Origin of the sequence: Devosia riboflavina (assembly GCF_000743575.1) — a bacterium.
GTDB classification, from domain to species: Bacteria; Pseudomonadota; Alphaproteobacteria; order Rhizobiales; family Devosiaceae; genus Devosia; species Devosia riboflavina.
Map to the genome: position 1 here is coordinate 1 of NZ_JQGC01000030.1, position 56,651 is coordinate 56,651.

At 62.3% G+C, this 56,651-nt stretch carries 53 protein-coding genes (1 of these 53 running past the window's edge); 28 read left to right on the plus strand and 25 right to left on the minus strand.

The window, feature by feature from the left end:
- Window positions 1-70 precede the first annotated feature (70 nt).
- The gene (locus JP75_RS21685) at window positions 71-358 is read left to right on the plus strand and encodes a GIY-YIG nuclease family protein (protein ID WP_035086868.1); all 288 of its coding nucleotides are present in this window, start codon (window positions 71-73) and stop codon (window positions 356-358) included.
- A gap of 87 nt (window positions 359-445) precedes the next feature.
- Here the strand turns inward: JP75_RS21685 and JP75_RS21690 are convergent, their stop codons facing one another.
- Window positions 446-1,552, minus strand: coding sequence for a TRAP transporter substrate-binding protein (locus JP75_RS21690; RefSeq protein WP_035086870.1), 1,107 nt, complete (start codon window positions 1,550-1,552; stop codon window positions 446-448).
- A 171-nt stretch (window positions 1,553-1,723) separates the two neighbouring features.
- On the opposite strand from JP75_RS21690, the gene JP75_RS21695 reads away from it, so the two are divergent.
- Together JP75_RS21695 and JP75_RS21700 are read left to right on the plus strand one after the other, a co-directional pair.
- Entirely contained in the window at window positions 1,724-2,665 is a 942-nt protein-coding gene (locus JP75_RS21695; protein WP_035086872.1) for a PfkB family carbohydrate kinase, read from the plus strand.
- A gap of 67 nt (window positions 2,666-2,732) precedes the next feature.
- Window positions 2,733-3,608 carry a c-type cytochrome gene (locus JP75_RS21700; RefSeq protein ID WP_035086874.1) on the plus strand — a complete coding sequence of 292 codons (876 nt, stop codon included), beginning with the start codon at window positions 2,733-2,735 and terminating at the stop codon, window positions 3,606-3,608.
- 7 nt (window positions 3,609-3,615) lie between these two features.
- Here the strand turns inward: JP75_RS21700 and JP75_RS21705 are convergent, their stop codons facing one another.
- The 4 genes from JP75_RS21705 to JP75_RS21720 all read right to left on the minus strand — a co-directional run bounded on the left by JP75_RS21705 (window position 3,616) and on the right by JP75_RS21720 (window position 6,560).
- A complete protein-coding gene (locus tag JP75_RS21705; protein WP_035086876.1) occupies window positions 3,616-4,365 on the minus strand; it encodes a hypothetical protein in 750 nt (249 codons plus the stop codon).
- A 104-nt stretch (window positions 4,366-4,469) separates the two neighbouring features.
- On the minus strand, window positions 4,470-5,321 hold the full coding sequence (locus JP75_RS21710; protein ID WP_035086878.1) for a fumarylacetoacetate hydrolase family protein: 852 nt from the start codon (window positions 5,319-5,321) through the stop codon (window positions 4,470-4,472).
- A gap of 88 nt (window positions 5,322-5,409) precedes the next feature.
- A complete protein-coding gene (locus JP75_RS21715; RefSeq protein ID WP_035086880.1) occupies window positions 5,410-5,844 on the minus strand; it encodes an RbsD/FucU family protein in 435 nt (144 codons plus the stop codon).
- A gap of 29 nt (window positions 5,845-5,873) precedes the next feature.
- Window positions 5,874-6,560 carry a GntR family transcriptional regulator gene (locus JP75_RS21720; protein ID WP_160194753.1) on the minus strand — a complete coding sequence of 229 codons (687 nt, stop codon included), beginning with the start codon at window positions 6,558-6,560 and terminating at the stop codon, window positions 5,874-5,876.
- A gap of 172 nt (window positions 6,561-6,732) precedes the next feature.
- On the opposite strand from JP75_RS21720, the gene JP75_RS21725 reads away from it, so the two are divergent.
- Complete coding sequence (locus tag JP75_RS21725) at window positions 6,733-8,283, plus strand: UxaA family hydrolase (RefSeq protein WP_425277301.1); 1,551 nt, start codon at window positions 6,733-6,735, stop codon at window positions 8,281-8,283.
- A 162-nt stretch (window positions 8,284-8,445) separates the two neighbouring features.
- Here the strand turns inward: JP75_RS21725 and ykgO are convergent, their stop codons facing one another.
- The gene (gene ykgO, locus JP75_RS21730) at window positions 8,446-8,571 is read right to left on the minus strand and encodes a type B 50S ribosomal protein L36 (protein WP_035086881.1); all 126 of its coding nucleotides are present in this window, start codon (window positions 8,569-8,571) and stop codon (window positions 8,446-8,448) included.
- Window positions 8,572-8,766: 195 nt separating this feature from the next.
- Here ykgO and JP75_RS21735 point away from each other — a divergent pair, with 195 nt between their 5' ends.
- Complete coding sequence (locus tag JP75_RS21735; protein WP_051961124.1) at window positions 8,767-9,261, plus strand: response regulator; 495 nt, start codon at window positions 8,767-8,769, stop codon at window positions 9,259-9,261.
- Window positions 9,262-9,314: 53 nt separating this feature from the next.
- On the opposite strand, the gene JP75_RS21740 is transcribed toward JP75_RS21735, so the two are convergent.
- The 5 genes from JP75_RS21740 to eda form a co-directional block, all read right to left on the minus strand.
- A complete protein-coding gene (locus JP75_RS21740; protein WP_035086882.1) occupies window positions 9,315-10,499 on the minus strand; it encodes an alpha-hydroxy acid oxidase in 1,185 nt (394 codons plus the stop codon).
- 170 nt (window positions 10,500-10,669) lie between these two features.
- Window positions 10,670-11,353, minus strand: a complete 684-nt coding sequence (modB, locus tag JP75_RS21745; RefSeq protein ID WP_035086883.1) for a molybdate ABC transporter permease subunit — start codon at window positions 11,351-11,353, stop codon at window positions 10,670-10,672.
- A complete protein-coding gene (gene modA, locus JP75_RS21750; RefSeq protein WP_244446385.1) occupies window positions 11,350-12,078 on the minus strand; it encodes a molybdate ABC transporter substrate-binding protein in 729 nt (242 codons plus the stop codon). The genes modB and modA overlap by 4 nt, the downstream gene beginning before the upstream one ends.
- 68 nt (window positions 12,079-12,146) lie before the next feature.
- A complete protein-coding gene (locus tag JP75_RS21755) occupies window positions 12,147-12,515 on the minus strand; it encodes a winged helix-turn-helix domain-containing protein (protein WP_035086884.1) in 369 nt (122 codons plus the stop codon).
- Between the two features lie 27 nt (window positions 12,516-12,542).
- Window positions 12,543-13,178: a bifunctional 4-hydroxy-2-oxoglutarate aldolase/2-dehydro-3-deoxy-phosphogluconate aldolase gene (eda, locus tag JP75_RS21760; protein WP_035086885.1), complete on the minus strand. Its 636-nt coding sequence runs from the start codon at window positions 13,176-13,178 to the stop codon at window positions 12,543-12,545.
- Window positions 13,179-13,335: 157 nt separating this feature from the next.
- Between eda and JP75_RS21765 the strand changes: the two genes are divergently transcribed.
- From JP75_RS21765 to JP75_RS21775, 3 genes are all read left to right on the plus strand, one after another.
- Entirely contained in the window at window positions 13,336-14,346 is a 1,011-nt protein-coding gene (locus JP75_RS21765; RefSeq protein ID WP_035086886.1) for an SPFH domain-containing protein, read from the plus strand.
- A 14-nt stretch (window positions 14,347-14,360) separates the two neighbouring features.
- Window positions 14,361-14,810, plus strand: a complete 450-nt coding sequence (locus JP75_RS21770; protein ID WP_035086888.1) for an NfeD family protein — start codon at window positions 14,361-14,363, stop codon at window positions 14,808-14,810.
- A gap of 118 nt (window positions 14,811-14,928) precedes the next feature.
- A complete protein-coding gene (locus JP75_RS21775; protein WP_035086890.1) occupies window positions 14,929-16,227 on the plus strand; it encodes an outer membrane beta-barrel protein in 1,299 nt (432 codons plus the stop codon).
- Window positions 16,228-16,336: 109 nt separating this feature from the next.
- On the opposite strand, the gene galU is transcribed toward JP75_RS21775, so the two are convergent.
- Window positions 16,337-17,221 carry a UTP--glucose-1-phosphate uridylyltransferase GalU gene (gene galU / locus JP75_RS21780; protein ID WP_035086892.1) on the minus strand — a complete coding sequence of 295 codons (885 nt, stop codon included), beginning with the start codon at window positions 17,219-17,221 and terminating at the stop codon, window positions 16,337-16,339.
- Window positions 17,222-17,327: 106 nt separating this feature from the next.
- On the opposite strand from galU, the gene galE reads away from it, so the two are divergent.
- The 3 genes from galE (at window position 17,328) to JP75_RS21795 (ending at window position 20,736) form a co-directional block, all read left to right on the plus strand.
- The gene (gene galE / locus JP75_RS21785) at window positions 17,328-18,314 is read left to right on the plus strand and encodes a UDP-glucose 4-epimerase GalE (RefSeq protein ID WP_035086894.1); all 987 of its coding nucleotides are present in this window, start codon (window positions 17,328-17,330) and stop codon (window positions 18,312-18,314) included.
- Window positions 18,315-18,322: 8 nt separating this feature from the next.
- Window positions 18,323-19,516 (plus strand): lytic murein transglycosylase, encoded by a 1,194-nt coding sequence (locus JP75_RS21790; protein ID WP_035086896.1) that lies wholly within the window; start codon window positions 18,323-18,325, stop codon window positions 19,514-19,516.
- A 68-nt stretch (window positions 19,517-19,584) separates the two neighbouring features.
- Window positions 19,585-20,736: an SGNH/GDSL hydrolase family protein gene (locus JP75_RS21795; RefSeq protein WP_035086898.1), complete on the plus strand. Its 1,152-nt coding sequence runs from the start codon at window positions 19,585-19,587 to the stop codon at window positions 20,734-20,736.
- Window positions 20,737-20,925: 189 nt separating this feature from the next.
- Here the strand turns inward: JP75_RS21795 and pyk are convergent, their stop codons facing one another.
- Window positions 20,926-22,365 carry a pyruvate kinase gene (gene pyk / locus JP75_RS21800; RefSeq protein WP_035086900.1) on the minus strand — a complete coding sequence of 480 codons (1,440 nt, stop codon included), beginning with the start codon at window positions 22,363-22,365 and terminating at the stop codon, window positions 20,926-20,928.
- A gap of 14 nt (window positions 22,366-22,379) precedes the next feature.
- Complete coding sequence (locus JP75_RS21805) at window positions 22,380-22,943, minus strand: DUF1036 domain-containing protein (protein ID WP_084587860.1); 564 nt, start codon at window positions 22,941-22,943, stop codon at window positions 22,380-22,382.
- 172 nt (window positions 22,944-23,115) lie between these two features.
- Between JP75_RS21805 and JP75_RS21810 the strand changes: the two genes are divergently transcribed.
- Window positions 23,116-23,379 carry a DUF2312 domain-containing protein gene (locus JP75_RS21810; RefSeq protein WP_035086903.1) on the plus strand — a complete coding sequence of 88 codons (264 nt, stop codon included), beginning with the start codon at window positions 23,116-23,118 and terminating at the stop codon, window positions 23,377-23,379.
- Between the two features lie 23 nt (window positions 23,380-23,402).
- On the opposite strand, the gene JP75_RS21815 is transcribed toward JP75_RS21810, so the two are convergent.
- A complete protein-coding gene (locus JP75_RS21815) occupies window positions 23,403-23,999 on the minus strand; it encodes a hypothetical protein (protein ID WP_152565947.1) in 597 nt (198 codons plus the stop codon).
- Window positions 23,992-25,146 (minus strand): hypothetical protein, encoded by a 1,155-nt coding sequence (locus JP75_RS21820; RefSeq protein ID WP_035086907.1) that lies wholly within the window; start codon window positions 25,144-25,146, stop codon window positions 23,992-23,994. Before JP75_RS21820 ends, JP75_RS21815 begins: the two co-directional genes overlap by 8 nt.
- Window positions 25,147-25,305: 159 nt before the next feature.
- Here JP75_RS21820 and JP75_RS21825 point away from each other — a divergent pair, with 159 nt between their 5' ends.
- Complete coding sequence (locus tag JP75_RS21825) at window positions 25,306-26,445, plus strand: glycosyltransferase family 2 protein (RefSeq protein ID WP_035086910.1); 1,140 nt, start codon at window positions 25,306-25,308, stop codon at window positions 26,443-26,445.
- 71 nt (window positions 26,446-26,516) lie between these two features.
- Here JP75_RS21825 and dxs read toward each other — a convergent pair whose 3' ends face one another.
- The 3 genes from dxs to JP75_RS21840 form a co-directional block, all read right to left on the minus strand.
- Complete coding sequence (gene dxs, locus JP75_RS21830) at window positions 26,517-28,445, minus strand: 1-deoxy-D-xylulose-5-phosphate synthase (protein ID WP_035086912.1); 1,929 nt, start codon at window positions 28,443-28,445, stop codon at window positions 26,517-26,519.
- A gap of 144 nt (window positions 28,446-28,589) precedes the next feature.
- On the minus strand, window positions 28,590-30,170 hold the full coding sequence (locus tag JP75_RS25580) for a peptidoglycan L,D-endopeptidase MepK (RefSeq protein WP_051961131.1): 1,581 nt from the start codon (window positions 30,168-30,170) through the stop codon (window positions 28,590-28,592).
- Window positions 30,171-30,467: 297 nt separating this feature from the next.
- Complete coding sequence (locus JP75_RS21840) at window positions 30,468-32,168, minus strand: L,D-transpeptidase family protein (protein ID WP_051961133.1); 1,701 nt, start codon at window positions 32,166-32,168, stop codon at window positions 30,468-30,470.
- A 286-nt stretch (window positions 32,169-32,454) separates the two neighbouring features.
- On the opposite strand from JP75_RS21840, the gene JP75_RS21845 reads away from it, so the two are divergent.
- From JP75_RS21845 to JP75_RS21860, 4 genes are all read left to right on the plus strand, one after another.
- Window positions 32,455-32,793 (plus strand): ArsR/SmtB family transcription factor, encoded by a 339-nt coding sequence (locus JP75_RS21845; RefSeq protein WP_201772969.1) that lies wholly within the window; start codon window positions 32,455-32,457, stop codon window positions 32,791-32,793.
- Window positions 32,793-33,302 (plus strand): SRPBCC family protein, encoded by a 510-nt coding sequence (locus tag JP75_RS21850; RefSeq protein ID WP_051961135.1) that lies wholly within the window; start codon window positions 32,793-32,795, stop codon window positions 33,300-33,302. The genes JP75_RS21845 and JP75_RS21850 overlap by 1 nt, the downstream gene beginning before the upstream one ends.
- Window positions 33,303-33,307: 5 nt before the next feature.
- Entirely contained in the window at window positions 33,308-33,880 is a 573-nt protein-coding gene (locus tag JP75_RS21855) for a dihydrofolate reductase family protein (RefSeq protein ID WP_035086914.1), read from the plus strand.
- A gap of 147 nt (window positions 33,881-34,027) precedes the next feature.
- The gene (locus JP75_RS21860; RefSeq protein WP_035086916.1) at window positions 34,028-34,720 is read left to right on the plus strand and encodes a L,D-transpeptidase; all 693 of its coding nucleotides are present in this window, start codon (window positions 34,028-34,030) and stop codon (window positions 34,718-34,720) included.
- A gap of 335 nt (window positions 34,721-35,055) precedes the next feature.
- Here JP75_RS21860 and fabF read toward each other — a convergent pair whose 3' ends face one another.
- Complete coding sequence (gene fabF, locus JP75_RS21865; RefSeq protein WP_035086918.1) at window positions 35,056-36,345, minus strand: beta-ketoacyl-ACP synthase II; 1,290 nt, start codon at window positions 36,343-36,345, stop codon at window positions 35,056-35,058.
- Between the two features lie 64 nt (window positions 36,346-36,409).
- The gene (locus tag JP75_RS21870) at window positions 36,410-36,796 is read right to left on the minus strand and encodes a MarR family winged helix-turn-helix transcriptional regulator (protein WP_160194755.1); all 387 of its coding nucleotides are present in this window, start codon (window positions 36,794-36,796) and stop codon (window positions 36,410-36,412) included.
- 177 nt (window positions 36,797-36,973) lie between these two features.
- On the opposite strand from JP75_RS21870, the gene JP75_RS21875 reads away from it, so the two are divergent.
- The 7 genes from JP75_RS21875 to JP75_RS21905 all read left to right on the plus strand — a co-directional run bounded on the left by JP75_RS21875 (window position 36,974) and on the right by JP75_RS21905 (window position 44,467).
- A complete protein-coding gene (locus JP75_RS21875) occupies window positions 36,974-37,864 on the plus strand; it encodes an alpha/beta hydrolase family protein (RefSeq protein ID WP_160194757.1) in 891 nt (296 codons plus the stop codon).
- A 174-nt stretch (window positions 37,865-38,038) separates the two neighbouring features.
- Entirely contained in the window at window positions 38,039-38,968 is a 930-nt protein-coding gene (locus JP75_RS21880) for an ABC transporter permease (RefSeq protein ID WP_035086923.1), read from the plus strand.
- Complete coding sequence (locus JP75_RS21885) at window positions 38,965-40,137, plus strand: ABC transporter permease (protein ID WP_035086925.1); 1,173 nt, start codon at window positions 38,965-38,967, stop codon at window positions 40,135-40,137. Before JP75_RS21880 ends, JP75_RS21885 begins: the two co-directional genes overlap by 4 nt.
- Window positions 40,134-41,138 (plus strand): ABC transporter ATP-binding protein, encoded by a 1,005-nt coding sequence (locus JP75_RS21890; protein ID WP_035086927.1) that lies wholly within the window; start codon window positions 40,134-40,136, stop codon window positions 41,136-41,138. The genes JP75_RS21885 and JP75_RS21890 overlap by 4 nt, the downstream gene beginning before the upstream one ends.
- Window positions 41,139-41,289: 151 nt before the next feature.
- Window positions 41,290-42,294 (plus strand): ABC transporter ATP-binding protein, encoded by a 1,005-nt coding sequence (locus JP75_RS21895; RefSeq protein WP_051961176.1) that lies wholly within the window; start codon window positions 41,290-41,292, stop codon window positions 42,292-42,294.
- An 11-nt stretch (window positions 42,295-42,305) separates the two neighbouring features.
- The gene (locus JP75_RS21900; RefSeq protein ID WP_035086929.1) at window positions 42,306-43,886 is read left to right on the plus strand and encodes a peptide ABC transporter substrate-binding protein; all 1,581 of its coding nucleotides are present in this window, start codon (window positions 42,306-42,308) and stop codon (window positions 43,884-43,886) included.
- Window positions 43,887-43,945: 59 nt separating this feature from the next.
- Window positions 43,946-44,467: a peptidylprolyl isomerase gene (locus tag JP75_RS21905; RefSeq protein WP_051961137.1), complete on the plus strand. Its 522-nt coding sequence runs from the start codon at window positions 43,946-43,948 to the stop codon at window positions 44,465-44,467.
- A gap of 116 nt (window positions 44,468-44,583) precedes the next feature.
- Here the strand turns inward: JP75_RS21905 and JP75_RS21910 are convergent, their stop codons facing one another.
- Window positions 44,584-45,603 carry a PLP-dependent cysteine synthase family protein gene (locus JP75_RS21910; RefSeq protein WP_341872295.1) on the minus strand — a complete coding sequence of 340 codons (1,020 nt, stop codon included), beginning with the start codon at window positions 45,601-45,603 and terminating at the stop codon, window positions 44,584-44,586.
- A 405-nt stretch (window positions 45,604-46,008) separates the two neighbouring features.
- On the opposite strand from JP75_RS21910, the gene JP75_RS21915 reads away from it, so the two are divergent.
- Complete coding sequence (locus tag JP75_RS21915; RefSeq protein WP_051961139.1) at window positions 46,009-48,513, plus strand: PIG-L family deacetylase; 2,505 nt, start codon at window positions 46,009-46,011, stop codon at window positions 48,511-48,513.
- A gap of 242 nt (window positions 48,514-48,755) precedes the next feature.
- Here JP75_RS21915 and JP75_RS21920 read toward each other — a convergent pair whose 3' ends face one another.
- From JP75_RS21920 to JP75_RS21930, 3 genes are all read right to left on the minus strand, one after another.
- A complete protein-coding gene (locus JP75_RS21920) occupies window positions 48,756-49,610 on the minus strand; it encodes a DMT family transporter (RefSeq protein WP_035086935.1) in 855 nt (284 codons plus the stop codon).
- A 1-nt stretch (window position 49,611) separates the two neighbouring features.
- Window positions 49,612-51,951 carry a PIG-L family deacetylase gene (locus JP75_RS21925; protein ID WP_035086937.1) on the minus strand — a complete coding sequence of 780 codons (2,340 nt, stop codon included), beginning with the start codon at window positions 51,949-51,951 and terminating at the stop codon, window positions 49,612-49,614.
- Between the two features lie 187 nt (window positions 51,952-52,138).
- Window positions 52,139-53,362, minus strand: coding sequence for an ROK family protein (locus JP75_RS21930; RefSeq protein ID WP_244446386.1), 1,224 nt, complete (start codon window positions 53,360-53,362; stop codon window positions 52,139-52,141).
- Between the two features lie 194 nt (window positions 53,363-53,556).
- Here JP75_RS21930 and JP75_RS21935 point away from each other — a divergent pair, with 194 nt between their 5' ends.
- From JP75_RS21935 to JP75_RS21945, 3 genes are all read left to right on the plus strand, one after another.
- Window positions 53,557-54,792 (plus strand): extracellular solute-binding protein, encoded by a 1,236-nt coding sequence (locus JP75_RS21935; RefSeq protein ID WP_035086940.1) that lies wholly within the window; start codon window positions 53,557-53,559, stop codon window positions 54,790-54,792.
- 127 nt (window positions 54,793-54,919) lie between these two features.
- Window positions 54,920-55,852: a carbohydrate ABC transporter permease gene (locus JP75_RS21940; protein ID WP_051961146.1), complete on the plus strand. Its 933-nt coding sequence runs from the start codon at window positions 54,920-54,922 to the stop codon at window positions 55,850-55,852.
- A 2-nt stretch (window positions 55,853-55,854) separates the two neighbouring features.
- Window positions 55,855-56,651: the 5' portion of a carbohydrate ABC transporter permease gene (locus JP75_RS21945; protein ID WP_152565948.1), read on the plus strand. It continues 52 nt past the right edge of the window; only the first 797 of its 849 coding nucleotides appear in the window; the start codon lies at window positions 55,855-55,857; its stop codon lies off the right edge, out of view.

Below are 56,651 nucleotides of genomic sequence, written 5' to 3' on the forward strand. Positions count from 1 at the left end.
AACCGACTTAGCTTTTGCAAACTGATCCACGGTTGCTTGTCCCGAGGACACTGCGCTTTGGGGTGTGCATATGGGCGGATATGTCTACATACTCGCCGATTTCCGGCGCGGGCGGACCTATATCGGCGTGACCAATGATCTCGTGCGGCGTGTGTACGAGCACCGAGAGGGTGCCGCCGCTGGCTACACGAAGAGGAACAAGATCAAGCGGCTCGTCTATTTCGAGGAGCACGCCGAGATCGAGGCGGCGATCCAGCGAGAGACGTCGCTGAAGCGGTGGTATCGGCAGTGGAAAGAAGCGCTGATTGAGGAGAGCAATCCGGACTGGCGCGATCTCTGGGATGAGATCGTGAAGTGAAGAGCCCTCGGGTCAAGCCCGAGGGTGACGGGCGGTGGGGAAAGCCCCGGGCGGTTGAACCGGGGCTTTCTTTCGTCTCTACCAAAATCAGAGCGCGTTAGCGCGCTGTTGGCTCTGCATGAAAGCGTCGTAGTTGAGTTCGGCGATCTGGTTCCAGAGATAGTGGTCCTTGCGGAAGGCCTTGATGGAGTCCCAGATGGTCTTGAAGTGCGGGCTCGATGCTTCGAGTTCAGCGTAGGTTTCGTTGGCGGCCTTAAAGCTGGCTTCCATGATTTCCGGGCTGAAGGGGCGGAGCTGCGCGCCCGCGGCCACCAGCTTCTTGATTGCGGTGGGGTTCACATAGTCATATTTGGCGAGCATGTCGGCGCTGGTCGCCTGGCAGGCGGTTTTCAGCAGCGACTGGTAATTGGCCGGGAGCTCTTCGAACTTGGTCTTGTTGATGAGCGCGTGGACGGTCGGGCCACCTTCCCACCAGCCGGGATAATAGTAATAGGGCGCGACCTTCTGGAAGCCGAGTTTTTCGTCGTCATAGGGGCCGACCCATTCGGCCGCGTCGATCGTGCCCTTTTCGAGCGCGTTGTAGATTTCGCCGCCGGGCATGGGGGTCGGGATGACGCCGAGCTTGGAGAGAATGGTGCCGGCAAAGCCGACGCGCATTTTGAGGCCCTGCAAATCGGCGACGGAGTTGATTTCCTTGCGGAACCAGCCGCCCATCTGCGCTGCGGTATTGCCGCAGGGGAAGCCGACAATGTTGTAATTGGAAAGGAACTGGTTGGTGATGTCGAGGCCGCCGCCATAATAGTACCAGGCGCTCATGCCGCGGGCATTGAGCGAGAAGGGAATGGCGGCCATGGCGGCCCAGGCGACGTCCTTGCCCGAGAAATAGTAACCCACGGTATGGGCCATTTCGATCGAGCCTTCGGAAACCGGATCGACCACTTCGAAAGCGGGGACCAGTTCGCCGGCGGCGAAAACGTCGATGGTGAAATTGCCGTCCGAAGCTTCGCTCACATATTTGGCCAGGGTTTCGCCGCCGCCATAGATGGTGTCGAGGCCGGGCGGGAAGGACGAGGCCAGGCGCCAGGTGATTTTCGGCTGGCTTTGGGCAATGGCCGGCATGGCGAGGCCGGTCGACGCGGCAACGGCGCCAGCACCCACGGCACCGGCCTTGGAAAAGAATTTCCGACGATCCAAAATGGTTCTCCCTCAAAGAGGCCGGCTATCCTCCTGCCAGCCTTATTGAAACAATACACGGCGGCGTGAGCGAGTAAAGCGGCGGCGAAAACGCGGAAACGCCGGTCGACGGGCTGGCGGGGCAGGCGGCGAAAATGCTAAGGGCAGGCCGGAACTTTGAGGGAGAAGAGCATGTTCGTCGTCGGTGGAGAAAGCCTGGTCGATCTGGTGCCGGTATCGGCGGCGCCGGGAGCGGAACGGCTGGCTTTGCCGGGGGGCTCGCCCTTCAACTGCGCCATTGCGCTGGCCAAGCTCGGCAATGAAACCGGTTTTTTGTGCCCCATCAGCCAGGACCAATATGGCGACCTGCTGCTGGCCCCGCTGGCGGAGGCCGGTGTTTCGCTGCTGCTTAGAGATCGGGTGCCGGAGCCGACCACCAAGGCCGTGATCACCTTTAACGCCAAGATGCAGGCAAGCTATGTGTTCGAGCGCGGCGCCGATCGCGCTTTTACGCGTGAGGGGCTGCTGTCGGCGCTGCCGCCATCGCTCGAACTCTACCAGATCGGCGGCTTTGCCCCCATGCTGGAAGAGGATGCGGAAAAGTGGCTGCCGGTGGTGAAGGCTGCCATTGGCCGCGGGGCGACGATCTCGTTCGATATCAATGTGCGCAAGGTGGATGACGAGGACGGCTATCGCCGCCGGCTCGAAACGTTCCTCGACCTGGCTCATATCATAAAGCTCTCCGAAGAAGATCATGAATGGCTGGAGCCGGGCATTGATATCGAGGAGCATGCAAAACTGCTGCTCGACCGGCCCAATTGCGAACTGGTGGTCGTCACCCTCGGCGAGCACGGCTCGCGGGCGTTTTCCAATGTCGCGAGCGCCGAGGCGGGCATTTATGCGCCGCCGGTCTTTGGCGACACGGTGGGCGCGGGCGATAGCCTGATGGCGGGTATTCTCACCTGGCTCAACGAAACCGGGGCGCTGAAGCTCGGAAAGCTGGGCACTCTGAACGAGGCAGCGTTGAAGACGACGCTGCGCTTCGGTGCAGTAGTGGCCGGGCTCAATTGCGCCGAAAAGGGCTGCAAGCCGCCGACCCGTGCACAGGTGGATGCGGTCCTCGCAAGCAGTTGACCGGCCGCGACGTTGCGGTTTTTCCTGGGCTCTGGTGTGATCGCACCGGGCTCGTCGGGGAACGGTGATGAAGAAGCGTTGGGTTGGTTTGATCGCGGTCGCGGTTCTGGGTGCTGCGACGGCCGCCTATTTCCTCAAGCCTGTGACCGGGCCCGAGCGGGACCTGACCCTGGTGGGCGACGCGACGCGCGGCGACTATGTCATGCGGCTGGCCGGCTGCGTTGCCTGCCATACCAATGCGGCCGATGGCGGGGCGGAACTCGCCGGCGGGGTGGGGCTCGAAACGGCCTTCGGGACTTTTGTGCCGCCCAACATCACCTCGGACCCCAATGTGGGCATCGGTTCCTGGACGCTGGCGCAATTTTCGGACGCGCTGAGCAATGGCATGGGGCCGCAGGGGCACCTCTATCCGGCCTTCCCCTATGAAAATTACACGCTGATGACCGATCAGGACGTGGTCGATCTCTATGCGGCATTGATGGCGACGGAGCCGGTGGCGACGCCCGCTGCTGCGAGCCGCATCCCCTTTCCGTTCAATGTCCGGCTGATCATGGCGGGTTGGAAGAACCTCTTCTTTTCACCGCGGCGGTTCGAGCCGGAGGCGGGGAAGGATGAGGTCTATAATCGTGGAAAATATCTCGCCATGGGGCCAGCGCATTGCGTTGCCTGCCACACGCCGCGCAATGCGCTGGGAGCGCTGCAATGGGATCAGGCCTTTGCGGGATCTCCCGGGGGCACGGGTGGCCGGGCGCCGGCACTGACGCGTGAGGCGCTGGTCGCTGAAGGCTATGACGTGGCGACGCTGGCGCAAACGCTCAAGGATGGGTTTACGCCGGGCTTTGACGTGCTGGGCGGAGCGATGGGCGAAGTGATCGCGGATTCTACCTCATTCTGGACGGATGAGGATCTCAATGCGGTGGCGACGTATTTGATGGCCGAGTAGGTGCAGCTCAGGACCGTTGTGCCCGGCTTAGCCGGGCAAAGAACTGTTCACGATGCCAAGCCAGTGCCTCGCGGTCGGGCCACGCGTCGATACTATCGCTGAGTGCCAGCATGCCGGTCCGGTTGACCGTATCGGTGACGTCCGGACTAGTGGTGTGGGTATCCACGATGATCTCGAATTGCGGGCCGACGGTCCATGCGAAGCGCTCGAAAAGGGCGCCCGGCTCCGGATCGAGAAACAGGAAATTGCTGACGTGCAGCTTGCCGCCGAGGTGCAGCGGCCGGATTACGCTGGCAACGCCATTGTAGGTTTTCTCATCGGCAAAGCTGCAGCGCATATTCTGCTGCCGTCCGAGCTGCTCGGCAAACTGATAGGCCGAAACGCTGAAACTACTGGCGCCTGTCTTTTCATCGAGCCCCTCCTCACCCAAGGCGTCGGCGATAATGCGGTTGAAGCGTTCTTCGGTCAGGTCCTCGATGCCACGGGAGTTTGCCGGTTGCTCGTCGAATGGCAGCGGCGAGGGGAATAGACGGATGTCGCTGACATAAATAGACCCTACGCCCAGCCCCCCAATTTTGACGTCACCGAGAATGCCTAGCGCGATATAGCCCTGCTTCAGTGAGGGTTGGGTATCAGCGATTATGACCTGATCGCCAGAACGATCAGTGAGGTTCGGTAGGTCCGGGAGTTCGAACAACTCCGCGCCGCCGTCCAGCAGCTCTCGATCAAGAACGGTGAAGAGAAGTAGCTTTGACAAAGAACGCTCCCCGACGCGTCATTGTCTTAGCATTTCTGCAGTTGGGTATACTACGTATTTCGTAGCGACACGGTGCGGACTCAGTGTCCGCACCGTAAAATTACTTAGGCGCTGTATGCCCGAACGTTCTGCTTCTGCTCGCCGAGGCCTTCGATGCCGAGGTGCATGACGTTGCCGGGTTTCAGCCAGACCGGCTCGGGCTTGATGCCCATGCCGACGCCGGGCGGGGTGCCGGTGGTGATGACGTCGCCGGGCTGCAGGCTCATGAACTGGCTGACATAGGAGACGACCTTGGCAACGCCAAAGATCATCGTCTTGGTGGAGCCGTTCTGGTAGCGGTGGCCGTCGACTTCGAGCCACATGGCAAGGTTTTGCGGATCGGCGACTTCGTCCTTGGTTACCATCCAGGGGCCGATGGGGCCAAAGGTGTCGGCACCCTTGCCCTTGTCCCAGGTGCCGCCGCGCTCGGTCTGGAAATGGCGCTCGGAGACGTCGTTGCAGACGCAATAGCCGGCGACATGGTCGAGGGCGTCGGCTTCTTCGACATAGCGGGCTTCCTTGCCGATGACGACGGCGAGTTCGACTTCCCAATCCGGCTTGATGGCGTTCTTGGGGATGATGACATCGTCATTGGGGCCGATGATGGCGCTGGTGGCCTTCATGAAGATGATCGGTTCGGCCGGGATCGGCGCGCCGGTTTCGGCGGCGTGGTCGGCGTAGTTTAGGCCGATGCAGATGAATTTTCCCACATTGGCGACGCAGGGGCCGATGCGTTCGGAGGCGTCCAGCTTGGGCAGGAGGTCGATGTCGGTGGCTGCGATTTTCGCAAGGCCTTCGGGGAGCAGGGTCGCGCCGCCGATATCGGCGACGACGCCGGAAAGGTCACGAATGGAACCATCCCTAGCGATGATGGCGGGCTTTTCCGACCCTTTGGGGCCGACGCGAAGCAGTTTCATGGGGCAAAGCTCCTCTTTCTCTGGCCTCGCTGATAGAGGCTAACATGTTAGTCTGTCGAGTGCGACTTTCGCTCGGTCCGTTCGCTTCTCACGATTTGGGACGGATGATGCCCTTCTTGAGCAGGATATTGCCATAGAGCCGCGTTTCGCCTGACTGAACAACGGCGGCGGCCTTTTTGGCGCGATCGTAGAAAGCAAAGCGTTCCACGGTCGAAAAGTGCATGGAGGGTTCGTGGCGGGTGATGATTTGCTGGAAATCATCATAGATCGGCTGGCGCGCATGGGGATCGCCCACGACGGCCATGCCGATGGCGGCCTGATCGACAAAATCGTCGAGCGGCATGACGGTCAGGATCGCCCCGAGCAGGTCGGTGGCGGAAATGCCGTCGGCGCGGTGGACCTGGGGGCCGAGAAATTCAGCGGGAAAATTGGCGTCGGCAATGACGATCTCGTCGCCATGGCCCATGGCCCGCAGGGTGGCGAGGAGTTCCGGGCCGAGGAGCGGCGGAATGTTTTTCAGCATTTTGGTCTCCGGGGAATTTTGTTGTCGGATCAGCCGAAGGGGAAATAGTCGGCGTCGAGCACTGTTTCGGTACCGTCGGCAAAAATGCCGGGGTTTTCCTGGGCGAAGGCAAACAGCTCGACCATGACGGCGTCGATATGGGCGCGGATGGCGGATGTTGCCTGGGCCGTGTCGCCGGCGACGATGCCGTCGAGAATCGCCTGATGTTCGGCGATGGTCAGGGCAAGACGGCGCGGGGTGATGATCATGCGGCGGGCGCGGTCGAGATTGGCGCGGGCCTTGTCGATGATCGCCTTGACCTTGGTCATGCGCATGGAGCGGAAGATGATGTCGTGGAAGGCGACATCGATCTGGTGGAAGGTTTCCGCGTCGTCGCGGGCGGCGGCCTCGCGTTGCTCGGCCATATTGGCGTGCAGCGCTTCGATGACCTCGGTGTCGTGCTTGCCGATGAGGACGCGCAGGGCCTCGCTTTCGAGGCCCTTGCGGATCAGCATGTATTCGCGGACATCGGCGATTTTGACCAGCGACACGGTCGAGCCGCGCTGCGGGGCGATGTCGACGAGGCCCTCTTCGGCAAGGCGGGCAAAGGCCTCGCTGACCGGGAAACGCGAGACTTCGAACTGGGCGCAGATGGCCGACTTGTCGAGGGCTGCGCCGGGGGGCAAAGCGAGGGTGACGATGGCCTGACGCAGGGCCTGGGTGACCTCCGCGGTCACATTGCCGCGTGCCAGGGTCGGAGGCCGTGTCAAAAAAGAATAGGAACTTGTATGGTTGTTCATGCTAACATGTTAGTTAGTGTGCAGCCGTCCCGCAATGGCCCCCAATCTGACTGCGATGCGGAACGGCGTAAAGCACGAGTTGAGACCTCATACCGCCGGAATGACGCCGATGTCCGAGACCATGACCCGCCCGCAGGGCAAAACCCTGACCCTCAACAGCGCCGACAATATCGCGGTGGCGCTGGCCAATCTGGATGTCGGCACCGAAACGGCGCAGGGCGTTTCCATCGTGCGCCGCGTGCCGCGCGGGCATAAATTTGCCACTCGGCCCATCGCGGCCGGCGAGGCAGTGGTCAAATTCGGGCAGATTATCGGCTTTGCCAAGGAAGGCATTCCGGCCGGCGACTGGGTGCATGAGCACAATTGCGGCATGGGCGGGCCGGATGGCACGCTGGAGCATGATTATGCTTTTGCCCAAGGTGTGGTGCCGGTCGAGTTTCTGACCGGCACGCAGCAGGCGACGTTTCAGGGTTATCGCCGCTCCAACGGCAAGGTGGGTACGCGAAACTATATCGGTATCCTGACCTCCGTGAATTGCTCGGCTACGGTCGCAAAATTCATGGCGCAGGCGATCAATAATTCGGGCGTTTTGGACGATTATCCCGAGATCGATGGCATCATTCCCTTCGTGCACGGCACCGGCTGCGCCATGGACAATCTGGGCGAGGGCTATCAGATCCTGCGGCGCACGCAGTGGGGCTATACGGCCAATCCCAATCTCGGGGCGGCGCTGCTGGTGGGCCTCGGCTGTGAGGTGTTCCAGATCGAGCGCATGAAGCAGTCCTATGGGATGAGCGAGACGGACACGTTCCGCACCATGACCATCCAAGAGATCGGCGGCACCGCCAAGATGATCGAATGGGGTGTCGAGAAGATTAGGGAAATGCTGCCGATCGCCGCTAAGGCGCGGCGCGAGACCATTCCGGCTTCGGAACTGACGCTGGCGCTGCAGTGTGGCGGTTCCGATGGCTATTCGGGGATTACGGCTAACCCGGCGCTGGGTGTTGCCGCCGACATTCTGGTGCGCAATGGCGGGACGGCGATCCTCTCGGAAACGCCGGAGATTTATGGTGCCGAGCACCTTCTTACCCGCCGCGCGGTCAATCGTGAAGTCGGTGAAAAGCTCATTTCGCGCATCAAGTGGTGGGAGGACTATACCCATCGCAATGGCGGCGAGATGAACAACAATCCTTCGCCGGGCAACAAGGCGGGCGGGCTGACGACCATTCTCGAAAAATCGTTGGGTGCGGCGGCCAAGGGCGGTACCTCGCCGCTGACGGCGGTTTATGAATATGCCGAGCCGGTGACGGAAAAGGGCTTTGTGTTCATGGACACGCCCGGCTTTGACCCTGTTTCGGCGACCGGGCAGGTGGCCGGTGGTGCCAATATCCTGGCGTTCACCACGGGGCGCGGCTCAGCCTATGGCTGCAAGCCGGTGCCTTCCATCAAGCTTGCGACCAATTCGGAGCTTTATGGGCGCATGACCGACGATATGGACGTCAATTGCGGGGATATCGTCGAGGGTGTGTCGATCGAGGCCAAGGGGCAGGAGATTTTCGATCTCATGCTGCGCGTGGCCTCGGGCGAAGAGACCAAGTCGGAAAAGCTTGGCTATGGCGACAATGAGTTCGTGCCCTGGCAGGTTGGGGCGGTGATGTAAGGAGCGGCGCTAGCGAACACTTCGCTTTCATCTTTTTCCCGGGGCCAGGAAGGGGTGGGGGTACACGCTAAGCTCGGACCCGCAAATTAGCGCATCCTCAAAAAAGCAACAGGGCCCCCACCGAAGTGCAGGCCCTGTCAAAATCAAACCGTGAACCGGTTCTTAGCCCTGGCGGGCCTTGAAGCGCTTGTCCACCTTGTTGATGATGTACACGCGACCGCGACGGCGGACGAGCTTGTTCGCGCGGTGGCGCGTCATCAACGCCTTCAGCGAGTTGGTGATCTTCATCGTCTTATTCCCTGGTCAAATAAAAGGGGCGCCAGAGCGCCCAAAAACTGCGCTCTTCATAGGGAAAAGCCTCCCGTCTGTCAACGCGCCCGGCAAAGAGTTTTACCCCTTTCGACTCCGGCCTTCCCGCATGCCCGTTAACCGGCAAGTCAGCCTTGTCAGGCTAGAGTTTTGGCCGGTTCCAAGGGGCTGGGAATGGATAAAATCGTCAAGCACGGCGTCGTCATCGCCGATCCGGTAGAGAACATGACCTCGCTCATCGCCGCCATGGTGCGCGGCCTCGGCCATCGCATGGTGCTGGAAATTACCAACCCACGCGAATTGAAAGCCGTGCTCGATAGCCGCTCCTATAGCCTGATCATTCTCGACGACATGATGGGCCCGCCGGATGCCGTCGAACTGGTGCGCCAGATGCGCACCGATATCGAGAGCCCCAACCGCACGACGGCCGTCATCATGATGTCAGCAGCACCTGACATCGCCCGCATTGCCGAAGCGCGCGATGCCGGGGTCAGCGAATTTCTGAAAAAGCCCTTCTCGGCCACCGACCTGCAAAAGCGCATTGCCGGCCTCGACATCAAGCCGCGCGAGTTCATCGATGCCCCCGACTATGCGGGTCCGGACCGGCGGCGGCGCAAGCTCGCCACCGGCATCGAGGATCAGCGCACCATCTCCGAAACGGAAACCTAGAGCATGTCTCCCGAAAGTGGACACCGGTTTCGGGATAAAGACATGCGCGCGCTTTAAGCGCGGGTTTTGGGCGCGTTACGCGGCGGAATATCGTTCGAATAGATATTGTGGAGGCCGACATTGAGAATGTCGCGCTCGCCGCAAAGCGCCATGGTCGTATCGAGCTCCCGACGGATGATTTCGAGCACGCGCGTCACGCCCGCTTCCCCGCCGGCACCCAGGCCATAAAGCATCGGCCGGCCGATAAAGGTCGCCTTGGCGCCATAGGCCAGCGCCTTGATGACATCCTGACCCATGCGGATGCCGCTATCGAGATAAACTTCGGTCTTGTGGCCGACCCGATCGACGATTTCGGGCAGAACCCGGATGGTCGAAGGCGCGCCATCGAGCTGGCGGCCGCCATGGTTGGACACAACGATGGCATCGGCGCCGTTGTCAATCGCGGCCTGCGCGTCGTCGGCATCGAGCACGCCCTTGACGATCACCGGGCCGCCAAAGCGCTCCTTGATCCAGCGCACATCGCCCCAGTTCAGCGTCGGGTCGAACTGGCTCGCCGTCCAGGCCGAGAGCGAAGCGAGGTCATGATCGCCGCTGACGTGGCCGACAATGTTGCGGAACGTGTGCCGCTTGGTCCCCAACATGCGCGCACACCAGAGCGGGTGCTGCATCATCTGCCAGATGGAATAGGGTGTGAATTTCGGCGGCGTCGACAGGCCGTTCTTGATGTCCTTGTGGCGCTGCCCGAGAATCTGCAGGTCCATGGTCAGAACCAGTGCCGAGCACTTGGCCGCCTTGGCGCGGTCGATCAGGCGGTTGATGAAATCGCGGTCGCGCATGACATAGAGCTGGAACCAGAACGGCGCCGTCGTGTTCTCGGCCACGTCCTCGATCGAACACACGCTCATGGTCGAGAGCGAGAAGGGAATGCCGAACTTTTCGGCAGCCTTTGCCGCCTTGATCTCCCCATCGGCCGTCTGCATGCCGCCGGTCGCCGCCGGCGCGATGGCGACGGGCATGGTGATTTCCTTGCCCAGCATTTTCGTCTTGAGGTTGCGCCCCTCGAGATTGACCGCCACCTTCTGGTTGAGTTTGATCTTGTTAAAATCGCTCTCGTTCTCGCGATAGGTGCCCTCCGTATAGGAGCCGCTATCGGCATATTCGAAGAACATTTTCGGCACGCGCCGACGCGCCACCCGCATCATTTCGTCAACGGTGAGTATCTTGTCGATGGCGGTCATGGCCGAGGCTCCGAAAGCGCGTTCGACCTGCCCTAGCAACTAACATGTTAGTCGTCAACTTCACGCCGGCCCTTCGGGCCAAATCGCGCCGGTGGCGCGATTTGAGGCGTGAAGGCCATGAGCGCTATGCGCGAATGGCTGAGGCCAAGAACGCTGAGGCCACCCTCAACTCACCCCACCGGCGCCGTCGACCGCCTGCCGATCATCAGCGTCGAGAAAATCACGAGGAAGGCGAAGACCACCATGCTTCCGGCCACCACATGCGCCTTTTCCCATTCCAGCCGCTCGACGAAATCGTAAATGGCGATGGACAGCACCTTGGTCTGGCCTGGAATATTGCCCCCGATCATCAGCACCACGCCAAATTCGCCCATCGTATGGGCAAAGGCCATGATGGCACCAACGAGATAGCCGGGCATGGCCAGCGGCAGCGCCACGCGCAAAAACCGCTGCCTCGGCGAGGCGCCCAGCGTATCGGCCACCTCCATCACCTCGGTATCGATGGCAGCAAAGGCATTGCGCAGCGGCTGTACCATGAAGGGGAGCGAAGCAATGGCGGCGCCGATAACGAGACCGCCAAAGGAAAAGGCCAGGGTCCGCGCGCCCCATAGCCCGGCAAGAGCGCCACCCGGACCATTCGGCCCGAGCGCGAGAAGAAGATAAAAACCGAGCACGGTTGGCGGCAGCACCAGCGGCAGGGAGACGACGGCACCCACCGCCTCCTTGCCGCGCCATTGGCTGCGCGCCAGCCACCAGGCAAGAGGCGACCCAACCGCCAGCAGGACCATCGTGACGCTGGCAGCAAGCGCCAGCGTCAAGAGGACTGCCGAAAGCAGCGGGTCGCCACCGATCATGGCACCGAATAGCCTGATGCTTCGATCACCGAAACGGCTTCGTCGGACTTGAGGAATTCAAGGAAAGCGACGGCAGCCGGATTGTTTTCGCCGGTCTTGAGCAGAACCGCGCCCTGCGCGATCGGCTCATGCAGCTCGGCCGGCACCAGCCATTGGTCGGCCTTGCCGAGCACCTGGCTTGCCGCGACAAAACCGAGTTCGGCATTGCCGCTTTCGACGAATTGCAGCGTCTGGGAAATGTTCTCACCCTGCACCAGTTTCGGCGTCAGCGTTTCAAGCAGACCGAGCGCGGTCAAGGTTTCGATCGCCGCCTTGCCATAGGGCGCCGCTTCCGGATCGGCAATGGCGAGCTTGTTATAGTCGCCCTTGAGCGCCGCCTCGCCATCGGTCACGTCGCGCCCCGGCGCATAGAGCGCCAACCGGCCCTCGGCATAGACAAAGGCCGTGCCTTCGACGCCAAAGCCCTCGTCGATCGCCTTCTGCGGACGCGTGTCGTCAGCCGCAAGGAAGACGCCGAAAGGGGCAGCCTGGGTGATCTGGGTATAGAGCTGACCGGTAGCGCCAAAGCTCAGCTCGACCTCATGCTCGCCCTTGGCTTCAAAGATTTCGGCGAGCTCTTCAGCGACCGCGGTGAAATTGGCGGCGACGGCCACGTTGACGGTCTCGGCAAAGGCCGGGACGGAACTCACGGCCACAAGGGCAAGGGAAAGCAGCAGACGGGACACGGAAGCCTCCGATATGTTTGAATGGCCATATCGATGGCGGAAAGGCTTCGCCTGCGCAAGCGATATGTTCATTTGGAAATATCGGAAACCACTGCCCTCAGGGCTGCGACATCATCGGCGATAGCGGCTTCCGTCGCCTTTTCCATGGCGCGATAGCGCGCCAGTACCTCTTCCCCGAGCGGGGTAAGGAGCGCCCCACCCTGCGCCGCGCCACCGCGGGCCGTTTCGACCAGCGGCCTTCCAAACCCGTCATTGAGCGCCTGCACCAGGCTCCAGGCGCGCTTGTAGCTCATCCCCATTTCCTTGCCGGCGGCAGAAATGGACCCGGTCCGGGCAATACCTTCCAAAAGGTCGGCCCGCCCCGGCCCGACATAGGCTTTGTCGTTGAGGACAATCCGGAGATGGCCGAGGCCGGAAGGGGGCGCAGGCTTGTTCATGAAACCAGTCCCGAGCCCCCAGATGCCTTAGCCGCGCAGCGTGCTCGCTTCTTTCGCCAGCGCTTCGATGCGCGCGAAATCGCCGCTCGCCAGCGCATCGGCCGGCATGATCCAGCTACCGCCCACGCAGATGACATTGGGGAGGCTCAGATAGGTCTTGGCCTTGGCCGGATCGATGCCGCCGGTCGGGCAGAAGGTGATATCGGGCAACGGGGAGGCAAAGGCCTTCAGCACCGGCGCGCCACCCAGCGCTTCGGCCGGGAAAAACTTCAAAAACGAATAGCCGCGCTCGGCCGCCGCCATGGCTTCGGTCGGGGTGCCGATGCCGGGCAGCAGCGGAATGGCGACGTCGTCGGCCGCATCGAGCAGGCGCGGGGAAGCGCCGGGCGACACCATGAAGCGGCAACCGGCATCGACCGACGCCTTCATATGCGCCGCATGCCGCACCGTGCCCGAGCCGACAATGGCGCCGGTCACCTTGGCCATTTCTTCCATGACCTTCAACGCATTGGGCGTACGCAGCGTCACTTCCAGCACCGGCAGACCGCCGGCCACCAAGGCCTCGGCCAGCGGCCGCGCCTGGGAGACATCATCGAGAATGATGACGGGCACGACGGGCGCCAGCGAGAGAATGGAACGAATGGCGTTTGCGTCCTGCGGCATGGGCATCACTTCCAGAAAAGCAAAGGAAAGGTTCGCCGAAGGGTTAGGCCCAAGGCCTCGCTCCTGCAAGCGCCATTGCGCAAAAAATCCATGCAAGGTTGCCTATGTCGCTGGGCGACCGTAAATATTGCGAAGGCCCGCAAGAGGAGATCGCATCATGCAATTCGACAGCTTCACTCTCGACGGCCTCAGCGTCACGCTGATCGGCCTCGGCATCCTGCTCATTCTGGTGCTGTTCGCCGGCGCCAAGACCATCCCGCAGGGCTACAATTATACCGTCGAGCGTTTTGGCAAATATACCCGCACGCTCAAGCCGGGCCTTAACCTGATCATTCCCTTCATCGATACGATCGGCAAGAAGATCAACGTGATGGAACAGGTGCTCGACGTTCCCCACCAGGAAGTCATCACCCGCGACAACGCGTCCATCACTGCCAATGGCGTGACCTTCTACCAGATTCTCGATGCGGCCGCAGCCGCCTACGAAGTCTCCAATCTCGAAAACGCCATTCTCAACCTCACCATGACCAATATCCGCACGGTCATGGGCTCGATGGATCTCGACGAACTATTGAGCCATCGCGACGAGATCAACGAACGCCTGCTGCGCGTCGTCGATACCGCCGTTTCGCCCTGGGGCGTGAAAATCACCCGCATCGAGATCAAGGACATCGATCCACCCAAGGACCTCGTTGAATCCATGGGCCGGCAGATGAAGGCCGAACGCGAAAAGCGCGCCACCATTCTCGAAGCCGAAGGCAGCCGTCAGGCCGCCATTCTCAAGGCCGAAGGCGAAAAGCAGGCCCAAGTGCTCGAAGCCGAGGGCCGCAAGGAAGCCGCCTTCCGCGATGCCGAAGCCCGCGAACGTTCCGCCGAAGCGGAAGCCAAGGCGACCCAGATGGTTTCCGACGCCATCGCCTCGGGCAATGTGCAGGCGATCAACTATTTCGTCGCCAACAATTACATCGAGGCACTGGGCAAGATCGCCACCTCGCCTAACCAGAAGGTGCTGATGCTGCCGGTCGAGGCATCGAGTGTCATCGGTGCCATCAGCGGCATTGGCGAAATTGCCCGCGAAGCCTTTGGCGGCGGCGCACCGACCGCGACCCGCCCGACGTCGCGTCCGCCCACCGCCGGCCAGCCGCCGCGCGAACCCGGCCAGTTCTAGCCGAGGGGAGATCCATGGCGCTCATCGCGTTTCTCGCCGCCAATGCCCCATGGGCCTGGATCATTGCCGGGCTCATCCTCCTCGCGCTCGAACTGGTCGTGCCCGGCGGCTATCTCCTCTGGCTCGGCATTGCCGGGCTGATCACCGGGCTCGTCGTGCTGTTCGAACCCATCGCCTGGCCCTATCAGTGGCTGATGTTCGGTGTCCTGGCCCTCGTCACCATCGTCCTCTGGACGCGCTGGAGCCGCAACCGCCCCAGCCAGTCCGACCGCCCCTATCTCAATCGCCGCGCCGACAGCTTTGTCGGCCACGAAGCCGTGCTTGAGCAACCCATTGCCGGTGGCTTCGGCCGCCTCACCCTGGGCGATACGATCTGGCGCATTTCCGGCCCCGATCTGCCTGCAGGGCAACGCATTCGCATCACCGGCAGCGAAGGCGCCGTGCTGCTGGTCGAGGCAATTTGAGACAGAAGGCAAGTATTCGTTAACCATAAGCTGAAAGGATCGCGCGCGGGGCGCCCTCTTTGCCCCCGGTTTTTCGGAGCGCGATTTGCCTTTGTCGCAGCATATCAGGAGCCTGGCCTTGGGCCTGGTTGCCGGCCTCATTGCCGGCACGGCTTTTGCCGCGCCTGCGCTGCTTGCAACCGAGCCGGTCGATGACACGACCACCGCCGGCATTGCCGCGCGCCTCCCCCAGACCGCTTCGGATCCCACGCTTTCCAATGCCCGTCTGCGCCCAGGCGTCTACCCCGCCCAGCCGGTTCCGCCCGAATTCGCCATTGGCCCGGAAAGCAGCGAAACCGCACCGCTCGACTGGTCGGTGGGCCTCCGCGGTACTTATCTCAATTCCAATGGCACAGGCAGTTTCGTCACTCATCTCCTGCCGCGCTTCACCTATACCCATGCCGGCGGCATCGCCACCATCGTGGTCGATGGCAGTGCGGATATCGCCAAGACCGGCGGCCAAAATCTACCGACCCTCGCCTCCGGCGGCCTGACCATTTCGGGCTCCGCGTCAACCGATTCGGTCACCACCGCCTCGGTCTCCGCCAATATCGGCCTCAGCCAGGACCTGCCGGGCACAGCCGGTCTCTCGCCCTCGATCGTCACCCCGCCGCAGATTTTCACCGGCGGCGCCGAGTTCGGCGTCACCCGCCAGTTCGGCAAGTTCAATGTCGGCATCGGCGCCGGCCTCGACCGCACCGTCTATGGGCCAACCGAGCGCACCGATACCGGCCTTACCGACAATGCCGAGCAGAACTACTGGGCCGCCAGCGCCAATCTCCGGCTCGGCTACCAGATCACGCCCATCTTTGAAGTTTTCGGAGAAGGCGAAGTACAGCGCGACATTTTCGATGTGCCGACGGCCAGCCTCGGCACCTATCCCAACGCCACCAATCGCTCGCTGCGGGCCGGCATTGCCGGCAAGTGGAACGACATATGGTCGGCCAGCGCCTCGGTGGGCATTGGCGAACGCGTCTTCGATGAAGCGACGCTCGGCGCCATCCGCGCCCAACTCTATGGGGCCGAAGTCAGCTATACGCCCGATTCAACGGTGAAACTGACCGCCGGGCTCGAAACGGCCTTGGCCCCGGCCGGCGCCGACAATCCGGGCAATGCCCGCATTCAATATACCGCCTTCACCAATGCTCAATACACGGTCAACACTTGGCTGCGCCTGCGCGCCTCGGCCGATTGGAGTCAGTCGGAACTGGTCGGCACCGGAACCACCGAGCGCCGCCTCGGCCTCGGGGCTGGCGCCGACTATGTCTTCAACGCACATACGAGCCTGAATGCCGATTACGGCTACGGCAATACCGACAATTCCAATGGCAACACCCAGACCCATCAGGTGAGCCTGGGCGTCACGATCACGCGCTAGAGCGTTTTCAGGAAAAGTGGACACCACTTTTCCGGTTCGAAAGCGCGACAAAACAAATACTGTGATCACTTCACTGTTTCAGAGAAACAGTAAAGTGATCTACTCGCGCTCAGAGCTGTTCTTCGAGATCGAGCTTGCGCAACTCCCGGATGAAGCCGGGGCGAATGTCGTCGCGCTCCAGGGCATAGACCACATTGGCCGTTAAAAAGCCGATCTTGGAGCCGCAGTCGAAGCTCTTGCCGACATATTTGACGCCGGTAAAGCTCTGCTGGTGCATCAGGGTCTGCATGGCGTCGGTGAGCTGGATTTCCCCGCCCGCGCCCTTGGTCTGTTCTGCCAGCAGCGAGAAGATTTCCGGCTGCAGGATATAGCGGCCCGAAATGATGAGGTTCGATGGCGCGTCTTCCTTCTTGGGCTTTTCCACCATCTGGGTCAGCTTGAAACCCGTGTCCGGACCATCGCCGCGCCCGATCACGCCATAGGATGAAACTTCGTCATGCGGCACTTCTTCCACCGCGATAACATTGCCGCCGGTTTCCTCATAGGCGTCCATCATCTGCTTCAAGACGCCCGGCTCGCCCTTGAACAGCATGTCGGGTAGGAGCAGCGCAAAGGGGTTGTCCCCCACGATGTCGCGCGCGCACCAGACGGCATGGCCAAGGCCCAGCGGCTCCTGCTGGCGGGTAAAGCTGGTGCGACCGGCCGAAGGCAGGTCCTTGCGCAGTTCGCGCAGGGCTTCATCCTTGCCGCGCACTTCCAGCGTCGTTTCCAGCTCGAACTGCCGATCGAAATGATCCTCGATGACCCCCTTGTTGCGGCCGGTGACGAAAACAAAGTGCTCGATCCCCGCCTCGCGCGCTTCGTCCACCGCATATTGGATCAGCGGCCGGTCCACCACGGTCAGCATTTCCTTCGGCATCGCCTTGGTGGCAGGCAGGAAGCGGGTTCCGAGGCCAGCGACAGGAAAGACGGCGGTGCGGACGCGTTTTGACACGGATTGTTCCCTTGCTTTGTCGATCTGAACTTAGGCGTAGACCTATATCGACATCTGTTACATATCCTTGCACAACAAAAGAGCTTTTGCGGCAGGAGTACGGCCAATGACGGTTTTGGTCACAGGTGGAGCAGGTTACATCGGCAGCCACATGGTTCTCAACCTGGCCGATTCAGGCGAGAACGTCGTCGTTCTCGACAATCTCGTCACCGGTTTCGATTGGGCTATCGATGGTCGCGCCACCTTCGTTCAAGGCAATGCCGGCGACATCGATTTCGTCGTCGGCCTCATCGAAAAATACGGCATCACCGAAATCATTCACTTCGCGGGTTCTATCGTCGTTCCTGAATCGGTAACCAATCCGCTAAAATACTACGCCAACAACACCGCCACCTCGCGCAACCTCATCGAGGCCGCCGTCAAGGGCGGGGTAAAGCACTTCATCTTCTCCTCGACCGCCGCCGTCTACGGCATGACGGGCCTTGCTCCCGTGGTGGAAGACACCCCCCTCAATCCCATGTCGCCCTATGGCCGCTCCAAACTCATGACCGAATGGATGCTGGCCGACGTGGCCGCGGCCCATCCCATCACCTTTGGCGTGCTCAGATATTTCAATGTCGCCGGTGCCGATCCGCAAAAGCGCTCGGGCCAGTCGACCCCGCTCGCCACCCATCTCATCAAGGTCGCCTGCCAGACCGCCCTCGGCCAGCGACAGAAGATGGACATTTTCGGCACCGACTACGAAACGCCGGATGGCACCTGCGTGCGCGACTATATCCACGTCACCGACCTGATCGCCGCCCACGCCCTCCTTCTCAATCACCTCCGCAAGGGTGGCGAAAGCACCACCCTCAACTGCGCTTATGGCCAGGGCTATTCCGTGCGCGAGGTGGTCGAGACCGTGCGAAAAGTCTCGGGCATCAATTTCCGCGCCGACGAGGGCCCGCGCCGTGCCGGCGATCCCGCCTCTATCACCGCCACCGGCCAAAAGGTCCGCGCTCTCCTGGGCTGGAAGCCCCAGCATGACGATCTCAACGAAATCGTCGAAACCGCCTATGCCTGGGAACGCCACCTGATGACCCGCAACCGCTAAGGTCTGCCATGCGCCGCTTCGCCGCCCTGCTCGTCTTGCTGATGACCAGTCCGGCACTGGCGCAGTCGGATTTCGCCGGTTTTCTGTCGAGCCTCAAACCCGAAGCGGTCGCCTCGGGCGTCAGCGCCTCAGCCTATGACGCGCTAACAGCGGGCCTCACACCCGATCCACGCGTCCCAAAACTCGTCGAAACCCAGCCCGAATTCACCACCCCGGTCTGGGACTATATCGAGACCCGCGTCAATGCCGGCCGCATCTCCCGCGGCCAGGCTGCGCTCGAGCGCAACGCAAACCTCTTTTCCACCATCGGCCAGCACTTCGGCGTCGATCCCTATCTGCTCGGCGCCATCTGGGGCATCGAAACCGACTATGGCGCCGTCCTCGGCAATGCCGACCTGATCCGCCCCATCGTCCGCTCATTGGCCACCGTCACCTTCCAGCACCGCAGCCGCTATGCCGAGGACAAGGCCGATTTCTTCGCCGCCCTGCGCCTCGCCGAACGCAATGGAGGCACCTCGCCCATTGGCTCCTGGGCCGGCGCCATCGGCCACCTGCAGGTCAATCCCACCAATGTCATCGCCCATGGCGCCGACGGAGATGGTGACGGCCGCGTCGACCTCCACAATTCCCTCGCCGATGCCTTGGCCACCTCGGCCAAATTCCTGCTCGACCTCGGCTACCAGCCCGGCACGGATTGGGGTTTTGAGGTCGATGTTCCGCAAGACTTCGATTACCTGCTCGCCACCCGCGACCAGCTCCGCCCCATCAGCTTCTTTGCCGAACGCGGCATCACCCGCGTCTCCGGCCGCCCCTTCGCCAATCCCAACACGCCGGTCTTTCTCTATGTCCCGACCGGCCATACCGGCCCCAAATTCCTGATGACCGGCAATTATCTGGTCCTAAAAGGCTATAATTTCTCCGACAGCTACGCCATGGCCGTCGCCCACCTGACCGATCGCCTCAAGGGTGGCGGCAGCTATGTCACGCCCTGGCCACGCGATACCGCCTTCCCCGACCTCGCCCAGCGCCAGTCGATCCAGCAATCCCTCAAAACCCTCGGCCTCTATGACGGCGCCGTCGACGGCCGTCTCGGCCCCATCACCCAGGCCGCCTATGCCCGCTTCCAGGCCGCCCGCGGCGAGGTCGCCGACGGCTTTATCACCCGCGCCACCGCCGAGGCTTTGGCTTCGGCGACGCGGTAACGCCATGGCGAGCGCATGGTTTTGTTGACCTCTGTCTGCTAGACCGAAAGAAGATTTCGGACTGAGCCATGAAGCGTATTTTCGCCCTTTTGCTGATCGCCCTCTTCGCCACCGTTGAAGTGGCGCCGGCTTTCGCACAGGCAGAAACCCGCATCGAGGTCGCCCAGCAGCAAAAGCGCCGCACCCTCTTCGACGTCCTTTTCGGCGCTGAACCACAGCAGGCCCCGCCCCCGGTCCAGCAGACCCAGCCGCGCCAGGCCGCCCCCGTCGCCCTGCCGCCGCCAAAGCCGCAGGTGGAAAAAGCCGAAAACGCCACGCGCCTCGCCGTCTTCGGCGATTCCCTCGCCGTCGACCTCGCCAAGGCGCTCGAACGCTTTTACGCCGAAGATCCCAATCTCCTGGTCATCAACCAGGGCGTCGGCTCCTCGGGCTTCGTCCGCGACGACTATTTCAACTGGAACAAGACCATCGGCGAACAGATCGCTGCCGACAGTTTTGACCTTGCCATCGTCATCATCGGCGTCAACGACCGCCAGGAAATCCGCGTCGACGGCCAGTCCTACAATTCCCTGACCCCGCAATGGACCGCGGCCTATCAGGCCCGCCTCAACAATTTTCTCGGCCAGCTCCGCTCCGCGCGAAAACCGGTGATCTGGGTCGGCCTGCCGCCCATGTCCAAGACCGAATATTCCGCCGCCATGAGCCAGATCAGCGCCCTCTACAAGATGGCGGCGTTCTCGGGCGGCGCCGAATATCTCGACATCTACGAGCGCTTCCTCGGCGAAGACGGCAAATATTCCTCGCAAGGTCCCGACGTGAACGGCCAGAACGCCCGCATGCGCAAGGATGACGGTATCCACTTCTCGACGGCGGGTGCCGACAAGCTGGCCTTCTATATCAGCCAGTCGATCCGCACGTTCTACCGCGGTGGCGGCATCACGGTCGCCGTAGCCGACCCGCTCCTCGGCACCGACGCCGCAGCCATGCTCCGCCCGCCCTATCAGGGCCAGGGCCAGACCCGCCTTCTCGAAGTCGCCGGCGCCGTCGTCCCAATCAGCCGCGCCCCACAACGCGCCGCCGACCTCCTCGTCGCCACCCCACAGCCTGCTTCAGATACGGGCTTCTCATTGGAGCAATTGATGGCCGCCCCAATCGGCCGCGCCGACGCCTTCGGCGTCGGCATAGACCCAAGCGAAACGGAAAACGAGGGGCAGCAATAGGATCGTCAGCTTTCGGCATCCTTATGGGACCAATGCCACTTCGAGTTGTTTGTGACTCTCCAAAACAAAAGGCCTCGAACGCTGTCCGAGGCCTTTTCCAATTCAGTCGTGCCATTCGAGCGTAGCTCTCATGGCCTTCTTGCCTAAAATCGCTCCACCGGAGCGATTTTGCCTTGGCACGGCGCGAAGTCAGCTCGAACCGGCGCCGTCCTGGCGGACGAAGGCGATGCGGAGCATGTTGGTGGCGCCGGGGGTGCCGAGCGGAATGCCGGCAGTGATGGCGATGCGGTCGCCGGGGCGGGCAAAGCCTTCCTGGTAGGCGATGACACAGGCGCGGTCGACCATGTCTTCGAGGCTGACGGCGTCTTCGGTCTGCACGCAATGGACGCCCCAGACCACCGACATGCGGCGGATGGTGCGCATATTAGGCGAGAGCACGATGATGGGCTTGCTCGGACGTTCGCGGGCAGCACGGATGCCGGTCGAGCCCGAAGCCGTGTAGGTGACGATGGCAGCGAGGTCCAGCGTTTCGGCAACCTGGCGCGTGGCGGCCGAAATGGCGTCGGCGGCGGTCGCTTCCGGCTCGGTCTGGGCGGCGCGGATGATGCCGCGATAGTTGGCGTCGCTTTCGACGGCAACGGCCACCTTGTTCATGGTCGCGACGGCTTCGATCGGGTACTGGCCCGAAGCGGACTCGGCCGAGAGCATGACGGCGTCGGCGCCTTCGAAGACGGCGATCGACACGTCGGAAACTTCGGCGCGGGTCGGCACCGGCGCGGTAATCATGGATTCGAGCATCTGCGTTGCCACGACCACCGGCTTGCCATAGCGGCGAGACATGCGGATCATGCGCTTTTGCAGGCCCGGAACGGTTTCGAGCGGCAGTTCGACGCCGAGGTCACCACGGGCGACCATGATGGCGTCGGACAGTTTTACGATTTCTTCGAGGCGATCGATGGCCTGGGGCTTTTCGATCTTGGCCATGACGCCGGCGCGGCCCTGGACGATCTTGCGGACATCGATGATGTCTTCAGGACGCTGCACGAAGGAAAGCGCGATCCAGTCGGCCTCGGCCTTGAGGCCTTCCAAGAGGTCGGCATGGTCCTTTTCGGTGAGAGCACCGGTCGGGAGCAGGGTATCGGGCAGGGAAACGCCCTTCTTGTCGGAGAGCTTGCCACCATAGATGACTTCGGTCTCGATGACGCCGCCTCCGACTTTAGTCGCCTTGAGTTGCAGCTTGCCATCGTCCAAAAGGAGGCGGTCTCCGACCGAGACGCTTTCGATGATTTCCGGATGCGGCAGGTAGACGCGCTCGGAATTGCCGGTGTCGTTCTTGTCGCTGTCGAGCGTGAACTTCTGGCCCTGGACCAGGTTGACCGAGCCTTCGGCAAACTTCCAGACGCGCAGCTTGGGACCCTGAAGGTCGACAAGCACGCCGAGCGGATGTTTCAGGCGCGCTTCAACGCTGCGGATGCGCGCGACCGTCTGGTGCAAGAGCTCGTGGCTGGCATGGCTCATATTGATGCGGAAAATGTCCGCACCGGCCTTTGCCAGTTCCTCGATCATCTTTTCCTCGTTGCTTGCGGGCCCGAGGGTGGCGAGGATCTTCGCGCGTCTGATCCGTCTCATTGCGTATCCGTGCTCTATCTGTTCGGCGGTGGCGGCGGGAGGGGCACCACCTGGTCGGCATCATTTTCGGGGTCAACCAGGAAGGCCGGCTCCTCAAGATCTTCACCTGCATCCGGACCGACCACATTGGGCGCGCCCGCGCTTTCGGTTAGCTGCAGCGTCCAGTCCGTCCGGTTCTGGGTATCGATTTCAAAGAACCCGGTGCGCTCATAGCCCCGCGCGAGGCAATCCTCAACCCCGAATATTGTGAAGGTTTCGTCACGCGTGCACATGAAGACCTGGCCGTCCCAGGCGCCGCCGCCGATATCGTCGACGGCGTAGAGGTAATAGAAGCGGCGAGCGAGGTCGCCCTGATAGAGTGTGCGGCAATCGCCGGGCGGGGTCTGCCACCAGCCTTCGCTCATCCAGCCGCGCTCGGCGCGATAGCCAAGGGCCACGGAGAGGATGTTTGCCGTCTCGTTGCAGATGCGCAAATCCGCATAGGCGGGCGCGACCGGGGCCAGAAAAAAGCCGCCCGCAAGCAGTGGCAAAATCGTCAGGCCGAGGCGGAAGCGATGCAAGGGCGAACCCTGGGTCATGGAAATACCGGAGTGTTTGAGCCGATGGACGGAGGCGGGTCAATGGCTATTGCGGGGATTTGACCGAATTGCGGGCATGCAATGCGTGCTTCTGTAGAGAATCGGCCAGTCAAGGGCTTGAACCGAGCGGGTCCTTGGGGTTCAAGACAGCCAGAACAAAAAGAGGTTTACGATGGCCGTCGAAGACAGCGTCGCCCAGGACCAGCTCCGCGCATTCATCGAGCGCATCGAGCGGATGGAAGAAGAAAAGGCCGCCATTGCGGCTGACATCAAGGAAATCTATGCCGAAGCCAAGGGCAACGGTTTTGATACGAAGATCCTGCGCAAGATCGTGACGATCCGCAAGCAGGACGCCAATGAGCGCATGGAGCAGGAAGCCCTGCTTGAACTTTATATGTCGGCTCTCGGCATGGTCGAAGGCGCCTCCGACCACTGACATTTTTTTGCGTCTCAGCCCGGTCAAGCCGGGCTGAGCGACGCGGCGGTGAGTTTCACCGAACGCCAATAAGTGTTCGAGACCCGTTTTCCCGGCGAGATGGCGTCGGGATAGTCGAGCTTTATGTCGACGAAGCCATCATCATCCAAAGCATTTGCCGGGATCGAAATGGCAAAACGTTCGGTCTTGTCGGGCGTTACGGCGATTTCGCCGATGTCCTGGCCATTGGCGGAGATGAGAACGCGTTGCTGGGCGGGGCCGGGCAGGGTGACGCCGGTCAATTCCAGCATCAGGGTCAGCGGGCCATTTGCGTCGACGGCAAAGCGCAGGCGCGAGGTTTCGCCCACCGAATGGGTGCCGTCGCCAGCCGGGCCCGTCCAGCCGCAGGGGCGGAGTTCGCGGGTTTCGTCGCCTTCGGAGCGGAAATCGAGCTCCGTGCCCAATGCATATTCGCCCGTGACCGGCTGCGGCAGGCAGGTGGTGGTGCGGTCGATATAGTAGGCGCGGTAGTCGGCCGAAACATTGGGGTTGAGCGCCTGCCAGAGCACGGCGAGCTCGAAGAGGGCGAGGATAGCCGCAAGCGTATAGGCGCCGAGGGTCAGCGGCGAGCGATCAGACAAGCGCAACATTGCCTCCGAGCCAGGCGAGGGTGACGAACCAGGCGCCGATGACGAGGCTCATGAGGCTGATGGCGAAGATCCAGCGGTTTTTGCCCAGGATCGTCGCGGCCGTGATGGTGATCGGGGCCATGCCGGCCATGAAGCGCAGCATGGAGGCAAGGCCGGCCGCCAGCGGAATGATGATGCAGAAGAGGCAGAAGACCACGGCAGGCCATTGCCTGCGCCAAGCGAGAACGCCGGTGATGATGAGGCCGGTAACCGCGGCGAGTGCCAGGATCTGGGAATTGCTGAGGAGCGCGCCGCCGTTGGACCAGTTGACGAGGCCTTCCCAGAGATAAGTTAGCGGATTGGCGATCTGCCGGCCCCAAGCGCGCTGGGTGTGGCTAAAGGCAAGGCCATCGCCGATCCAGTAATTGAGGAAGGCCATGTAGGTGAAAAAGCCGAGCGGCGAGATGAAGATGGCGAGGACCAGTTTTGGCTGGCCGAGCAGGCCGCCGATGACGCCGCGCCAGGTGCCCTTGTCTTGCCGATAGTCCATCAGCGCCTTGATGCCGATGGAGAGCGAGGCAAAGACCCCGACGATGCGGGTGGCGGATAGGAGAGCCGCCGCGGCGGCCGCGCCGAGATAGTCTGAGCGGTTGAGGAAGCGGAAGACCAGCGTTGTAAGAAGGACGAACATCACCTCGGTGAAGAAGGTGGTGAAGTAGAACGACACGGGGCCAGACAGCATGAAGGCGGCGTAGAGGGCGTAGGCCCTGATGTTTCGACCCAGAAGCGGCCAGGCGACGACGACGGCGGCATAGGCCGTGACGATCGAGAGAATGCTCGCGAGAACAATGGTGGGCAAGGGAATGAGTTTGCCGATCATCCCGACAAGGATGGGATAGAACGGGAAAAAGGCCCAATTGCCGGCGGAGACGCGCGAGGGCACCGGGAACGTGTCATAGCCAGTCTCGGCCATGCGGACATACCAGGTGCAATCCCAACGGCAGAGCGCGTCGAAATACTGCGTCCAATCGGTATCGGGCTGAGCATAGCGGAAGGCGAGGAAGCGGATCAGCGTGCCGCTTAGTACGAAGAGGAGCGGCAAAAGCAGGATCAGCGCGGTCGGCCTATCCTGCCTGAAATCGGTACTGGGTGAATACACGGCGCCTCCGGCTATGAGGGGGAAAACGTGGATTGGCATAAAGCGGGGGCGGCCACATCTGCGTGCCGTGCAACCCAGCCATGAAATCTATCCCACGCAACTTTAAGTGCGTGTCGTGCTTTTAAGGGGGAATGCCCGCAGCCAGAGTGCTCCAGAAAAATGTCGAACGGCCCGATCCAAGAAGCCAGCGTCGCACTTCATACCAATTTCCGTCCCCCGCAGCTCGCCGTCATCGTCCCCTCCTATAATGAGCGGGGCAATATCGAGTTGCTTTACGAAAAAGTCGCTCTGGCGCTCGGCGATACGCCTTGGGAAATGATCGTCGTCGATGACAACAGCCCCGATGGCACGGCCGATGTCGTCAACGAGCTGAGCCGGGTCTATGCCAATATCCGTTGCGTCCGGCGCTTTGGTCGGCGGGGTCTGGCTTCAGCCTGTGTCGAAGGCATGGCCGTTACGGCGGCGCCCTATGTGGCTGTCATCGATGCCGACCATCAGCACGACGAAACCATTCTGCCCAAAATGCTGGCCGAGGCGCAGAATGGCGCCGATCTCGTCGTTGGCTCGCGCTTTGCCGAGGGCGGTTCGGCTGGCGATGGGCTTAGTGCCACACGCCTTTCGGGCAGCAACCTTGCCAATCGCCTTGCCGGCATGATTGCCGGGCAGGCGGTGAGCGATCCGATGAGCGGCTTTTTCCTGATGCGCCGCGAGGCTGCGCTGGAAGCGGCACCAAAACTTGCCAGCGACGGCTTCAAGATCCTCATCGACCTGATCGTGACCTCGGCCCGCATGGGCAAGCCGCTGAAGATCGCGGAAGTGCCCTACACGTTCCGCCCGCGCCATGCGGGCGAGAGCAAGATGAACCCGCTGATCGTGATCCAGTATTTGGGTCTCTGGGTCTCGAAGATGACCGCCGGCGCGCTGCCGCCGAGCTTTTTGCTGTTTGGGCTCGTGGGTGGCACAGGCGTCGTGGTGCACCTTGCGGCGCTGGCGCTCTTCACCTCGATCTTCGGCCAGGACTTTGTAGTGTCGCAGATCGCGGCGACGCTGATCGCCATGGCGTGGAACTTCGTGCTCAACAACAACCTGACCTATGCCGACCGCAAGCTGAAAGGCACGCGCCTGATCACGGGCTTCCTGAGCTTCTGCGCGATCTGTGCGCTGGGCGGCATTGCCAATATCTCGGTCGCCAATGCCATCTACCAGTGGGATCACCAGACTTTTGTGGCGGGCCTTTCCGGTGCGATCATGAGCTCGGTGTTCAACTATGCGGTGACGCGCGCCTTTACCTGGAAGTAGGGCGAACGCAATTCTCCAAACAAAAATCCCCGCGCGAGCGGGGATTTTTTCATGCGTATTTTTGGTTTGATTCAGGCCTGAGCCAGAGCCGCCTTCATGGCGGCTTCGTCGTAGCCGAGGGCGGTGAGCGCCGTCTGGACGATGCCGTGACGGTCAAGGCCAGCGGCCGCATACATGTCGTTCTGGCTCGAATGCTCGTCGAAGCGATCGGGAATCATCAGCGGGCGGAAACGCACCTTGCCGTCGAGGAGGCCGTTCGACGCGAGGAAGGTCGCGACATGGCTGCCAAAGCCGCCGATGCTGCCTTCCTCGGTGGTGATCAGCACATCGTGGGTCTGGGCGAGGCGCGCGGTCAGCTCTTCGTCGAGCGGTTTCAGGAAGCGGGCATCGGCGATGGTCGGGTTGAGGCCGAGGGCGGCGAGCTTGTCGGCGGCGGCCATGACTTCGCCGAGGCGGGTGCCATAGGAGAGGAGGGCGATGGTGCCGCCCTCGCGCACGATGCGGCCCTTGCCGATGGGAAGGATTTCGCCGCGGGCGGGCATGTCGACGCCCATGCCGTCGCCGCGCGGATAGCGGAAGCTGATCGGGCCGGCGTCATAGGCGGCGGCGGTTGCGACCATATGGCGGAGTTCGGCTTCGTCTGCGGCGGCCATCTGCACGATGCCGGGAATGGCGCCGAGATAGGCGTTGTCGTAATTGCCAGCATGGGTGGGCCCGTCGGCGCCGACAAAGCCCGCGCGGTCGATGGCGAAGCGCACCGGCAGGCCCTGGATGGCGACGTCGTGGATCACCTGGTCATAGGCACGCTGCAGGAAGGTCGAATAGATGGCGCAGAAAGGGCGCATGCCTTCGCTGGCAAGGCCTGCTGCAAAGGTGACCGCGTGCTGTTCGGCAATGCCGACATCGTAGATGCGGGTGGGGAAGAGTTCAGCGAACTTGTCGAGGCCGGTGCCGTTGGGCATGGCGGCGGTGACGGCGACAATGCGCTTGTCGGCCTCGGCCTCCTGGATGAGGCTTGATGCAAAGACTGAGGTATAGGAGGGCGCGTTGGACGGCGCCTTGGTCTGGGCGCCGGTGATGACGTTGAATTTGCTGACGCCGTGATACTTGTCGGCCGAGTTTTCGGCCGGGGCGTAGCCCTTGCCCTTCTTGGTCACGACATGGATCAGTACCGGGCCTTTTTCCATCTCGCGCACGTTGTCGAGCACGGGAAGCAGGTGGTCGAGATTGTGCCCGTCGATGGGGCCGACATAGTAGAAGCCGAGCTCTTCGAAGAGCGTGCCGCCGGTGAAGAAGGAGCGCGCGAATTCTTCGGTCTTGCGGGCTGGTTCGTGCAGCGGCTTTGGCAGCTTGCTGACGATGGATTTCGCCGCGTCGCGCGTGCCGCGATAGGCCGGGCTCGAGACGAGCTGGGCGAGATAGGCGCGGAGTGCGCCGGTCGGCGGGGCGATCGACATGTCATTGTCGTTTAGGATGACGACGAGGCGCGCATCCATGTCGCCGGCATTGTTCATGGCTTCATAGGCCATGCCGGCCGACATGGCGCCATCGCCGATGACGGCGACGACATTGCGCGGCGTGCCCAAGTGCTCGCTGGCGACGGCCATGCCGAGGCCGGCCGAAATCGAGGTAGAAGAGTGGCCGGCACCGAAGGGGTCGTATTCGCTTTCGGCGCGGCGGGTGAAGCCGGAAAGGCCATCCTTCTGGCGCAGGGTGCGAATGCGGTCGCGGCGGCCAGTGAGAATCTTGTGCGGATAGGCCTGATGGCCGACGTCCCAGATGATGCGATCGTGCGGCGTGTCGAAAACCGCGTGCAGGGCGACCGTCAATTCGACGACGCCGAGGCCGGCGCCCAGATGCCCACCGGTGACGGAAACCGCGTCGATCATTTCGGTGCGCAGTTCATCGGCAAGCTGGCGCAGCTGCTCGCGGGGGAGAGCGCGCAGGTCGGCGGGCGATTGGACCGTGTCGAGCAACGGCGTCTGCGGCTTTTCGGCCAAGCGGGGGCTCCTTGGGAAGCGGCGGCAACACGAGTTGTTTAGGCGCGTGCCTGTGCCAATGCAAGGACCGGCACCACGAGGCGCCGGTCACATCAAACGCTTGAAATCAAAGAAAGTGGCGCGGATGCGGCGCCTTGCCGCGTTTTAGTTGGTTGCCGGTGCGAAACGGGCATTGCCACCCATGGTCGTGTCTTCGCCGGCACCCATGACGATGACATAGCGGCCCATTTCCGGGGTCGGATCGAAATCTGCCTCGTCGCGATCAAAGATCACGGCGAAATGGTTCGAACTCAGGCTCGCGGGAGCCGCAAAGACGTCGGCGACGTGTTCGAAATCGGGGGCGACGAGCTCGGGCTTGCGCATGCCGGTGGGGGCGACCGGGCGCGAGACATGGCTGGTCAAGGCCGCGACGAGGTCGGCTTCCTGTGCTGCTTCAGCCGCGGTGAACGTGCCGGAGAAGAGGTTGGCCATTTCCGTCGGCGAAGGCGGAAGCGCGGTCAGCTCGGTGGGCATGGGCGTACCGACGGAAGCCAGAACGGAGTGCTGGGTGGCCGGCGTCGAGGGAATGGAGCCGGTTACGGTCGGACCGAGCGAGGCGATCACCGGGCGGCCGAGACCGGTCGGGGCCGGGGCATAGGCCGTGAGGGTCGTTTCGGGCTCGCTCGTGTGGAGCGGCGGCATGGGGACGGGCGCGTCGGTGAGCGCCGCGAGAGCGGTGACAGCGTCGCCTGCGGGCAGGGCCGAGGCGGTAGCGACGCGCAGGGTCTCGGACTTCATGGCGGGGATCGGCGCCATGACGGGCGTCGTCATTTCCGAGGCATCGAGCGGTGCGCTGCCGACGGTGGAGAAGGGCATGAAGGCGGGATCGGCGGGGACGGGCGCCACAGCGTCGGATTGCGGCGCTGCTGCAGCAACCATCATGCTGGCCGGGCGTGCGGCCGGGACGGGAGCTGCTTCCGGCATTGCCATTTCTGGCGCGACGGAAGCGACCTGAACCGGTGCCGGAGTTGCCGCGGCGACTGGAGCGGGTGCGTTGCCAGGCTTGCCGCCGAAGAGGACGTCCATCAGGGTCTTGCCATCACCGCCGCCGGAATCGGCGACCATGGTGCCCGAGGAGCCGCGGCCATTGCAGGGATAGGAGTGGCACTGTTTCCACTCGGCGAGGGCGATGTTGTAGCCTTCTTGCGAGAGCGGCTTGCCGTCGGTCGGCAGGTGCATGGTGCGGCCGTCGGGGAAAATTTCCTTGAGCTGGGCGCGGGTCATGCGCGGCCAGGCGCGGACGGAGCCGACGTCGAGATGGACGAAGGGGCTGCCGGAGGTTGGATAGTAGCCCACGCCGCCGACCTGCTTACTCATTGCCACGGCACGCAATTTTGCAAGATTTACGCCTGGGATGAAGAAGTCCATGGCGGTGCCGCGCATATGCTGGGAATTGTCGGCAACGCCCGAGGAGGTTTCCGCCAGCATGGCGTTGGTCTTGGGAGAGCGATAGGCGGAGACGATATTGATCGGCTGGGAACCGCCAACCTCTTGATAAACCTCCCAAATCAGGTCGAAGAGGCGGGGGTCCATCTTGGTGGGTTCGTTGCGGCGCCAATCGCGCAGGAACTGGTTGAGCTCGTTGAGGCCCGATTGCACATATTTGCCGTCGCGCTTGAAGACGATGCGCGCCGTTTCCTTTGTGTGCGTATAGTAGAGATAGAGGGCACGCTCGGTGGCGGCCATGGCGGGTCCAACGGCAAAAATGCCGATCGCACAAATAGTTACAAGCGTTACTGCGACAAAACGCAGAAAAACACCACGCTGCAAAAAGGAAATCCCCGTCACGCCTAACTCTGCCCGGTTCAATGCCAGTATCGTTCGACGTTAGCGCTAAAATCGTGCGATTTTATTAACGCTAACCAGGTGTGAACCGACCAGGTGGCCCCCTCACGCCTTCGTTATTAAGGGCAAAAGCGGGCGCAACCAAGGCGAAAATGCTAACAGACTGTTACCGTTGACCGTAACCGAGGCGAGAATTGGTTACGGGGAAAGCTCTTCGGGGACGTTTTCGACCTCGGCCACGATGGTGGGCGGGGCGGAATTGGCAAGGCCCATGGCTTCAATCAGCTTCTCGTTGTGGCCATAGACGTCGCCATAGGAGCGGATCGTGCCGTCGGTGCCAACGCGCAGGGTGAAGTAGGCGAGATGCACTGGGATCTGGGTTTCCGGGTTCACCCAGCGCTCATTGGGGCCGAACATGGCTTCGAGGGAGGCGCGGCTGATCTTGGGATCGTTGACCATCAAGGCGTCGGCAAATTCCATCGGGTTCTCGACGCGGATGCAGCCGTGGCTGAAGGCGCGGAAGGACCGGGCGAAGAGCGACTTGGACGGCGTATCGTGGAGATAGACGTCGTGCTTGTTGGGGAAGAGGAACTTGATCTGGCCCAGGGCATTGCCGGCGCCGGGGCGCTGGCGGACCTTGAAGGGGAAGTAGGAGGTGGAAACCTGCGACCAATCCACCTGCCAGGGGCTGACCGGGGTGCCGTTATAGAGGAGGTCCATATTGTGGCTGTCGGTATAGCCGGGATTGCGCAGCACGGCCGGCGCGATCTCGCCCTTGATGATCGAGGAGGGGACGTTCCAATAGGGGTTTACCACCAGATGCCGGATATTATCCGAAAAAATCGGGGTCTGGTTCTTGGTGGTGCCGACGACAACGCGGGTGCCGTATTCCTCGACGCCATTGCGCTGAATGGAGAGGCGGAATTCGGGGATGTTGACGAAGACGTTGAACTGACCGAGATCGGCCGGCATCCAGCGCCAGCGTTCCATATTGGCCAGAATGTCTTCGCGACGCGTGGCATTGCCGCCATTGAAGGCGGCGATGGTCGCCGACCCGATAATGCCGTCGACTTCGAGGCCCTGGCTTTCCTGAAAGGATTTGACGGCAGTGACGAGGGTGTCGTCATAAACATTGGTGGCGCCCGCCGGAAGTTCGAGGCGGGCGCGGATGGCGTGAATGCGGGCGTCGGAATTGCCGGGGCGCAGCGTCGGGCCATTGTCGATTGGAACTGGGCGCTCGGTGGTGCTGGCGCCGAAATTGGCAAGCGCGGCCTTGAGGGCCAGGAATTCGGGATGTTTTGGCTCAAGCTCGGCAAGGATCGGGGCCGGGTCCTGGCTCTGGGCGAGGCGCTCCAGCAAAGCCGCCTGGTCGAGCGGCTTGGGCGTGATGTCGAGGTTCTCGCTCACCGACTGGGGGCGAATGCGGCCATTGTAGATGTGGTTGGCATAGCGCAGGACGGCGCCGGAAAAGGCGGTTTCGAGGCCGGCCAGCGCGAGGGGATCGCTGCTATTGGCGCGGGTGAGGTCGATATCGGCGGTCAGATAGTCGCTGGGGCGCAGGCCTTCGGTATCGGCCTTTTCGAAGAGGGCGATGATCTTCTGGGCCGAGGGCGAGAAGGTGACCTTGCCGCCGGCGCCTTCGCTGAGCCAGATCGGCTCGAAGTGGCGTTCGCCATAGAGGAAATAGAGCTTTTGGGCCTCTTCGTAGGCGCGCGAGCCGGTCTTGGCCGCGCCATAGGCGGAAGAGAGGCCGGTCTTGATGGTGCGGGCGAGATCGTTTTGCGGTGGGGCGATGACCACCGGCTGAATGGCAAGGGCGGCCACTTCCTGGCCGATTGCCGCCTGGCCAATGGAGGTCGCAGCAAGCACCGCAACGAGACTGACCAATAGCTTACGCATCTTCGCTCCTAATCACGCCGGAAACGCCTCAGAATCCAAGAGATTCGGGCACATCAGGGGTAAATTCATTACTCATGAAACCTTAACGGGAGCAATCGCTCCCATAAACGTGATGTTCATCTGTGGCGGAGACGCAACGCGGCCGCGGCGGGCGTCATCTGGGCGCTTGATCCAAGCCCTTGAAATTTATCGACTTGGGTAGGGCGGGCGGCCTTTTGGGCAGTGCGCGGCCTGCCGAACAGCAAGGCGGATTGACTCGATATATGCATGACGATACATATGCATCATGATGCAGGAAGACGTGTTTCAGATGTTGGCCGACCCGACGCGGTTTCGGATTGTCGAAGCGCTGGCGGACGGAGAGCGGGCCGTGGGCGATCTGGTCCGGGCGGTCGATATCGATCAGTCCGGCGTTTCGCGGCACCTGCGGATTCTGGGTGAAGCCGGCTTTGTCGCCATGCGGCCCGATGGGGCGCGGCGGCTCTATTCGCTCAAACCCGAGCCATTCCAGGCAATCGAGGACTGGGTGCGAAGCTATCGCAAGCTTTGGGAAGGTCGGCTCGATCGCTTCGATGCGGCGCTGGCGCGACGGCAGGGCGAGCGGCAATCCGGGGAGGAGACGTGATGCACGAGGTCAGTGCATTGGGCGCGGATACGATCCGGTTCGAGCGGGTCTATGACGCGGCGATAGAGGACGTCTGGGCGCTTTGGACCACCAAGGACGGGCTCGAAGCCTGGTTCGGTCCGGAGGGCATGCGCATGGAAGTGTCTGTTCTCGATCTGCGGGTCGGCGGTGCCTTCGAACATGTGATGACTGCGGTGGGCGGCGAGCAGATCGCTTATCTCGCGAACCTCAACAGGCCGCCGAGGGCAGAGGTACGCGGCCGCTTCGTCGAACTGGCGCATCTGCGGCGACTGCGCATTCGCTTCGATATCGATTTTGTGCCCGGGGTCGAATCCTACCCCTATGACATGTTGGTCGAGCTTCATGCCGAAGGGGGCCGCGTTCGGATGGTGCTGACGGCCGATCGTCACCCAGACCCGGAAATGACGCGCGGCGCCACCATTGCCCTCGTCAGCCAGCTAGAGCGCTTTGCCCTGGCCCTCGCGGCCCGCGCGACAAAGGAGCAATGAGCGTAATGAGACCTCTTCTTTATTCGATCAACGTGACGCTCGATGGTTGCGTGCATCACAATGCGATACCGGCAGACCCGGCGCTGCAGGAGGAAATGCTGCGGGCAACGCATCGCCATGCGACCGAGAGCATCGGCCGGGCCGATGCGCTGCTGTTTGGCCGTGTCACCTATCAGATGATGGAAGGCGCCTGGCGGCTGGATACGCGAACATCGACGCCGCCGGACTGGACGGAGCCTTTTGCCCGGACGATCGACGCGATGAAGAAATATGTCGTTTCATCAACGCTCGACCGGGTCGAGTGGAATTCCGAGCTCGTGAGGGGAGACCTCGGCGAAGCGGTGACCAAGCTCAAGCAGCAGCCGGGCGGCCCGATTTTTACGGGCGGGGTGAAATTGCCCCTGGCACTGGCGGAGCTGGGCCTGATCGACGAATATGAATTCGTGATGCAGCCCATACTCGCCGGCCACGGACCCACCTTGTTTTCGGGGCTTTCCAAATATGTCGAGCTGAAACTGCTCGACCGGAAGGAGCTCAGCTCCGGCGCTGTGGCGCTGCGCTACGAGCCGAGACGGTAGCCATTCCGCCGCCAGGGACGCGCTGCGGTTGCGAGAATTGATCCCTCGCGCTTGGGAGGGACGGCATAGGCGGCTTGCCAATTAACGCCGGTGGGACCAATCTTGCCCCGGAAGACGCGCCCTTGGCGCGCCAGGGAGCAAATCGAGATGACCTTGATCGATGCTGGCGACGGTGCCGGAGCGGGCACTGCCACGAAACCTTTGGGCTTTAGCCGCCGGTCTTTCCTCATGGGCCTCAGCGCATTTGGTGCGCTCGGCCTTGCCGGGTGCGCTGCGACCGGGGGAATGAGCGTGGCCGAGGCGGAGCGGGTCTATGGGCCGCTGCCCAACGAGCGCTTTCCGGTGCCGGCGGTCAATCTCAACAAGGTCGATCCCAAATATCTTCGCCGGCGCGTGCGCTATGATTCCAAGGAGGCGGTGGGCACGATCATCGTCGATCCCCGCCACTATTATGTCTATCGCATCGAAGGCGATGGTTACGCGACCCGCTATGGCGCCAATGTCGGGCGCGCCGGGTTCCTGTGGAGCGGCGAGGCCTATATCGGGCGCAAGGCCGAATGGCCGATATGGACGCCGCCGAAGGAAATGATCGCGCGCCAGCCGGAGGCTGCGCCCTATGCCAATGGCATGAAGCCGGGCCTCGACAATCCGCTGGGCGCGCGCACGCTCTATCTCTACCAGAACGGCGCCTATACGCTTTACACGATCTACAGCACGATCATGCCGGAGACGATCGGCAAGGGCATTTCCAGCGGCTGCGTTGGCCTGCTGACGCAGGACATGGTCGATCTCTATGAGAAGACGCCAGTTGATACCAAGGTGATCGTGCTGAAGGCCTAGCGGCTGGTCCGGGTTTTCGGGGTTGGGCTCAGGCTCAGGCCTGGAAGACGCCTTGCCTGTCTTGCGGCTCTCCGCCATCATTTCCTCCCCACAAGGGGGCTGTTCACCTCGGACGTTTGCGCGATTTACGCTCCATTCACGGTGTCATTCCCGCGAAAGCGGGAACCCCCTGTTTGTAAACGGAGGTCCCCGCTTTCGCGGGGATGACACGGTGAAAAAATCACAAGGTCAGCGGACGTTCGGAATAGACCTCCCCCAAGTGGAGGGAGGTGCTTGCCGGGATTTCCCAGTCCATCGCCCCCCTTTGTGGCCAAGCGCCAAGCGGCGGTTGCGCCCTATTGCTTCGGGGCCCTCCCGAAAATCAGCGCGGCGTTGACGCCACCGAAGCCGAAGGAATTGGAGAGGGCGTAATCGATCGCCTTGGCGCGCGGCTGATTGGGGACGAGGTCGAAGGGGGCGGCTTCTTCGATCGGGTCTTCGAGATTGATGGTGGGCGGGAGCTGGCCGGTTTCGAGCGCCTTGATGGAGAAGACGGCTTCGAGCGCGCCGGCAGCGCCGAGGAGGTGGCCAGTGGCGGACTTGGTCGAGGAGATGGAAAGGTCCTTGCCGCGATTGGTGAAGACGGCGGCGAGGGCGGCGATTTCGGCCTGGTCGCCGACGGCCGTCGAGGTGGCGTGGGCGTTGACATAGCCGATCTGGGTCTGGTCGAGGCCGGCCATGGAGAGGGCGTTGCGGATGGCGACCTGGGCACCGGCGCCATCGGGCGCGCCGGCGGTGAGGTGATAGGCGTCGGCCGAGGTGCCATAGCCGGCGAGAACGGCGAGCGGCTTGGCGCCGCGGGCGCGGGCATGGCTCAGCTTTTCGATGACGAGGGTGGCGGCGCCTTCGGAGAGGACAAAACCGTCATGGCCCTTGTCGAAGGGACGCGAGGCCTTGGCGGGGTCATCGGCGTGGGAGGCAGAGAGGGCGCGGGAGGCGCCGAAGCCGCCGAGGGAAATGGGATCGACCGAGCCTTCGGCGCCGCCGACCACGGCGACTTCCGCTTCGCCGGTCATGATCAGGCGCATGCCATCGCCGATGGCCTGGGCCGAGGCGGCGCAGGCGGTGACCGGGGTGCCGATGGGGCCGCGGAAGCTGTGGAGGATCGAGAGCCAGCCGGCGGCGAGATTGGCGAGGAATGAGGGCACGGTGAAGGGCGAGAGGCGGCGCGGGCCCTTGGTGTTGATGGTTTCAACGGCGCGGGCCATGACCGGGGAGCCGCCGACGCCGGAGCCGATGATGGTGGCGGTGGCGGCCTGATCTGCCGGGCTTTCGGGGTGCCAATTGGCCTGGTTCAGCGCCTCGGCGGTGGCGGCGATGGAATATTGGATGAAGACGTCCATCTTCTTGATTTCCTTGCCGTCGATGTGGTCGGCAGGATCGAACCCGGCTTCGTCATTGGCCTTGGACGGGACGAGGCCGGCGATGTGGGAGACGAAGTCGGTTGTGTCGAAGCGGTCATTGCGGACGATGCCGCTGCGGCCGGCGAGGAGACGCTGCCAGTTGGTTTCGACCCCCACGCCAAGGGGGCTCACAACGCCCATGCCGGTGACGACGATGGGGTCCTGGGGATCGGGGCGCAGCATATATTTGTCTCCTGTGTATATGCACGATGTGATGTGCAATTGGGGCGAATTCAGGGTCTTGGGCCTAGAGTTTGGCGAGGTGGCGGAGGCCGGTCAGCGTGGTCTGGAAGTCGGGGTTCGTCAGCACGGTGCGCAGTTCGTCCTGGGCCTGACGCCAGATCGGCAGGGCGGCGTCGAAGGCCTTGCGGCCTTCGGGAGTGAGGGCGATGCGGCGCATGCGGGCGAGATCGCCGGGACCGGCAGAGACCAGTTTGCGGCGTTCAAGTACGGCGAGGTTTCGCGAGAGGGTCGTGCGGTCGACGGCGAGGAAACTGGCCATTTCGGTGATCGAGGCGGCCGAATTTGTGCTCAGGGCGCCAAGGATGTTGAACTGGGCGGCGGTGATGCCGACGCTGCGCAATTGGTGATCGGCGCGACGGGTCAGCGCCCGCGCCGCCTTGCGCGTGTTCATGATCAGGCAGTCTTCGAGCGCGTAGTCCATGGGCGGTGATTTAGGTCGTGCATATGCACATGTCAAATTTGCGCGGGGTGTAGACAAGGCTTTTGGGCGTCATACACTCGTCATGATCGCGGTTGGGCGATCTTGGGTGGCGGCCCATAGTGGATGCCACGGGTAGAGGGTAAAATTATGAAAGCCAGACGTTTGGGATCGTCGCTGCTTGTGGCCGGCGTCGCGATTTTTGCTGCAAGTGTCGCTGTGAGGGCAGAGACCGTGGATGAAGTGACGGTGCAGAACGGTGCGCGGGCTGTGCCGGCGACGGTGGTGGTGCCGGACGGGGAGGGGCCGTTTCCGGCCGTGGTGATGAACCATGGGCATGGCGGCGGGCGGCAGGAGAATGGCGGCTTTGGTCGGATTGCCAAGGCGCTGGCTGACAAGGGAATTCTGACCATTCGCATGGATTTTGCCGGATCGGGCGACAGCAAGGAGCCGTTCACCGAGGGCTATCTCACCAATATGATCTCGGATTCCAATGCGAGCCTTGGCTACATTCTGGAGAATTATGCGGTCGACAAGGATCGGCTGGGGATCTTTGGCTACAGCATGGGCGGGCGCATTGCGCTGACCATCGGGGCCTCGAGCGACAATCCCTATAAGGCCATCGGACTTCTGGCGCCTTCCGCGGACTGGGGGCAGGAGATGATGGTGGGGTTCCTCGGCGGACAGGCCGAGTACGACCGGCTTTATGCCGAGTCTGGCGGGGACAAGGGTTATGCCGAGTTCACCACCCAATGGGGGCAGGTGCAGCAGCTCAGCCGGCAGTGGTTTGACGACATGATCGCCTCAAAACCGCTGGAGCTGGCGGGGACCTATAAGGGGCCGATGATCGTCGTGCATGGGGACAAGGATGTCGTCGTGCCGGCGGCGGTGAATGAGGCGGTGATTGCGGCCTATCCGGAGGCGAGCCTGGTGGTGGCGCCGGAGGCGGATCATGGCTATGGGTTCTATAGCGACCAGCCGGATGTGACGGTGCTGGTGGACACGACCTTTGCCGAGTTTTTTGCCGAGAACCTGAAATAGGTTTAGCCTGGAGGGGCGGCTTAAGCGCCGCCCTTCGCTTCCCAAAGGCTTAGAAAATAAGCCCTGTGATCTCCCGGTTATCGGATTGATATTGCGTCATTTTGGTGATGCTATGCGTAAATGTTTCGAAACCGCATCGATCTTCAGCACGGCTTTCCTGGGACGGCGTAGCTGATGTTTACCTATATCCTCAATCGTCTGGGCATGATGCTCGTGACCCTATGGGCGATCGTCACGCTGACGTTTTTCCTCATGCATGCGGTGCCGGGCGGGCCGTTCGTCTCCGAGCGCATGCTCGCGCCGGAGATCGCGGCGGCGCTCAATGCCAAATATGGGCTGAACCTGCCGATCTGGGAGCAGTATCTCAATTATCTCGGGCGGATTCTGACGTTCGATCTCGGGCCATCGTTCAAGTATCCCGGCGTGTCGATCAATTCGATGATCGCGGCGGGATTGCCGGTGACGCTGCAGACGGGGTTGCTGGCGGTGATCTGCGTCGTGGCGCTCGGCGTGCCGCTCGGGGTGATCGCGGCGCTCAATCGCAATCGCTGGCCGGATACGACGGTGATGTTCATTGCGACGCTCGGGGTGGCCATTCCGAGCTATGTGATCGCGACGGTGTCTATCTATGTCTTTGCGCTGAGGCTGGGCTGGGTACCGACCTTTGGGCTCGATGATTGGCGGGGGTATTTCCTGCCGGTGTTTGCGCTGTCGGGGTTCTGGATTTCCTTCGTGTCGCGGCTGACGCGCTCGTCGCTGCTCGAAACGCTGGAACAGGATTATATGGTGACGGCCCGGGCCAAGGGGCTGCGAAAAGGGCAGATCCTTTTCAAGCATGGACTGCGCAATTCATTGTTGCCGGTAGTGACGGTGCTGGGGCCGGTGGTGGCGAACCTGATTACCGGGTCTTTCGTTATCGAGCAGATTTTTGCCCTGCCGGGGATCGGGCGGCAGTTCGTGCTGTCGATCACCAATCGCGATTATACCGCCATCATGGGCATCACCATTTTCTATGCGGCGATCCTGATGGTTATGATCCTGATCGTTGACCTTCTCTATGTGTGGCTCGATCCGCGCATCAAACTGACCAAGGCTGCCGCATGACCGATATCTCGCCGGAAATGTGGGCCAAGGTGCCGGCTGCGGAGAAGGTGGCGCCCATAGCGCCGCCCGCGCCGACCTATGGGCAGGAAGTGCGGCGGCGGCTCTGGGCCAACAAGCCGGCCGTGGTCAGTATCGTCTTCATTATTCTGTTGGTGATCGCGGCGTTCTTCGGGCCGTATTTTTCACCGCATACCTATTACAAGCAGGACCTGAAGCTCGCGAATATTCCGCCGTTTTTTGAAACCTATGCGGTGACGGATGGGGCCGGGGAGACGACGCGGTTCTTCCTCAATGCGTCGAATTTCAACCTCTATGAGGTGGATGCCGAGGGAAACATGCTTGGGCTGCTGCGTGGCGGCCGCAAGGAAATGATCAAGAAGAGCCAGCCCTATGAGTTTGGCGACCAGACGCTGACGCTCGACTATTCGAAACTGCCGGTGCGGCTGCTGCTCGAAGATGGCAGCGAAGTGCGACCGAGCGGCTGGAGTTGGAACAAAACCTATCTCTTCGGCACCGATCAGTTGGGCCGCGATATTCTGGTGCGCCAGCTTTATGGCGCGCAGATTTCGCTGACGGTGGCCTTTGTCGCGACGCTCGTCAATTTTTTCATCGGCGTCTTCTATGGCGGCATTGCCGGCTATATGGGGGGCAAGGTCGATGCGGTGATGATGCGGTTTGTCGAGATCATTTCGACGATTCCGCTGACGCTCTATGTCGTGTTGCTCATGGTGGTTTTTGACTCCGGGCTCCTGTCCATCATTGTCGCCATTGGCTCGGTATTCTGGGTGGATATGGCGCGGATCGTGCGCGGCCAGATATTGAGCTTGAAGAGCCAGGATTATGTGGCGGCGGCGCGGACCATGGGGGCTTCTCCGGCGCGAATTTTGACGCGGCATCTACTGCCCAATTCGATTGGGCCGATCATTGTCACCCTGACCATGCTGATCCCCTCGGCCATCTTCATCGAGAGTTTTATGAGCTTTATCGGGCTTGGCGTGACGCCGCCGCTGGCAAGCTGGGGCTCGCTGACTTCGGAGGCGGTGGAGACGTTGCGTGCTTATCCGCATCAGCTTTTCTTCCCGGCAGCGGCGATTTCTCTGACCATGTTCGCCTTCAACTTCCTGGGCGATGGGCTGCGCGATGCGCTTGATCCGAGGGTTGGGCGATGAGTGAGCCAATTCTTTCGGTGCGAGATCTGACGACGTCGTTCTTCACGCGGCGTGGCGAAGTGCAGGCGGTGCGCGGCGTCAGTTTTGACGTGCATGAGGGCGAAATGCTCGGGCTCGTGGGCGAGAGCGGCTCGGGGAAATCGATCACCTGCATGTCGGTGCTGCGGCTGCTGAAGGCGGGCGGAACGATCAAGGCGGGGTCAGCGACGTTTGAGGGGACCGATATTCTTTCGCTCGACGAAGATGCGCTTTCGGACCTGCGGGGCAACCGGATCGGGGTGATCTTTCAGGACCCGATGACCTCGCTCAACCCCACTTTGACGGTGGGCGAGCAGGTGATGGAGGCGGTGAGGCGGCATCGCAAGGCTAGCGCGGCGGAAGCGCGGGCGCGGGCGGTGGAGCTGTTTGAGCTGGTGCGCATTCCGTCGGCGGCCAAGCGCCTCGACTCCTATCCGCATGAATTTTCGGGCGGCATGCGGCAGCGCGTGATGATTGCCATGGCGCTGGCCTGTGATCCGAAACTGCTGATTGCCGATGAGCCGACGACGGCGCTGGATGTGACCATTCAGCGGCAGATTTTGGCGCTGCTCAAGGACTTGCAGCGGCGGCTGGGCATGTCGGTGATTTTGATCACGCATGACCTTGGCGTCATCGCCGAGGTGACCGATCGGGTGCTGGTGCTTTATGGCGGGTTGGTCATGGAGACGGCGCCGGTGCGGGAGCTTTTTGCGCGGCCGGCGCATCCCTATACGGTGGGGCTTCTGGGGGCTGTGCCGGATTTGCGGGACGATACGCACAAAAGGCTGACGCCGATTCCGGGGAGCCCGCCGAACATGCTGGCGCCGCCGCCGGGATGTCCATTTGCGCCGCGCTGTGTGCATGCGATGAGCCAGTGTATGGCGGCGTTGCCGCCGCTGTTTGGCGCGGCTCACCAGTCGCGGTGCTGGCTGCAGCACCCTGAGGCGCCGAAGGTGGATGCGGTGCATGAGGTGGCGGCATGAGAGCGGGTATCGAGTTTGCCGGCACCCCCTCCCATCCTCCCCCGTCAAGGGGGAGGTGCCGCATCGAGTTTGGGGTGAGAGCTTCTCACAATCACCAGACCAGCACCCTCCCCCTTGCGGGGAGGGATGGGGAGGGGGATTGGTGCGCGCCATGACACAGCCTCTTCTTCAACTGCGCGATCTGCACAAGCATTTCCGGCTGCCTGCGGCGCCGTTTGCGCCGAAGCCTGTTTTGAAAGCAGTCGATGGCGTCGATCTCGATCTCATGAAGGGTGAGACGCTGGGGCTCGTGGGCGAATCCGGTTGCGGAAAATCGACGTTGGCGCGGACGGTCATTCGGCTGCATGAGCCGACTTCGGGCAGCATCGTCTTTGACGGGCAGGAAGTGGGAAAGGCCCCGGAGGGGCTGCTGGGGAATTTCCGGCGGCGGGTGCAGATGATTTTTCAGGACCCCTATGCTTCGCTCAATCCGCGCATGAGCGTGGGCGACCTGATTGCCGAGCCGCTGGAGATTGCCGGTATCGGCACGGCGGCGGAGCGGCGCAAGAAGGTGGCCGGTCTGCTCGATCGCGTTGGGTTGCCGAGCGACTCGGCGCAGCGTTTTGCGCATGAGTTTTCGGGTGGTCAGAGGCAGCGTATCGGCATTGCGCGGGCGATTGCGCTCGAGCCTGATCTGGTGATCTGCGACGAGCCGATTTCGGCGCTCGACGTGTCGGTTCAGGCGCAGGTCGTCAACATGCTGGAAGACCTGCAGGCCGACCTGGGGCTGACCTATCTTTTCATCACCCATGACCTTTCCATGGTCCGGCATATCTCGGACCGGATCGGGGTGATGTATCTCGGGAAAATCGTCGAACTCGCGACCAGCGCCGATCTCTATCATCGGCCGTCGCACCCCTATACGCGGGCGCTGCTCTCGGCCATTCCGGTGCCGGACCCGGAAGCGGCGCGGGCGGCGGAGCCGATGCAAGGGGAAATTCCGAGCCCGATCGACATTCCATCCGGTTGCCGCTTCCGTACGCGCTGTCCGCTCGCCGTGGAGCTTTGCGCGAAGGTGGAGCCGCAATTGACCGATATTGGTGGGGGGCATCTGGCCGCCTGTCACTTCGCCGGGGAACTGGCGCAACAAGCAAACGGGGTAAGGGCCCCGCTATAGGAGAGAACGCAATGAAGAGACTGGTTCTGCCGCTGATAACCGCGGCGCTGCTGGCTTCGGCCGGTTCGGCCTTTGCCGCCGGCGAACTGACCTATGTGGTCAACAATGAAAGCGCCAAGTACGATCCCGGCACCACGGCCGAGACCTTTGCTTCCCCGATCATCGGCAACACGTTTGAAGGCCTGGTGCGTCTGAGCCCCGAGGGCGAAGTCGTGCCGGCTCTGGCCGAAAGCTGGGAAATCTCCGAGGACGGCCTGACCTATACGTTCCACCTGCGCGACGCAAAATGGTCGGACGGCGAGCCGGTGAAGGCTTCGGATTTTGTTTATGCCTGGAAGCGCGTGCTTGACCCCGCCACCGGCGCGATGAACTCGCAGATGCTTTATCACATCGTCGGCGCCGAAGAGGCTTTTGGCGGCGGCGACGCTTCGGCGATTGCCGTTTCGGCGCCGGATGACAAGACGCTGACGTTTACGCTCAAGCAGCGCGTGCCCTATATGCTGCAGCTCCTCAACTATCCGACTTTCTATCCGGTGCGTGAGGATGTGGTTTCGGCTGATCCCGAAGGCTGGACGCGCAATCCGGCGACCTTTATCGGCACCGGCCCATTCCGCGTCACTGCGTTCAACCAGGGCGAGTCGGTCGTCTTCGAGAAGAACCCGAACTATTATGACGCCGATGCCGTCAGCCTCGACAAGCTGACCTTTCGCCTGATCCCCGATCCGGCGACGGCGCTGGCCGCGTTTGAGGCCGGTGATGTCGATGGGATCGAAGCGGTGCCGGCGCCGGAAATTCCGCGTCTTTCGGTCGAGTCCGAAGGTTTCATGATCGTTCCGGCTCTCGGCACGACCTATGGCTTCTTTAACCCGCACCAGGCGCCGCTCGACAATCTCCATGTGCGCAAGGCGCTGTCCATGGCGATCGACCGCTCGGAAATCATCGAATTCGTGCTGCAGTCGGCGGATACACCGGCTCTCGGCCTCGTGCCGCCAGGCATGAGCCTTGCCGGCGAAGATTTTACGGACGGCCGCGACACCTTTGGCCTTTCCGAGACTGCCGATGTCGAAGGCGCGCAGGCGGAGCTGGCCGAGGCCGGTTATCCCAATGGCGAGGGTTTCCCGTCTACCGTCTATGTGACCTATTCCTCCCCGCCGATCGAAAAGCTGCTCGAAGCCATCCAGCAGATGTGGAAGGAAAATCTCAACATCGACGTCGAGATCCAGGCCACCGAATGGCAGGTTTTCTATCCGGAAGTGCAGAAGGTCGAGTACCAGATCGCGCAGATGGGCTGGGGTGCCGACTATCCGCACCCGATGACCTTCCTCGACAATTTTGTCACCGGCAGCGCCAACAATCTCGCGAATTGGTCGAATGCCGACTATGACGCGGCGATCGAAGCGGCGAAGGCAGCCAGCGACGAAGCGACCTCGCGCGACGAGATGCGCAAGGCCGAGGCGATCCTGATGAACGACCACGTCATCCTGCCGCAGTACCACCGGTACAATTACATGATGATGAGCCCGGAAGTGACCGGCTTCTGGCGTTCGCCGCTCAACGTGCCTTATTTCCGCGACGCTCAGATCGCAGAATAAACTCCATGCTCCCGCCGGATTGTCCGGCGGGAGCTCTCTTTCATGTCTGGACTTTTAACGTGACCATCCCTGTCATTCTCGAAACCGAACTCGGCAATTTCACCATCGCAGTCGACGAAAAGAACGCGCCTGGTACGGCTGCCAATTTTCTCGCCTATGTCGATGGCGGCTATCTCAACGACGCGACCGCTTATCGCATCGTGACCGACACCAATGAGCCGCAGAAGCCGATCAAGATCGAAGTCGTGCAGTGGGGTTTTGGGGTTTCGGACGCCAGGCCGACGCCGTTTCCGCCGATTGCGCACGAGACCAATGACAAGACCGGGATCAAGCACAGGAACATGACCGTCTCCATGGCGCGTTTTGCGCCGGGCTCGGCGGCTTCGGAATTCTTCATCTGCATTGGCGACCAGCCGGAACTGGACTTTGGCGGCAAGCGCAATGCGGACGGGCAGGGGTTTGCGGCCTTTGGGCAGGTGACCGAGGGCGAAGATACGGTGCGGAAGATTTTTGCGAAGGCTGCGGCGGAGAGTGATCATCCGGACGTACCGGTGAAGTTTTCGCGGGTGGCAAGGGCTTAAGTACCCCCACCCTCATTCCCTCCCCACAAGGGGGAGGGAGGCGCAAGCATCAGTCGTCTCGGTTCCATCGTCTCCCTCCCCCTTGTGGGGAGGGATCAAGGGTGGGGGACTGCGATCTAAACGCGTTCCCTGCGTTGCCCGGCTATACGCAGGTCGGGATCAAACACACCCGTCGCAATGACCTCTTCGATACGGGCCATGTCTGGCGCGATGTTGATCTCGTTCTGCGCCAGCCATTCATCGGAAAAATAGGTCTGGGCGTAGCGTTCGCCGCTGTCGCAGATGAGGGTGACGATGGAGCCGGCTTCGTTGTTCCGCGCCATTTCTGAGGCGGCCCAGAGAAGACCGATGAAATTGGTGCCGGTGGAGCCGCCGACGCGGCGGCTGAGGCGTTTCGACAGCACGCGGGTGGCGGCGATCGAGGCGGAGTCGGGGATTTTGAGCATCGCGTCGACGACGTTGGGCACGAAGGAGGCTTCCATGCGGGGGCGGCCAATGCCTTCGATGCGGCTGCCGCGCTTGCAGCGGCAGGCCGTGTCCGTCTGGGTCCAGCCTTCGTAGAAGGCGGAGAATTCGGGATCGGGCACACAGAGCTCGGTCGAAAAACTCTTGTAGAGAATATAGCGGCCGATGGTGGCCGAGGTGCCGCCGGTGCCGGGACTCATCACCACCCAGCGGGGGATGGGGTGGCGCTCCATGGCCATCTGGCGGAAGATCGACTCGGCGATATTGTTGTTGCCGCGCCAGTCGGTGGCGCGCTCGGCAAAGGTGAACTGGTCGAGATAGTGGCCGCCGGTGCGGGTGGTGAGGTTCTTGGCCTCGTCATAGATGGCCGAGGGCTCGTCGACGAAGACGCATTCGCCGCCATATTGCTCGATGGCTTCGATCTTGGTGCAGGAGGTCGTGCGTGGCAGGACGGCGTAGAATTTGAGGCCGAGGAGGCGGGCATAATAGGCCTCGCTGACGGCGGTGGAGCCGGAGGAGGCTTCGACGAGCGCTGTATCGGGGCCGATGACGCCGTTGCAGAGGCCATAAAGGATGAGCGAGCGGGCCAGGCGATGTTTCAGGCTGCCCGTCGGGTGGCAGGACTCGTCCTTGAAGTAGAAATCTACTTCCGGAAAACCGGGCAGTGCCATGGGGATAAGATGGGAATCGGCGGAACGCTGGGCATCAGCGTCGAGCGTGCGAATGGCTCGGCTGGTCCATGATTCTGCGTGTTCTAAATGATTTGTCATTTTCGGAACAATTTGCCATCTGATTTTGATTTGATGGTACTGTGTTCTGCAAAATCGGTCAATTTTAGATTCATGGCTGTTAGTGGGACTGCGAGTTGAACGTTGCCCTTGTCCGCCTGCGCAGAAAAGACCGCTTCAGGTGTTCCATTCCTAAAACACGCGGATTGATCAAAATTCGTTCCAAAAATCTCGATTAACACACTTGAGTTAAGTTAATCAGCCTCACATAGTCCTGTCTTGAAGCTGTCATATCGGCTGGCCGGAGGGGCTGGCGGCGATGGCAGTGTAAGGAGAGGACACTAGTTTATGCCACGTTTGACCCGTCGAACTTTCATCGCGTCGGTGCCGCCGCTTCTGGCCGCCACGCAGATTCCTGCCTGGGCGGCTCCCGCTTCCGATCTGGAGTTGATTGCGGCGCAGAAAGGTGAGCCGGCAATCGTAAAGCTTTATCGCCAGCTCGAACGCCTGACCTCCACGGTCACGCTGATGACGACCGGCGCGCATCCCGACGACGAGCCCAGCGGCATGCTGGCGGCTTTGCGCCATGTCTATGGTATCCGCCCGGTGCTCTATTGCATCACGCGTGGCGAAGGCGGCCAGAACGCCATCGGGCCGGAACGCGGTTCGGTGCTGGGCGTGCTGCGCACGCGCGAAATCACCGAAGCCTCGCGTTCGCTCGATGCCTCGCTGGCCTTTGGTAGCCAGGGCCACCACGACAATATGCACGATTTCGGGTTCTCCAAGGACCCGAACCAGACGATCGACCGCTGGGGCCGTGACCGCGTGATCGAGCGCATGACCTGGGCGGTGCGCCAGTACAAGCCCGACGTGATCATGAACTGCTTCCTCGATGTGGGCGGGCAGCATGGCCACCACCGCGCGGCGAATGTGGCGACCTTTATCGTCGCCGGGATTTCGGGAAATGCCGAGGAGTTTCCGGACCAGATCGCGGCCGGCCTGAAGACCTGGACCGTGCCAAAGATCTACCAGCCGGCATGGGGTGGTGGCGGCGGCGTCTATGATGACGAAACCCCGCCCCCGCCGACGACGCTGGTGGTGCGGGCGCCCGAACGCGATCCGATTTCGGGCGCGACCTTCCCGCAGATGGGCGAATGGTCGCGTTCCTGCCATTTGACGCAGGGCATGGGCTCCTGGCGGCCCGATCCGCAGACCGAATGGCCGATCAATCTGTCCTGGGCCGCCAATGGCGAAGCGGGCAAGGAAGAGAACGACATTCGCGATGGTCTCATCGCCACGGTCGGCCACATTGCCGAACTCGATGGCATGCCAGCCGCTTCGGCCGATGCGCTGCGCAATGCGCAGGGGCTGATCGATGAAGCCCTGGCCGATTATGGCGACCCGGTCGAAGTGGTGAAGCGCCTCGTTGAAATCGGCAAGGCCGTTTCGGAAGCTCGTTCCACGCTGCCGACCGAACTTGAAGACCAGGTAGCGCACCGCCTCGATCGCAAGATCAAGGAGGTCGACCTAGCGCTGGCGACAGCGGCTGGTATGCGCGTGCGCGCCTATACCGATGGCACCGATCTCCATCCGGGCGAAGACATCATTGTCAAGGCGCTGGTCGATGGGCCGGATACGGTTACGGTCGATTCCGTTGAAGTGATCGCGCGTGCCGGCATTTCCGGCGAAACGGCCGAGGACGGCGTCAAGGTGAGCGTTGCCTCCGATGCGGCGCTGACCAATCCCTTGACCGAGCAGTTCGATCCGCTAGGCGGCAATGGCGATGCCTTTGTGCGTCTGACGGCGACGATTGCCGGCCACAAGGCAGTGCTCGATGTGGACCTCGAAGATGCGCTACGCGTCTTGCCGGAAGCCTCGCTCGAACTGAAGCCCGATGCGGTGGTGTTCAATACCGAAAGCGAAATCTCGCCGGTGGCTTTTACCGCCGTGGTTTCGGGCGGCACGACGGCCGATCTCGATTTCCAGCTTCCAGAGGGCTGGGTGATGGCCGCCAAGGGCGAAACGGGGCTGGAAGCGGGCTCGTTCGAGCTGACGCCACCGGCTGAACTGGGCACCGAGCGCATCACCATTGCACCAAAGCTGTTGGGCAAGGAGGCCTATGCCATCAACGTCTTCACCTATCCCCATATCGGGCGGTCGGTGGTTCCGACGGAAGTGGCGGTGCCGGTGCAGTCGGTTGGGGCGGTCATTCCCGAGGGCAAGATCGGCTATATCGGCGGCGGCAATGACAATGTCGCGACCTGGCTCAAGCGCCTCGGCGTTGATCTCAAGGAACTGAGCCCGGCTGATATGGAAGCGGGAGCCTATCGCGATCTCGATACGCTGGTCGTGGGCATCTTCTCCTTCGGCCGTCGACAGGATCTCGTCGCCGCGCTGCCGGGTGTGCATGAATGGGTCAAGAAGGGTGGGCACCTCGTGACGCTCTACCACCGTCCATCGGACGGCTGGGACCCGGCGACCGTGCCGCTGGCCTTCCTCAAGATCGGCTCGCCCTCGATCCGCTATCGCGTGACCGATGCCAAGTCGGCGGTGGATGTGCTCGAGCCCGACCATCCGCTCCTCACCTATCCCAATGCCATTACCCAGGAAGACTGGGACAATTGGGACAAGGAGCGCGGGCTCTATTTCGCTTCGGAATGGGACGAGGCCTATGTGCCGCTGCTCGCCATGGCCGATGCCGGCGAAGAGCCGCTCACCGGTTCGCTGCTCTCGGCCGAAATCGGCGAGGGACGCCACACCCATACGAGCCTCGTGCTGCATCATCAGCTCGACAAGCTCACGCCGGGTGCTTTCCGCATCATGGCTAATCTCATCCAGCCAGCGAAGCGCTGAGGCTGAAAAAGCATCCGGCTCGCGCCACCTCCCAGCGCGAGCCGTCGCCGCCCCGTAGTTGCGGCGGTCACCCCCGGCCTTGCCCCAGGCCGGGGGTTTTGTTTTTTTGGGGGGGTGAAAGTAGACCTCATCCTGAGCCTGTCGAAGGACGAGGTCGTGGCACCCAAGCTTTGGCGTGCCCGACCTCGTGGTTCGAGGCTTCGCTTTGCTCCGCGCCTCACCATGAGGTCTTCGGGAGTAGGTTAGCGCCTTGGCCGATCGAGGTGGGTCGTCAGCACCAGGGCGCCGATGATGATGGCGGTGCCGATGATCGTCGTGGGGGCGGGCACTTCGCCAAACGCCAGGAAGCCGGCTGCCGTGGCGAGGACGATGGAGAGATAGCCAATGGGCGCGAGGAGATTGGCCGGGGTCGATTGATAGGCGCGGAGAAAACAGTATTGGCCGATCTGGGCGAGGACGCCGATGGCGAGGAGGAGGGGCCAATCGGTCGGTGCGACCGGCTGCCAGGCGAAGGCGGCGGGCACGGCGGTGAAGACGCTTAGGCCGACCGTGTAAAAAACCATCAGGACGGTGGTGTTTTCCTTAGCGAGGGCGCGGGTCTGGACGGTGGCGAGGGAGCCGAAGAGGACGGAGCCGAGGGCGGCGAGAATGCCGAGATTCCAGGTGACTTCGCCGGGGGAGACCATGACGAGGACGCCAAGAAAGCCCACGGCGGCGCCGATCCAGCGCCAGGGGCCGGAGCGTTCGCCGAGGAGGATAGTGGCGAGAGCCAGGACGACGAGCGGGCGCATGAAGCCGATGGCATTGGCAAGGGCCAGAGGCAGGGCGGTGAGCGCGGCGAAGTTGGTGTTGAGGGCCAATGTGTTGCAGAGCACGCGGAAAGCGTGGCGGCCCCATTGGTTCGTTTCCCGCAAAGCCCGACGGTGGCGCCAGGCGAGGGGCAGGACGCTGACGAGGCCGATCAGCGAGCGGATAAAGACCATCTGCACGGCGGGATAGCTGGCGCCGCCTAGCTTCACCAGCACGGTCATTATCGTGACCAGAATCATGTCGCTCGCGAGCCAGGCATAGCCGGCTCGCGAATGTGTGGTCTGCATGTCAGGCCGACTGCAGAAGATTGGCCATCAGGCGGAAGGCGCCGGGGACGAGTTTTTCCAACTGGTGGTGAAGAACAAGGCTGGTGTGGGTATGGCGGCCTTTGCCGATTTTCGCTGAGAGCAGGGAGCCGGCGAGGGGCTTTTCGCCGGCATCGCTCATGGCGAGAAGGGGGATATAGGCGCTGTCCCAGGCGGAGGCGAAGTAGAGGCCGCGTTCCTTGTCCCAGCCGGCGAAATCGTCAGATGTGATGCGGTTGGGGCCGGTGATGAGTGGGTGGTCGGGATCGAGGAAGGTGACTTCGGCGGCGGGATTGGTGGTGCGCCAGCGCAGCGAGGGGCTGCCGATGGTGATGGGGCGGGGCGGGGTTGTGTCCGGCGCCCAGCCATCGCTGGGGCGGTGGTAGAGGGTGACGAGATGGCCGCCCGCTTCGACCCAGCGGTGGAGTTTTTGCGTTGCTGCCTTGAGGTCGGGGCGGAGGCCGAAGGCGAAAATGCCGATGACGATCGTGTCGTAGGCCGAGAGATCGCCGGCGAGCGCTTCGGCGTCGAGTTCGGTGACGTCGGCGCCCATGCGGTTGAGCCAGAGGCCGACCCGGTCGGCGCCGCCGCCGATATAGCCGACCTTGGTATCGGGGACCGTGAGGTTCAGCGCCAGAATGTCGAGCGACAGGGGGCGGGCGAAACGTGTGCGGCCGATATGGGGATAGGCGATGGGGGTGATGCCGAAGGCCGGGGTGCCATCGACGAGGAGGGGCAGGCTGTGACGACCGGCGGTGAGGAGGACGTCGGAGGTGACGGCGAAGGTGTTTTCGTGGCGCTCGATCGTCAGGCTGGGGGCGCTGGAGATGGAAATGCGATCGAGGGTGATGTCGGTTTTGATGGCGACGGTTTTGGTCGTCGGGGCCGACAGGGGGAGAATCAGGGCGTCGGGGTTGATCGCGACCAAATAGGCCGGGGCGAGCTGCAGGTCTTCTTCGGTGTCGCGGGTGAAGCGAATCAGTTCGCCGTTCACTTCGGCTTCGACGAGGACCGAGACAGTGCCGTTGGCGCCGAGATTCTGCCATTCGGGGCGGAAGGCGTTGTCGATTTTGGCGTCGGGGCGGGCGGTGAGCGGGATGGTCAGGCGGTCGCCGGATATTTCGGTGGAATCACCGGGGGTGAAGGCGCCGGAAGTGATGGGGGTCACACGGATATTTTGGGCCTCGCCGCGTTCGGCTTCGAGGATGAGGTCGATGGATTCGCCGGGGGCGACGCTGGAAGAAGACACCGAGGCGTAGATTTCGAGGCCCGCGGCCACGGCTGTGGCGGCGTCGAGTTCTTCGAGTTTGCGGGCGAGGCGGTGGGCGTGTTGGGGCGCGATATCCTGCTGCGCGCCGCGAATGGCGCGGCGGGCGATGCTGAGAGCGGGGAGAATGGCTGAACTATTGGGGAAGGCGGCTATCGCCTGGGCGAGGGCGGCGTCGGCGGCGGCGAGATAGGGCGAGGGGCCGAGATCGGCGAGGGTTTTGGGCAGCTCGTCGAGGAGGTCGCCCTGCGCATTGGCGCCGACGCGGTGGAGCGGCCATTGCGTTTCGCCGGGGTGGCGCCAGTGGCCCATGTTCTGGCTGGCGTGGAAGGCGCGAGACGCTTCGCCGAGCTGCCAGAAGGGCATGCCGGTGGCGAAATCGCTGCCGGTGGCCGTTACGAAAAGATTGGCTTCGGGCGGGGGGACTTCGTCGTCATAGGTGTCGCCGCCGCCGGACCAGGCGGGGAGGCAGAATTTTGTGACGGTCCAGGGCGCGAGGCCGTCGGTTTCGTAGGCGGGATCGGCTGCGAGGGCCAAGGCGCGTTCGGCGGCTTCGGTCATGGCGCGGTGGTGGCCGTGCTGGCCGGGAACGTCGAGGAAGGTGGGGATGACCACGTCGGGGCGGAATTGGCGATAAGCGCGGACGAGGCGGTCGATCGTGCGCTCTTCGCCCCAGCGCGACAGGGTGTCCTTGCCGGATTTGGAGAAGCCGAAATCGTGCACTGGGTCATCGGGGCCGTGGCCGAGCCAGGCGATATCGGCATCGAGGGCGCGGGCGGCTTCTTCCATTTCGCGCGAGCGCAGGACGCCGAGGGCGCCGCCGCGTTCGGGGCCGAGGGTGTTCTGGCCGCCTTCGCCGCGCGTCGAGCAGGCGACGACAATGCGCATGCCCATCTCATGGCGCATCGTCGCGAGCATTTCATTGTGCTCGTCATCGGGGTGGGCGCCGGTGTTCATCACCGTCACGGTGGATTTGAGGCGCGAGAGGGCGCGAGCGAGGGTGACGAGACGCGGTTGGGCCGCGCGACGGCGCAGGCGTTCGGGGGCGGTGAGCATGGGTGGTCCAGATTTTGTAGGCGTTGGGCGAAGTGGGTGCTGATGGGGTCGTGTTCGGCCTCTCAACACCCACCGTGTCATTCCCGCGAAAGCGGGAATCCCGGTTCTAAAACAGAGGTTCCCGCTTTCGCGGGAATGACACCGTGGATGGGTTTGCATCGGCGAATGAGCGCATGGAGAAGATGCCTCAAGAGACGGGGTCGGAAACGCTGAGATGGGGTGAAACCGTGTCGAGCAGCGGCAGGGCGGCGGCGCCGAGGGCGGCCGTGAGCTGGCCGGTCTGGCCGCGGATGGCGCGGGGCAGGCTGCGTTTGCCGCGCGTTGCGACGGAAACCGGGAGCGGGTCGAGCGCTGCGATGACCGCTTCGAGGACGGAATCGGGGAGGCCGCCGCCGAAGATGACGGTTTCTGGATCGAAAATGTTTTCGAGCATGGCGACGGTGGGGGCGAGATAGTCGGCGGCCATGTCGATCCATTCCGCAAGGGTCGGATTGGCTTCGTCGTGGAGCTTTTGGATGTCGTCCACCGTGGCGGCATAGATGCCGGCCATGGCGAGGCGTTCGCGCAGGGCAAAGACCGAGACGAAGCGTTCCAAGGCGCCGGCGGGCCCGTAATGAACCTTGCCCTTGCGGGGGACGAGGCCGACATGGCCGATTTCGCCGGCATTGCCGAAGGCGCCGCGGAGGGGCCGGCCTTCCTGGATGACGCCGAGGCCGAGGCCGACGCCGAAATAGAGGTAGCAAAAGCTGCCAAGCTGGCGGCCGGCGCCATAAAGGCGTTCGCCGACGACGGCAGCGGTGGCGTCGTTTTCGACGACGACATGCTGGCCGGTGGCCTTGGCAAAGAGGGCTGCGGCATCGACGCCGGTCCAGCCGGGGAGCGTGGCGGGACCCACCGAGCTCATGCCTTCGACTTCAAAGGGGCCGGGCATGACGACGCCGATGCCAAGCAGTTTGCTGCGGTCGACGCCAAGCGAGGCTTCGAGGCGCTGGACTTCGGCCGTCACCCTGTCGGGGACAGTGTCCGGGCCCGTGGCTTCCAATGGCAGGATGGATTTGGCGCGGACGCCGCCCGAGAGATCGAGGAGGGCGGTGACCATGTGGTCGGCGGCGATTTCGACGCCGGCGGTCAAGGGGCCATTGGGATTGACGGCGAACTGGATGGGCGGCTGGCCGCGGCCGGAGCGCAGGCGCCCGAGTTCGACGAGAAGGCCTTCTTCGAGGAGTTCATCGACGATATTGGCGACAGCCTGGGGCGTGAGCTGGGCGCGGCGGGCGATCTCGGTGCGGCCGAGATGTTCGTGGAAGCGGATGACCTCGAGCACCACGCGCCGGTTATGCGCGCGGTTGCGCTCGGGATTGGACCCGATGGCCACACGCTGACGAAGCTCTTTCTTGCTGCGGCCGTTCAATTCGTTGCCTCCCATACGTCTGGCTAGCACGGCAATGGAGGAGGAGACTAGCCGGGGAACAAGATAACGCAAGTAGATTATGTTATTGACAAGCCACTGTCACATATTGGACGTTGGGGTCCTGTCAGGCGGCGTGGGCCGTGTTTTGGCATGAGAGAGCTGTCGGAGGGTCGACGCTCCAAAGGAGGGACTTTATGCGTAAGGCATATGTGGCCGGGCTTGCAGCCGGCATCAGCTTCATCGCAATGGGCGCTGCCCAGGCCGTGGAAATCGAATATTGGCAGTATGTCTTCGACAGCCGCGTCCAGGCCATGGACCAGCTCATCGAGAAATTCGAAGCTGCGAACCCGGACATCACCGTCAAGCAGACCACTTTCCCCTATGCGGACTACCAGACGCGCGTTGTCGCCGCCAAGGTTGCCGGCCAGGGTCCGGACGTGGTGCAGTTGTTCTACGGCTGGACCGACCAGTTCGTGAATGGCGGCCTGATCCAGCCGCTTGATCCGGCCGTGTTCCCGCATGCCGAAATTGAATCCGAATTCTTCCCGATCGTTTCGGCGATGAAGCGCGGCGACGACTATTACGGCCTGCCGACCGCCGTGCGTTCGCTGGCCCTGTTCTACAACAAGGCCCTGCTCGACGAAGCCGGTGTGCAGCCGCCGAACACGCTCGACGAACTGCTGGCGGTTGCCGAAGCCACCACCAAGCGCGATGGCAGCGGCAATATCACCTCTGCCGGCATCACCATGGACATGGCGGGCCAGGATCACCACTGGTGGCGCGAAGTGCTGATCCGCCAGAATGGCGGCGTGCCTTATGACGCCGAAGGCAATGTTGCCTATAACGACGCTGCCGGCGCTGCCGCACTGAAGTTCTACACCGATCTCCAGACCGAAAAGAATGTGGGTCTCGTGGGCTTCATGGATGAAGGCCAGGCTGCGTTCCGCGCAGGTCTTGCTGCCCTGACCATCGATGGCACGTTCCGTCTCGGCGCTTTCGCCGACAACCCGTTCGAATGGGGCGTGGTGGAACTGCCGGCTGACGCCAATGGTCTGCGCTCGAACTATTCGAGCTATTTCGCCAATGGTATCGGCGCGACCGCACAGGGCGAAGAACTCGTCGCGGCGCAGAAGTTCCTCCAGTACATTTCCTCGCCTGAAGCGATGGAAATCTGGCTGAACACGGTCGGCGAACTGCCGGCGCGCCGTGAAGTGGCCCTGACCGAGGCGAACCTGGCGGATCCGATCCGCGGGCCGTTCCTCAAGGGTCTCGAATACGCCCAGACCACCCAGTTCTATGACGAAGCCGCGCAGCGCCAGACCGCCATCGACATGGTCAACCGCGTGCTGCTCGAAGGTCAGTCGATCGAAGACTCGATCGCCCAGGCGGCTGCGGCCGAACAGGCGATCATCGATCAGGGCCGTCAGTAAGGGACTAGCTCTTCAGGAGCTCGAACTTCGCCACGACACGGACTGTCACCCCGGCCTTCGCCGGGGTGATTGCCGGTGATATTTTGGCGCTTCGGAAACTCCCTGGCATCTCATCGCAGGAGCGAACATGGCGTCGGCGAACGCACTTCCACAGACAGGCCCGGTTCGCTTCTGGGACCGTCTGAATATCAGCACCAAGCGGGTCATCTGGGCCTGGGCGTTTCTCGCCGTGCCGATCATCTTTTATGCGGGCATCCGCTTTTACCCGACATTCCAGGCGTTCTGGCTGTCCCTCACCAATTGGGACCTGCTGCGGCCGGCCCAATTCATCGGTTTTGCGAACTATCAGAAAATGTTCGCGGACCCGATCTTCTGGAAAGTGTTCCAGAACACGTTTCTGTACCTGATCATCGGCACGCCGGTGAGCCTCGTGGTCTCCTTCGTAATCGCCTACTATCTCGATCGCGTGAAGCTCATGCACGGCTTTATCCGCGCCCTTTACTTCCTGCCGTTCCTCACCACGGCCGCGGCCATGGGTTGGGTCTGGCGCTGGTTCTACCAGCCGGTGCCGATCGGGGTGATCAACGGCTTTTTGTCCTCCATCGGGATTGCGCAGCAGCCATTCCTGCGCTCGGTCGATCAGGCGCTGTTTTCTATTCTGATCCCGGCGATCTGGGCGGGGCTGGGCTTCCAGATCATCATATTCATGGCGGGTCTGCGCGCCATTCCCAATACCTTTTATGAGGCGGCCAAGATCGACGGGCTGGGGGATTGGGCGATCCTGCGCAAGATCACCATTCCGCTCTTGAAGCCGACCACCGTGTTCCTCGTGGTGTTCTCCTCCATCGGGTTCCTGCGCATCTTCGACCAGGTCTACAACATGACCACCAATGATCCCGGCGGGCCGCTCAATGCGACCAAGCCCCTGGTGCTCATGATCTACCAGACCGCCTTTTCATCCTACCAGATGGGCTATGCCGCAGCGCAGACCGTGGTGCTTTTCACCATCCTGCTCATCGTGTCCCTGCTCCAGCTCTATGTGCTGAGGGAAAAGAAATGACCATGGCCTCGACCAAAGAGCTGGCGGCCAATAGCCGCGATATCCGCCCCGGCCGCATCATTGCCTGGACCCTGCTGCTGATCGGCGGGCTCATCATGATCACGCCGCTGCTGTTCATGTTTTCGACCTCGCTGAAGACGTCGGGCCAGGTCTATGACTTGCGCTTGATCCCGGCGGCGCCGACGCTCGACAACTATATAAAAGTGCTGGGCGATGGCCGCTTCATGCAGTGGTTCTTCAACTCCACGCTGATCGCCGTTACCGTGACGATCTCGAACGTGTTCTTCGACAGTCTCGTCGGCTACACGCTGGCCAAGTTCGAGTTCCGCGGCCGGTATTTTATTTTTCTCGCTATCCTCTCGACCTTGATGATCCCCACGGAAATGCTCGTCATTCCCTGGTATCTGATGTCGAGCCAGTTGGGTTGGTTGAACTCCTACTGGGGCATCATGTTCCCCGGCATGATGACGGCCTTCGGTACCTTCCTGATGAAGCAGTTCTTCGAAGGCGTGCCGAACGACTTCCTTGAAGCGGCACGTGTCGATGGGCTCAACGAATTCACCATCTGGTGGAAGATCGCCATGCCAATGGTGGTGCCGGCAATCTCGGCCCTCGCTATCTTCACCTTCCTCGGCAACTGGACGGCGTTCTTCTGGCCGCTGATCGTTACGACCTCCAAGGAGCTCTATACGCTGCCTGTCGGCATTTCGAGTTTCTCGGCTGAGGCCTCCATCCAGTGGGAGCTGATCATGACCGGGGCCGCCATCGGCACCATTCCGACGCTCCTCGTCTTCCTTCT

Bases quoted from the DNA above. Each gene is read 5' to 3' on its own strand.
- JP75_RS21685 (WP_035086868.1), top strand. From the start codon at position 71: ATGGGCGGATATGTCTACATACTCGCCGATTTCCGGCGCGGGCGGACC.
- JP75_RS21695 (WP_035086872.1), top strand. From the start codon at position 1,724: ATGTTCGTCGTCGGTGGAGAAAGCCTGGTCGATCTGGTGCCGGTATCG.
- JP75_RS21700 (WP_035086874.1), top strand. From the start codon at position 2,733: ATGAAGAAGCGTTGGGTTGGTTTGATCGCGGTCGCGGTTCTGGGTGCT.
- JP75_RS21710 (WP_035086878.1), bottom strand. From the start codon at position 5,321: ATGAAACTGCTTCGCGTCGGCCCCAAAGGGTCGGAAAAGCCCGCCATC.
- JP75_RS21715 (WP_035086880.1), bottom strand. From the start codon at position 5,844: ATGCTGAAAAACATTCCGCCGCTCCTCGGCCCGGAACTCCTCGCCACC.
- JP75_RS21725 (WP_425277301.1), top strand. From the start codon at position 6,733: ATGTCCGAGACCATGACCCGCCCGCAGGGCAAAACCCTGACCCTCAAC.
- ykgO (WP_035086881.1), bottom strand. From the start codon at position 8,571: ATGAAGATCACCAACTCGCTGAAGGCGTTGATGACGCGCCACCGCGCG.
- JP75_RS21735 (WP_051961124.1), top strand. From the start codon at position 8,767: ATGGATAAAATCGTCAAGCACGGCGTCGTCATCGCCGATCCGGTAGAG.
- JP75_RS21740 (WP_035086882.1), bottom strand. From the start codon at position 10,499: ATGACCGCCATCGACAAGATACTCACCGTTGACGAAATGATGCGGGTG.
- modB (WP_035086883.1), bottom strand. From the start codon at position 11,353: ATGATCGGTGGCGACCCGCTGCTTTCGGCAGTCCTCTTGACGCTGGCG.
- JP75_RS21755 (WP_035086884.1), bottom strand. From the start codon at position 12,515: ATGAACAAGCCTGCGCCCCCTTCCGGCCTCGGCCATCTCCGGATTGTC.
- eda (WP_035086885.1), bottom strand. From the start codon at position 13,178: ATGCCGCAGGACGCAAACGCCATTCGTTCCATTCTCTCGCTGGCGCCC.
- JP75_RS21765 (WP_035086886.1), top strand. From the start codon at position 13,336: ATGCAATTCGACAGCTTCACTCTCGACGGCCTCAGCGTCACGCTGATC.
- JP75_RS21770 (WP_035086888.1), top strand. From the start codon at position 14,361: ATGGCGCTCATCGCGTTTCTCGCCGCCAATGCCCCATGGGCCTGGATC.
- galE (WP_035086894.1), top strand. From the start codon at position 17,328: ATGACGGTTTTGGTCACAGGTGGAGCAGGTTACATCGGCAGCCACATG.
- JP75_RS21790 (WP_035086896.1), top strand. From the start codon at position 18,323: ATGCGCCGCTTCGCCGCCCTGCTCGTCTTGCTGATGACCAGTCCGGCA.
- JP75_RS21795 (WP_035086898.1), top strand. From the start codon at position 19,585: ATGAAGCGTATTTTCGCCCTTTTGCTGATCGCCCTCTTCGCCACCGTT.
- pyk (WP_035086900.1), bottom strand. From the start codon at position 22,365: ATGAGACGGATCAGACGCGCGAAGATCCTCGCCACCCTCGGGCCCGCA.
- JP75_RS21805 (WP_084587860.1), bottom strand. From the start codon at position 22,943: ATGACCCAGGGTTCGCCCTTGCATCGCTTCCGCCTCGGCCTGACGATT.
- JP75_RS21810 (WP_035086903.1), top strand. From the start codon at position 23,116: ATGGCCGTCGAAGACAGCGTCGCCCAGGACCAGCTCCGCGCATTCATC.
- JP75_RS21825 (WP_035086910.1), top strand. From the start codon at position 25,306: ATGTCGAACGGCCCGATCCAAGAAGCCAGCGTCGCACTTCATACCAAT.
- JP75_RS25580 (WP_051961131.1), bottom strand. From the start codon at position 30,170: ATGGCCGCCACCGAGCGTGCCCTCTATCTCTACTATACGCACACAAAG.
- JP75_RS21840 (WP_051961133.1), bottom strand. From the start codon at position 32,168: ATGCGTAAGCTATTGGTCAGTCTCGTTGCGGTGCTTGCTGCGACCTCC.
- JP75_RS21845 (WP_201772969.1), top strand. From the start codon at position 32,455: ATGATGCAGGAAGACGTGTTTCAGATGTTGGCCGACCCGACGCGGTTT.
- JP75_RS21850 (WP_051961135.1), top strand. From the start codon at position 32,793: ATGCACGAGGTCAGTGCATTGGGCGCGGATACGATCCGGTTCGAGCGG.
- JP75_RS21855 (WP_035086914.1), top strand. From the start codon at position 33,308: ATGAGACCTCTTCTTTATTCGATCAACGTGACGCTCGATGGTTGCGTG.
- JP75_RS21860 (WP_035086916.1), top strand. From the start codon at position 34,028: ATGACCTTGATCGATGCTGGCGACGGTGCCGGAGCGGGCACTGCCACG.
- fabF (WP_035086918.1), bottom strand. From the start codon at position 36,345: ATGCTGCGCCCCGATCCCCAGGACCCCATCGTCGTCACCGGCATGGGC.
- JP75_RS21870 (WP_160194755.1), bottom strand. From the start codon at position 36,796: ATGAACACGCGCAAGGCGGCGCGGGCGCTGACCCGTCGCGCCGATCAC.
- JP75_RS21875 (WP_160194757.1), top strand. From the start codon at position 36,974: ATGAAAGCCAGACGTTTGGGATCGTCGCTGCTTGTGGCCGGCGTCGCG.
- JP75_RS21880 (WP_035086923.1), top strand. From the start codon at position 38,039: ATGTTTACCTATATCCTCAATCGTCTGGGCATGATGCTCGTGACCCTA.
- JP75_RS21885 (WP_035086925.1), top strand. From the start codon at position 38,965: ATGACCGATATCTCGCCGGAAATGTGGGCCAAGGTGCCGGCTGCGGAG.
- JP75_RS21890 (WP_035086927.1), top strand. From the start codon at position 40,134: ATGAGTGAGCCAATTCTTTCGGTGCGAGATCTGACGACGTCGTTCTTC.
- JP75_RS21895 (WP_051961176.1), top strand. From the start codon at position 41,290: ATGACACAGCCTCTTCTTCAACTGCGCGATCTGCACAAGCATTTCCGG.
- JP75_RS21900 (WP_035086929.1), top strand. From the start codon at position 42,306: ATGAAGAGACTGGTTCTGCCGCTGATAACCGCGGCGCTGCTGGCTTCG.
- JP75_RS21910 (WP_341872295.1), bottom strand. From the start codon at position 45,603: ATGGCACTGCCCGGTTTTCCGGAAGTAGATTTCTACTTCAAGGACGAG.
- JP75_RS21915 (WP_051961139.1), top strand. From the start codon at position 46,009: ATGCCACGTTTGACCCGTCGAACTTTCATCGCGTCGGTGCCGCCGCTT.
- JP75_RS21920 (WP_035086935.1), bottom strand. From the start codon at position 49,610: ATGCAGACCACACATTCGCGAGCCGGCTATGCCTGGCTCGCGAGCGAC.
- JP75_RS21925 (WP_035086937.1), bottom strand. From the start codon at position 51,951: ATGCTCACCGCCCCCGAACGCCTGCGCCGTCGCGCGGCCCAACCGCGT.
- JP75_RS21935 (WP_035086940.1), top strand. From the start codon at position 53,557: ATGCGTAAGGCATATGTGGCCGGGCTTGCAGCCGGCATCAGCTTCATC.
- JP75_RS21940 (WP_051961146.1), top strand. From the start codon at position 54,920: ATGGCGTCGGCGAACGCACTTCCACAGACAGGCCCGGTTCGCTTCTGG.